The organism is Synergistota bacterium, assembly GCA_025060595.1.
GTDB lineage: Bacteria > Synergistota > GBS-1 > GBS-1 > GBS-1 > 42-11.
Genome location: JANXBX010000003.1, coordinates 28,933 through 86,603, shown reverse-complemented (window position 1 = coordinate 86,603; position 57,671 = coordinate 28,933). Strand labels below are relative to the sequence as shown.

Sequence of the window (57,671 nt, the reverse complement as noted above, 5' to 3'; positions counted from 1 at the left end):
TTCAATATTTCCTCTATGGAAGTTACACACTACCCGACTTAACTTATATCCTTGGTGGCAGATTTCTTTCATCGGAATCATTGCTTAAGTTAAAAAGGCTCTTTGATGAGGTTAGACCATGGCTTCCAGATATAGTTTCACTTCTAGGGAATCCTCGTATAAGCGAAGAGGAGTATGCTAAGGTATTATCCTATGTATATGGGATTTGGGAAGAAATTATAACTGATGTTAATGATGTTAATAGGGATCTTGAAGTTAAAGAGATCCCTTTGGGACTTAGTTATGATAGCTGGTTTATTAAAGGAGGAAGATCGGAAAGATATAAGGCGGTTCATCTCTTAAGAGAGTATCTTTTAGGAGAAGAGGTAGATAAGTTATTTTTAAGATGTTTAGTTCATGGTAGCGTTGCTACTTTAGATGATGTTGTGGGTTTCAGTGATTTAGATACAGCCTTTATTATTCGTGCCTCAGTTATTAAAGATTTTAGAAAACTAGTTAGAGTTAGGCGTATAGCTTCTCAAATACTATCTTTCACCTATTTTTTTGATCCATTTATGCATCATGGACCTTACTATATTTCGGAGGTGGATCTTGGTTTTTATCCTGAGGCTTATTTCCCTCTAGTTTTATTTGAGAATGGCTTCGACTTAATAGATCCCATTAAAAGCTTAAAGGCGAGTGTTCGTCCTTCGGAAGAAATTACAGATGAAATGCTTAAAAGGTTTGAGATCTTTTTTAAGGAAAGGGTTAATAATCCTTGTTTTATAAGGGATTGTTACGATCTTGAGTGGGTACTAGGAAACGTTATGATTTTACCAGTTCTTTATCTTCAGAGAAAAACCGGAGTTTTTAGATATAAGAGAGAGGCATTAGCTTTAGCAAGGGAGGATTTTACCGAAATAGAATGGGAGTCTGTTGAACTCGCGTCCTTAGTTAGAGCAAGCTTTAAATCCCGTCCCAAAGTGAAGGAGTGGCTCTTAAGATTATCTCTAATGTTACATTTTCCTGAGATTATAAGATCATGGTGTAGATGTGATTTAGAGAGTTTAGAGGAGGTAAGAAACGTTCTTCGTTTTCTTGGAGATAATTATATATTTAAGGTTCTTAATTTTATCGAAATTATAAAATCTAAATTAGATTTAAGGTGGAATGTATAAAGTAGAATTGGTAGAAAACTTTTTTAATATTTTAAATAAGCCTCTAACTGATTTGCCTGAGTTTGTTACAATTGAAGAATACGATAAAGTTATTGATTTTTTATTGTCTCGTTGGCAGAAATTAACTTTTCGCCCTATTTCTATATATCAAGTTGGAGAGATTGGGTCTCCGGGTTTTTCTGATCTAGACTTTATAGTTGTTTTTCCCACCGGGAGCTTCGTTAACATTTTTAGGTTCGATCCTAAATCTTTTCCTGAGTGGGTTAGAAAACTTTTTGTTCATATGCCGCTATTTTGTAGCGAAATCTCTTGGGATTACTTGTTAGGTTGGTTCCCTGTGTCTAATTTAAGATGGTTGTGGGGAGAGAAGCTCGATTGTCCTAGGATTCCTTCATATGTGGAGAAAGGCAATGCCTTTGGTATGTTAGTAGATTACCTGATAGTTAAAATTCCCGTAGATTGGCTCCAGTTTTTATTTACTGAACCTATTAGGTTACGTCTTCTTGTATCTTTGCTTTATAGCGTGAATCATACATTTAGGTTAGCTTTAAAGGCAGGTTTAAACCTATCGTCTAGATGGGGAGAACTCCTTTCGGGAATAGAGCTTTTTAGAAATAGATGGTGGAGTAGAGATTTGAAAGATAACTTAACAGATTTAATGCTTTTATGTATAAATGCCTATAATCTTGTTTCCGAATTAATTTTGGAAATAGATAAAACAATTTCTTGTTTTTGCGATGCTAATATAAGAGTGGGTAAGGGGATCTTTGAGTTTAGTTCTCTTTGGGATCCAGTGGGGGTTTTGGAGGAGGTTTATAGGTTCCTGCGGCTAAATGGGGAGATAAAATGGGTAAGCCCAATCAGCTTCAGAGAGGTTTTGATGTTTTACGCAAAGGTTTGTCATCAATTTATAGATTATTTTAAGAGATATAGTTTTTATAGTTCCTCTAATTGGGATGGTGGAATTTGGGCTGATGGTCTGAGCTATCATGCTAAAGCGATGCTCATTTATAGTCAGGAAGCTTATAGGATTGGTGCTCCTCCTTCAAAGTATATAAGTTTGGGATATTTAAGAGATTTTTGTAGTATCAAGCTTATCAGCCTTTTAAGTGCACATGCGAAGTTTTTGCTATCCTCAGATATAACTTTAGATGAGTTTGGAGAGGTTTTCAAGAGGGTTATAAGATGGTCATAAATAAGAGCAAGATCAGAAAGATCCTTGTAATTCGCCTTGATGCAATAGGTGATGTCATATTAACTACTCCCTTTATACGTGAGTTAAGAAGAAACTTTTCAGGCGCTTTTATTAGCCTTGTTGTCGATCAGAAAGCCTATAATTTAGTTGAGGTCTGTCCTTACGTAAATGAGGTTCTTGCATTTAGAAATTTAAGAATGGATGATAAGATGAAAACTATTAAGGCTTATCTTCTACCTATTTGGTTTGCCTTTGAGTACTTTCGGGGTAAGAATTTCGATTTAGCCTTGCTTCCTCGTTGGGATACCGATTGGTATGGTGCGGCTTACCTTGCCTTTTTAAGTGGAGCTAGGATTCGTGTGGGGTATTCTGAAAATATTAACGCTAATAAAGCTATTTGGAATAGAGGTTTTGATTCCTTTCTTACTCATGTTATAGATATAAGGGATCTAAAACATGAAGTAGAACGTAATCTTAACGTGCTTCACTTTCTTGGTTTAGAGGTCCTGGATGATAGATTAGAGCTCTGGACAAGCAAAGATGATGAGCTTTTCGCTGATTTTACCCTTAAAATAGCAGGTGTTAGTGATAATGATATTTTAATAGCTATTGCTCCAGGAGCAGGTTGGGTAAGGAGAAGATGGCCTATAGAACGCTTCTTAGCGGTATGTAAATGGATATCAAAGCGTTATGATGTGAAATTTCTTGTCCTTGGCGGAAAGGGCGAAGAGGAGCTCGGTTTGTTTTTAGAGAAGATGCTTGAAGATAGGGTTATTAATCTTGTTTCAAAGACTACACTTCGCCAGGCTGTTGCATTACTTAAGCGTTCTAAGCTCTTTATTGGGAATGACTCTTCCCCGATGCATATGGCATCAGCCTGTGGTATTCCTGTGGTGGCTTTATTTTGTCACCCTAAGAATGGAGATCCTGCCTCTCATCATTCTCCTATTCGTTTCGGTCCTTGGAAGACTAAAAGTATAGTTTTGCAGCCTGAAAGAGCCGTTTCTCCTTGCTCATCTGAGTGTAAGGCAGACCAACCTCACTGCATATTGGGAATAGAGGTTGATCAGGTTATAGATGCTGTTTCGTCTTTGTTAGATGGTATAATATATTAAGGAGGAAAAGAGACAAATAAGGGTGGGAGGGATTGAAAATGATGGGAGAAAGATGTTCCGTTCGGCCAGAAGAGGTTCTTGAACTGCTTTCTAAATATATGCTTGTTGATGGTTTTCCTGTGGTTATAGATATGGAAAAGAGTCAAGGAAGCTGGATTATTGATGCTCGTGATGGAAGGCGCTTTCTTGACTTATATTCCTTTTTTGCCTCTTCTCCGTTAGGGTTGAATCACCCTAAGCTTGCTAACGATGAGTTTAAAGAAAGGGTATTTCGAGCAGCTGTCAATAAGGTTGCTAATTCAGATATATACACAATTGAGATGGCTGAGTTTGTCAAAACCTTTATGAAAGTTGCTGCTCCGACTCAGTATGTTCATCTCTTTCTAATAGATGGCGGTGCTCTTGCTATAGAAAACGCTTTGAAGGTGGCTTTTGATTGGAAGGTTAGAAAAAATTTCAAAAAGGGCTATAAGGAAGAAAAGGGGCATAAGGTTATTCACTTTAAGGATGCTTTTCATGGAAGAACCGGTTATACATTAAGTATGACTAATACAGCAGATCCTCGTAAACATATGTATTTCCCTAAATTTGATTGGCCTCGTGTTTTAAATCCTAAAATAGTTTGGCCTTTAGAGAGATATATTGAGGAAGTGAAGAGAGCTGAAGAGGAAAGCATAAAGCAGATTAAGCAAGCTATACATGATAATCCTGATGATATAGCGGCAATTATAATAGAAACTATACAGGGTGAAGGAGGAGATAATCACTTTAGGGGAGAGTTTTTAAGGAAGCTTAGAGAGATAGCTGATGAGGAGGATATAATGCTTATTTTTGATGAAGTTCAGTGTGGGATGGGTATAACTGGTAAGATGTGGGCTTTCCAGCACTTTGATGTGTATCCCGATATAATAGCCTTTGGCAAAAAATCTCAGGTTTGTGGAATACTTGTTACAAATAGGGTTGATGAAGTTGAGAATAATTGTTTTGTTGAGTCAAGTAGAATCAATTCCACCTGGGGAGGAAATATTGTTGATATGGTAAGAGCTACCAGGATACTTGAGATATACGAAGAGAATAAGATTCTTGAGCATGTTAATAGAATTTCCCCGGTTCTTCATGAAGAGCTTCTTCATCTTGAGGAAGAATTTCCAAACCTTGTTTCCAATGTAAGATATAGAGGTTTAATGGCTGCTATAGATTTTCCAACATCTGCTATTAGGGATGAATTTAGAAGGAGGATCTTTGAAAAAGGGGTATTAATATTGGGATGCGGTACTAAGGGTGTAAGGTTTAGGCCTGCCCTGACCATAGGTGAGGATGAGATAAGGGAGGGGATGAAGAGGGTAAGAGAGACCCTTAAGGAAATTAAAGTTTAGTTGGTCTTTAGCAAAGGGCTGAAAGGGAGAATTTCATGAATATTCTTATTACCGAGTTTAAGCATTAAAAGTCGTTCAAGGCCTAGGGCTATTCCGGCACACCGGGGTAGCCCCTTTTTTTCAAGAAGCTCTATATACTCCCAATCTATTTCGTTTTCTTTGCCGCGAGAAAGCCATCTCCTTTTTTGCTCCTGTGGGTTATCAAGTTCCTCGTAGCCATTCGCAAGTTCAACACCTTCTACGAATGCTTCACATCTCGTGCTCCAGAATCCATTGCATTTTGATGAAGCTGCTAAGGGATATGGATAATCAACAAGCCAAAAGGCTTTATCCCTTGGTAGGTCAGGTTCTATATTGCTTAAGAAGGCTGCTTCAAACAGCTCCTCCCAGGAGTAATCTTCTTTAACTTTTACTCCTGCCCTTATCAAGGCATTCAAAAATAGCTTTCTTTCCTTATTCTCCTCTAGGTCTATGTTTAGTTTGACTTTGAAAAGCTCATTTAAACTAATATTTTCCCATGGGGGAGGGTATCTATTGAGAATCTCGAAAACTAACTCTTCGACATCTCTCTTAATAGCATCTATACCTTCTTCTACTCTGTACCATTCCAAGATTAAGAACTCTTTTGTGTGAAGCCCATCTACAGGGTCATCTCTAAATGCGTGGGCTATTTGAAAGATCTTACGTGCTCCAAAAATAACGAGCTTTTTCATAAAAAACTCTGGGGAAGATTGGAGAAAAAGCCCACCTTCTACCCTGATTGGTTTTATGTTAGGGTCTAAATTATACCACGGAGCTAGATAAGGTGTTTCTACCTCTGTAAAGCCCTTTTTTAGAAAGAAGCTCCTAACTTGGTTTAGAAAATCGCTCCAGAGCTTTGCCTTACTCCAAGGATTCATCTATTTACTCTTTCTATGTACTCTCCTGTTTCACTACTTACTCTAACTATGTCTCCTTCCTCTATAAATAGAGGAACCATTATCTTTAAGCCTGTCTCTAATTCTGCTTCTTTCATAGCTCCAGATACGGTGTCTCCTTTAACTCCTGGTTCAGTTCTTGTAACTTTTAGATCTATGTGCTTTGGAGGATTGACCCCTATAGGTTTCCCCTGGTAAAAGATCACGTATACGCTTGTCCCTTCTTTTATAAAGTATTGTGCTTTTCCAACTACGTTTTTAGGTATCTCTATCTGTTCATAAGTCTGGGGATCCATAAAAACTAGTGAATCTCCTTGAGAGTATAGGAATTCCATTTCCCTTTCGCTACAATCGGCTAAAGTTAGCGTATCGCTTGATTTAAAGCTTGCTCTTTCAACATTACCAGTTAATAAATTTACCATTTTAACTCTGACAAAAGCCTGACCCTTACCTGGCTTGACATGTTCGTATTCAATAACTTCATATGGGGTCCCATCTATTTCTATTTTTACTCCTTTATATATCTGGTTTATTCCTATTGATTGTGCCACATTTATCCCTCCTCTTTCTAAGACAGTATTTCCAAAGCATACATAATTGTATCAAAAAGAATCATTCTATGCTATAATCCTTTATAGGTTTTTATTATAAAATATACAGGAGGTGTTCTTATATTTGAGGTTCTGGGATAGGAAAGGTGAGATAAGGTTTCTTAAGGCCTATCTCAGAAGTCTTCCTAATTCTATTTTATTTATATATGGTCCTAAATCCTCTGGTAAAAGTACCCTTATGAAGGAGGTTTTGAAAAGGTTAACCGGAAGTAGAAATATTCTTTATTATGACTTTAGGGGTAAGTTACTAAGGGCTTATCGTACTTTTTCCGATTTACTTTTTAGCGTAAGTTCCTTTAGTAAGGAAGGTATAGAGGGGTTTCCTAGAATAGATGAAGGCTTGAAAAAGGATTTGAGCGAAGGCAAGGTAAATCCGTTTGAGCTTTTAGAGGAGATGCTGAGGAAGTTTGGAGGAAAAAACGTTATTGTAATAGACGAGGTACAAAAGTTAAAAAGCTTATATTTATATGATTCTGTTGAGGATGGCAGGGTATTAGAAGAGCTTCTTAATTTTTTTGTTAGGATAACTAAGGTTGAGCATCTTTCTCACGTTATACTCATGACCTCAGATACCTTCTTTATAGAAGAATTATGTTCCAAGTCTTTTCTCGCTAATTGTGTTGAGTATTTTTTTGTGGATTTCTTCTCAGATGAAATCGCTAAAGATATCCTTCTTTATGAGAAATTAAGCGAAACAGAATCTTCTTATGTAGTTTCTTGGTGTGGTGGTGTCCCCTGGTTTTTAGAAAGGGTGCTTGCTAAGAAGAAGATTCTTGGAGTTAGAGAGTCTGTTAAAGTCTTGTACAATGCAGTTAGGGGAGAAGTTTTGGATAAACTTGGTAGATTGTGGAGCGGAAGGGAGGATCTCGCTAAGAAGGACGGGGAGGTTCTTGTTAGGATAGTTATGGGAAGTAAGGTTGATATGCTTCTTAGAGATAGAGAGAGTGTTGAAAGGCTTGCATCTTCTGAGATAGTCTTTTATGACCCAATTACTGGGGGCGTACGCCCCCAAACTCGTCTTCATGAAAGGGCTATAAAGGAGGTTTTAGGGCTATAAAGAAATTATAACCTCTATCCGAACTTTAAGTTGGGGAGGGAGCTAAGGTGTTAATTTACGATAGCGTACAGGTAGGGGATTTCTTTTTTATTAGCTCTTATCTGGAAGGAAGTATCCTGAAGATAGACTCAAATGGAAAAATAGTTTCTAAATATGAGGGTTTTAAAAATCCACTTGCTTTAGCTAAGATCGATGATAGAGTATATCTCCTCGACGTGGGTACGTTGAAGCTTTATAGATATTTTGAAGAGAGGGATAAGTGGGAGTTGGAAAGCTTCCCATATGAGGTTTCTCATCCCTACTGGATTGGATTTAATGGTCAAGAATTTGTAGTCGTTGATAAAGATAGAAGAACAATCTTAAACTTTGAGAAAAAGGTTCAACCTTCTCTTTTTTTATCCTCACCTGTTTATATATTTGATATGCCTTGCTCGGTGAAGTTTTCCTCCAATAGAGCTTTTTTACTTGCAAATGGTGAAAGGTTGCTTGTAGAGTATTCCTTGAGTAGCGAACCGCTGAGTCTTTTGGAATTGCCGATTTCTCCGACTTCTTGGACAGTGTTCGATGATAAACCATATTTGCTTTGTGATGGCTTTCTACTTACTGTTAGAAATGGAAGGTTGTTAAAAAAGGTGATTAGCTTTAAAAACGGTGTGATTCTCTCTTCGAATTTGCTGCTTATCTGGGATGGGAGTTCTCTAAGGAAGGTTGATGAATCAGGTTGGGAAGATGCTGAAACGGAAGCTAGACCCCGTAGCTTCCTTATAGGTTTTGCATTTGATCCAGATACGACAGAAAGGGAATTTAAAGAGTTTGTTAGCTATTTCATAGATAAGGGTAAAACCTTGGGGCTTTCCTTGAAAACTGTTATTGAAGAGCTTGCTCGTGATTTAAGTTTTGATAATCTTGTAAAATTGCAATCTAAGCTTTTATCCATTGAGCTTGAATTTAAGAGATTATATCCTAACATGATTAATCTTTTGTGTTCATTAACTTGTGAAGATTCGTTTAAGCGAATTGCTCCATATGTGAAGGATCTCTTAAGGTTTTTTACCTTAAATTACAAGCTTTGGTTTTTGCCGTGGGAAGTATATTGGAATGTACCTAACAGTGAGAGGATGATCTTTAAGAGAGAACTCTATGAAGCTCTGTCAGAATATTATACTAGTGTAGATGTGATTACTAGAATCTTAGATTTTATCCTGCCTGAGGTTAAACGATGTTTGGAAAATTCGTTAGATCAAGAATATGTTAATAAAGCTTCGAGGGATTTTGAATTCTTAGTCTGGATGCTTAGGCTACTTTTAAGATCGGCTATTCTTTCTGGAGATGAAGATATAAGTTCAACCTTTTTTGAGAAATTTCTTAGTTGGAGAAAAGATATAGATTTTATTAAGTTTACAGAGAAGTTAAAAAGTAGGGAGCTATTAGTAGAAATTATACCAAATCTTCTGGGGTTCAATAATTTTTATTTAGCCCTTGTTGAAGAGAATGCCGGAATTATCAGAAGGATTTTGTTTTCAAGTGAGAGTATCATTAGGTTAACCCCTCTTTTTTATGCAAGCTATGCTCTTGAAAGCGAAGGGAGTATTTTTATTTCAGATTGGGGTGAGTGTAGCCTATGTAAGTTTTCTCTGGATGGGAGACTTCTTTGGAAGAGACATGAATTTCCTGGAGCAACTTTTCTTTTGCTAAAGGATGGGAGTCTTTATGTTTCTGGAGGCTTTAAGAACTCTATATGGATTATTAATCCTGACTCTGGTGAGCTGAAGGGTAACTTGTTTTTACCTGAAGGTTCAAGGGTCGGTAAGCTCTTTGAAGATAAAAATGGGAACCTGTTATGCTCTTACTATTTTGGCGGCAGGGTTTATTTAAGGAATTTGTCTCTAAATAAGGACATCTTTTGGTCGGATTCTGACTTTACTTATTTGATGCCAGACGATACTTTTCTCTTATTTTTCCCTGGTTCTGTACGTTCTTATGTATCTGGTAACTTAAGGGTTTTATTCGATCCTAGACTGTTGACTTTAAGGGATTGTATTTATAGAGATGGTTTGTATATAGGTAACGTTATATGTTTAGGTGGCATGAAATCTTTTGTATTAGGTGGTAGTGGAATAGAGCGTGTGGAAACTATCTTCATTAACCATGTTTTTTCTGGAATACCGCTTTTACTAAGGGATGGTAAGTTATTGATATTTTACTCTTTAGGTTATTTAAGAGAAATATCTTTACCAGGAGGAAATGATGTATGAGTATTGCCTTTGTTTTTTTGCTTTATTACTCCTTTGGTCATACAAGGGGCTTGGTTGAAGAGTCACTCAAGGTTTTTAATGAAAGTGATTTTAGTTTTTATATAAACTCTAAGCAGCCGATAATGGTACCTTCTGAAGTTCAAAGGAATAGGAATATAATTTACTTCAGCGATTTTGAAAGGATTATGGAAGAGTTGACAAGAAGAAAAGATATTGATGCTATTATTATCTTTGATACAATACCTGATCACATTGAGACATTGATAAAGGTGAAACCCTGTTCAAAGAGGATTTTCCTTTATAATGCTTCTGTTGATATTTTAGCTCTTAATGAGAAGTTAAGGCTCTTAGCTTCAAAAGGGTATATTTTCATTTGGGAGCATGAGGTTGCATCTTATATGGCTAAAAAGTACGTATTTTCAGAAGGTATTTATCCGGTTTTGACCTACCCCGTTCCAGATTATTCAGATCTTTGTGATTCTTGTCTTGATTATGATCTTCTCTTCCCTGGCAGCTTTGAAGAGAGAAAAGGGGCTTCGGTCTTTCTAATGGTGCTTCCAGATCTTGTGAAAAGCGGTTTGAGGATAAGGGCAAGTTTATTCGGATTTGATGTGAATGAGTGGATGATTTTAGAGTTTGCGAAATACGATGGTAAGATATATCTAAAGAAAGAGCCTGATAAATCTCAGGAGGAGTTTATAAGGGAACTACTCTCTTCAAGGATTGGTTTTTTCCCCTATGATCCTTATCAATACTCCTTAGCTGGTTCCGGTATTCTAAAGGAGTGTATGATTTATGGTATACCAGTTATAACGACTAAGGGAAGCTTTCTTTCTTACTATCTTGAAAGGAATAATGGTAGCTGGGTTTCTTTGGAGACAAGGATTGATAGAGATGCCATTATAGAAACCATTTACGATGCTATGCGTAATTATGATAGTCTTAGAGATAAAGCATTAAAGATCAGATTTAATGTTAAAAAGGAGTGTTCTTCATTTTCTTTCAAGGAAAGATTACTCAACATCGTATATGGAAAAGTTAATGAAGGGGAGCTTTCCTTGCCTGAATATTTGTTGAGTAGAGCTGAGGCTTACTTTCTATACTTTAAGGCAGGAATGCTTTATCGTAAGAGCAAATTTGAGGAAGCAGAGGAATACCTTGATAAGGCATTAACTATAGATTGTGGATACTGGAGAGCTCTTTTTTTAAAAGCGGATTTGCTTTCAAGGAAAGGTGAGTATATAAAAGCTATTGAGATGATAGAATTAGCGGAGTCTAATCCTCTAATATCGCCCCTGAATAAGGGATATGCTTTGGTTAAAAAGGCCGCCTTATTTGAAAAGATAGGTAAGACCTCTCTTTGTATTAATACTCTTAACTCTGTTAAGCCGTTGAAGCCTTATCTCTCTACACGCTGTTTAGATGATTTGCTAGAGATTAAGTCTGTGAAGCTTACGGATCTGTTAGACAGTTTATTTTCAGATTCGTTAAATTACCTTGATATAGTTTTACCAAAGCTTTACAAGATAGTGTTTCTCTTGAAGATCTTTAATATTGGCGTTTATATTGATAGGTCTGTTGAAAGAATTTTTTCTAAACTTTCAGAGGAAATAGAATCGCTCACCCCTGAAGATGAGTCCTTACTTGAGACTAATTTCTTAGGAATTCGAGCGTTGTTTTATAACCTGATTGCTTCGCTCGCTGTTAGTGAAAAGAAGAGATATGCTCAAGAAGCGCTATTTCTTTTCATTAAGCTTTTTGGAAGGCTTGCCGTTAAAGATCCTTTATATACTTATAATATAGCTTCGCTTTATGAAAAGCTTGGAGATCTTGATAAAGCCGAGGAGTTATTTAAGGAGGCCCTTGACAGAGATTTTTATAATAAATCTGGGATTTATTTCCATCTGGCTGAAATATATCTCAAAAGAGGACGTTTAAGGGAAGCAGTTGATTTTTATTCTCTTTGTCTTAGTTTTGAGTCAGATCACGTTTTGGCAGCTAAAAGGCTAGAGGAATTGGGGGTGAAAAGGAATGGGATTTAAAGAGGCGGTATTAGATTTAGAAAGAAAGATTGATCGCTTTTTTAAATCTAATAATGTGATTATATTTGGTGCATCTAGTGGTGGTAGACAAGTGATGGAGATACTTAAATTTTTAAATAAGAGGCCAACGTTTTTTGTTGATAATGATCAGAATAAGTGGGGTATGGAAATTGATGGTATAAAAGTTATGTCGCCTGAAGAGTTAAAGAGATTAAATCCTGATATCATAGTTATCGGTTCAACTATATATGAGTCTGAGATGATAGAACAGGTTGAAAGATATGGCTTGGGAGATAAGGTGGTAGTTAGGGACTTTCTTGAAATTTTGGTAGTTATAAAAGCGTTAGTTAGAATATTTAGGAGTTTTGAGAAACACGCTTTTGAAAGTGAGTAATTTCTATGAGGTCTTCTTTTACTCTAATAGAAGTATTAATAGCTACTTTAATTCTTGCTCTAGTTGGTGTTGGGACTTTGAGCTTAATTACTCAGAGCGTATCGTTAGTTAGAGAAGCGAGGGATTTGATACTTTTAACTCTTATAGCTGAGGATTTAGCTACAAGGGATATCCTCGATCTTCTTCCTGACTGGGAGGTGAGAGGGGAAAAGGAAGGCTTTAAATGGTCAAGGGAAATAGTTTCTACTCAAATATCTGCTATTGAACTTCGTAAGTACACGGTAAGTAAGGGAGGAAGGAGTGTTGATTTCCTTGTTGTTAAAAGGCGTTAAGTTTTTATGTTTCATTTTATTTTTTCCCTTTGTTTTTCAATCTGTGGTCTTAGGTAAGGTATTTGAGGTTCCAACACCAGGTTATCCTACCCTAAGGTCTGCTTTGGAAGAGGCTTTTTTAAGCGATGGGGAGGACGTCATATACTTGATTGGCGATTTAGATGAGAATATCTCTATAAGTTTTAATGGAGGTATAAAAAATATAACTATAGAATCTAAAAACGGGATCTTTAAATTAGATGGGAGAAAAAGGGATAGATGCTTGAAGATAGAAGTGAGAGGAGGAGCGTTAAACTTAACATTAAGAGGATTAAAACTTATAAATGGTTTTAGCGGGGGTAAAGGGGGAGCGATGTTTTTTGAGGTTTTTCCTCAAGGAAGTCTCAGCCTCAAGGCTTTTGATCTTATGGTGGAAAGTTCAACAGCGAGTACTCATGGAGGCGGTATAGCCCTTGTTAATTACGGTTTGTTAAGTGCTGATTTTAAAAGAAGTGTTTTTAAGGGCAATAAGAGTTTAGATTTAGGAGGAGCAGTATTAATTGATGGTTCTAATGTCATCTTTGAAAATTGTCTCATAGTTGAAAACATTGCTGAGGATGGGGGAGGTGGACTTTACATCGTTAATGGTTCTCAGGTCTTTTTGGGAAGCTCTACAGTTACTAATAATGTTGCTAAAATTGGCACTTTTAATAAAAAGGATGGTGGGGGGCTTTATTTAACGGGTAATTCCATGATAAGGGTGGAGAATTCCATTGTTTGGGGTAATGAAGGGAATTTGGTTAATAAAGATATATATCTTTCCACAGGTTCCTCTATATTATGCAGATATAGCCTTGTATCTAAATATTTAGGGGAAAACTGTATTAATGTAAATCCGATGTTTGGAGAGAACTACTCTCTTTCTCCAGGTAGCCCATGTATAGATGCTGGTAATCCTGAGAGCTATCCCCGAGACGATATTTATAAGGCATTAAGACCTGCTGATGGGAATAACGATGGCAGGGCACTCCCTGACATAGGGGCTTTCGAGGCCCAATATGATATTACTCCGCCATCAGAAGTTTCAGATTTCCAAGCTATACCATCTGCTTTTTCTGTATCTTTGCTTTGGAGAAATCCTGATGATTTGGATTTCAACTCTATAAGGGTTTATATTGCTACTGACCAAGGAGGTTGGGAGAAACTATTTGAAACTAAAGAGAGCGAATGTGAGATTCAGGGGCTTTTAGCTGATACTGAATATTATTTTAAAGTAGCTACTCTTGATCTTTTTGGAAATGAAAGCGTTGGGAAAGTAATTAGCGTTAGAACTCTTATGGAATCGGATACTCCCCCCTTTGAACCAGAACCTGAGCCAGAACCAGAACCTGAGCCAGAGCCAGGACCAGGACCAGAACCAGAACCTGAGCCAGAGCCAGGACCAGGACCAGGGCCAGGACCAGAGCCAGAACCTGAGCCAGAGCCAGGACCAGAGCCAGAGCCTGGGCCAGGACCAGAGCCTGGGCCAGGACCAGAGCCAGGACCAGAACCTGAGCCAGGACCAGATATTATCCCTCCTAAGGAAGTTTATAATCTTTTAGCCTTGCCTTCTACTTCTTCTGTTACTTTGTTTTGGAATAATCCTAATGATGAAGATCTTTCAGCTTGCAAAATCTATTCAGGATCTCTTTTAATTGGAAAGGTGGAAGTATTTCCTTTAAGTTCAAGCTCTTTTATTATTTCTAATCTTAGGCCGGGTACTCTTTATTCTTTTAAGGTTACTACTGTTGATAAAGTAGGTAACGAAAGCAAGGGGACTTTGATATCAGTAAAGACTCTTCCTTATAATAATCCACCTATAATAAGGTCTCTTAGTTGTTTTCCTACATCTGGGAGTAAGGGAACCATCTTTAGGTTTTCTTGTCTTGTTGAGGATCCTGATGGGGATGAAGTTTATTATGATTGGGAGCTTCAAGATAAAGATATTGGTTTTTTCCTTACTCGATCTTCGGAGGCTTACCTTATAGCTTATGCTTTGCCTGAGGATAGAACCATTCGGATTAGCGTTAAGGTAGGGGATAACAAGGGTGCTTTTACACAAGGGAACCTTAGCTTTGAGATAAAAGGACTTAATGGATTAGATAGTGATGGTGATGGAGTGGAAGACGCTTTTGAGGGGTCATATGCTTTTGATCCCAAACTTGTTTATGTTCAGGGAAGCGAGATCCTGTGTAAGGTTAATAATGGCAGGATTAAAAATTTCGCCTTGAAGGGGAGTAATCCTTATGAGTTTTTCTTTAATGTAGTTGATGTGAACCCAGGTGGCGTGGTTGATTTGGACATAGAGTTTCCTTTCCCTGTAATAGGTATGCAATTATACCTATGGAATGAAAAGGGATTCAAAAAATTTAAGAATTTCAATCGGGTATTAGCTTTAACCGATGGGGGAGAATACGATCTTGATGGAGAAGCTAATGGCAAGATAGAAACATTATTTAAGCTTAATGTTGAGTTTGCGGAGCTTAAAGGGGGTTGTGAAGTTTCTAGAACTTCTGTTTCGTCAAGTATTATAGCTTCTTTTATTTTACTTAGTGTTTTAGTGTTTCCTATTCTGAGGAGGAAAACAAAATGAAAGCTTTGTGGATATTACCATACGTTTTTTATCCATTGAGAGCAGGAGGACAGTTTTCAGTTTACCCTTGGTTGAAGGAGCTTTATAGTCGTGGATGGAATTTTTTTCTTATTCAGTATAACTCTCCTTCTGGTTTTTTAAAGGAAAGCCTAAAGGAATTATCTTGGGCTTATAAAGTTCTAACAGTTGAACCTAGAAGGTTTAAAGATAAGAAGTCTTACTTAAGAGCTCTTTTGTTGAGCGATAGGAGCTTTTTTAGGTTAAGAAATGATATACCTGAAATATATCAAGCCTTGGAATCTGCTTCCTCAAGCGGATTTTATCCTAAAATAATAATATTAAGTCACTCTTATATGGGATTTCTCATCCCTTATCTTAGAAAAGTTTTCTCTGACTCTAAAATTATAATAGATCTTCATAATTTGGAATGGCGAGCTTATGGTAATCTCCTTAACTATTATGATAGTTTCTCGGAAAAGTTTGATGCTTTCGTTAATTTTGTTAGGTTGAAGGAAGAGGAAGACGAAGCTTTTAAAGAGTGCGATGGTATGATATATCTTTCTCCATTGGAGGGGAAGTACCTGAGTTTATTTGAAAAGCCTACTTTGTGGAGGCCTGCTCGATTCCCTGAGAGTAGAATTTTGCTAAGGAATGAGTTGTTGAAAAATAGGGATATAATGATTACATCGAGTTTAAACGTTAGGTGGATATGTGAAGAGATCCTTGGTTTTATTAAAGAAGTATGGCTTGAGTATAGAAAGATATTCAAGGAAGCTAACTTTTGGGTAATAGGTAGAGAACCTCTCGAGTGGTTTAAATCCAAAGCTCTAAGTTTTGAGGGGGTCCATGTTTTGGGTTGGGTTGATGACCTCTCACCCTATATAAAGAGATCTAGGGTCTTTATAGCTCCTTTTAGAAAATCTATGGGGAGTTTAACGAAAATAGTTAGCGCTTGGTCTTGGGGGATTCCCGTAGTTACTACTTCTATCGTAGCAAAGGGATTAAAAGGAGAACAAGGAAAGCACTTCTTAGTTGGAAGTAGTTTTGAGGAGCTTTTGCATCTCTGCTTTAAGCTTGCTGTTGATGATGAGCTTGCTTTGAGGCTTTCTGAGGAAAGCTATAATTTCGTTTTAGAGGAGTATGACCTTGCGCGCTTCGTCGATAGATTTGAAAATTGGGTGAAGGAGAGCTTCCTATAGACTCATGTTGTGGTATAATTACCCATGATGGATAGATGTGATTTTTAAAATCCCTGCTCCTCTTGTTTTAAAGAGGGGCCATTAATTATTTATGTCCAAAGGGAGGTGCTTTTAGGCCGTGAGAAAATATGAGATGATGGTTGTATTTGATCCTGCTTTAGAAGAGGAGGCTTTGAAAGAGGAGATTTCTAAGGTGGAAGATTTAATTAGAAAGGGGGAAGGGAACGTAGAGAAAGTTGATCTTTGGGGGAGAAGGAGATTGGCATACCCTGTTAATAAGAAAAGGGAGGGAATTTATGCGGTATTTTATTTTCAGGTAGGGCCGGAGAGCCTTAAGGAAATTGATAGGGTGATGAAAATAGATCAGAAGGTAATGAGGTTTATGATAGTTAAGAGGGAGGATTAATTTTAATGGCAAGAGGTTATAATAAGGTTATCCTTTTGGGTAACCTAGCGAGAGATCCCGAATTAAGTTATACCCCTTCAGGTCAAGCCGTTGCAAAGTTTACCGTTGCAGTTAATAGGAGCTATACTAATAAGGAAGGAGCTTTGGTAGATGAAGTTGATTTTATACCTGTGGTTGTTTGGGGGAGACAAGCTGAAAACTGCTCTCAATATCTTACAAAGGGTAGAGTTGTTCTGGTTGAGGGACGTTTAAGGGTTAGAAGCTATGAAACCCAAGAGGGGAGAAAAAGGCGAAATTTTGAGGTTGTAGCTTTGAGAGTTCAATTTATAGGGGGTCCGAAAGCTGGAGAGGAAATCTCCTCCTTAAGAGATGAGGAGGACTTCCCCCCTCTTGAAGACGAAGAGGAAATTCCATTTTAGCTTTGATTCGAAAGGAGGATTTTATTAATGGTAAAGCAGGCTCGTACAAAGAAAAAGATATGTGCATTTTGTGTTGATGGTGTTAAGGAGATAGATTATAAGGAAGTAGATAGGCTTAGAAGATACTTATCTGATAGAGGTAAGATTCTTCCCCGTAGGATAACGGGGAACTGTGCTAAGCATCAACGTCAGCTTACAAGAGCTATAAAGAGAGCACGTATAATGGCTTTGCTTCCTTTCGTTGTAGAATAACTGCTTGCCTGTTGGGTAATGCGTACTAGAGCTATAGTTGAAAGAGCGCTCCTTATTACTCTTACCTTTATCTTTTTTCTTGGTAGCTTATATATTCCGGTAATCGGCATTGCCCTAGCTCTGTTTTCACCTGTTCCTCTCGTGATTTTGAGTATGAGATACGGTTTGAAGCGGGGTGTAGGGAGCGCTCTAATTGCTTCTTTTTTGATTCTTCTGGTTGGAGGACCCTTTCAAGCTTTTGTTTTTGTTTTTAACTCGGCTGTAGTTGCTATAGCGGTGGGGTTTTTAGTTGGTAAGAAACTTAAACCAAGCGAGGTAATTTTTTATGGTACTCTTGTTTCATTAGGAGCAAAGGTAGTATTTTTTGCTATTTCTGCTTTAGCCATTGGGATTAATCCCTTAGAGCTCAATTTTAAGATGATTCAAGATGCTTTCAAGAGCTCTTCGGAGTTTTATGAGAGGCTTGGTTTAATTCCCAAAGATTCTTATCTTAGCGGTTCGAATTTAAACGCCTTTTTAAACTACTTACGTATAATTTTCCCGGCCATAATAATACTTGCTTCTGCTTTAGATGCTTTTATAACCTTTACGGTATCGGGTTGGGTCTTAAGAAAATTGAAAGAAGAATTCCCGACCCTTCCTTCCTTTAGTGGGTGGAGATTTCCACGCTCTATATTTTGGGGAATGGTTACTGGAGTTTTGTTTTCAATAATAGGCGAGCAAACCTCTAACTCTTATCTAATTAATGCAGGGGCAAACCTTCAGATTGTTTTTGGAGCTCTATTTATGATTCAAGGGGCATCGTTAATAGACTATTTTATGAAAAGATTTAACCTTAAAAGGTTTATAAGAGTTATTATCATACTTTTTATCTTTACTCAGCCCTTTCTGTCTAAGGTTTCTTTGTTTCTCGGTATGTTTGATTTGATCCTAGATTTTAGGAGAAGGAGGGGAGGCTTATGAAAGTTGTATTATTTGAAGATATCCCTAAGCTTGGTAAAAAAGGGGATGTGGTTAATGTTAAGGATGGATATGCGCGAAATTTTCTGATACCCAAAGGGTTAGCGGTGGTAGCTACGGAAGGAGAAATAAGCAGGCTAAGAGAAGAAGTCTTAAAGAAGAAGGAAAAGGAGGAAAGGAAGAAGAAAGCTCTATTAGAAATTAGAGAGGTTATAAATGGTAAGGAGGTAGTTTTAAAAGCTAAGGCTGGGGCAAAAGGAAAGCTTTTTGGTTCTATTACATCTGGAGAGATAGCTGAAGCTATTAGGAAATCCTTTGGAATCGAAATTGATAAGAAAGTTTTAGAGCTTAGTTCACCAATAAAGGAGATTGGTGAACATTTGGTAAAGCTTAAACTCGGTATGGGGGTAGAAGCGGACGTAAAGGTTAAGGTAGAACCGGAAGCATGATAGAGGAGAGGATTCCTCCTCAGAATATAGAGGCAGAGCAGTCAGTTTTAGGTTCTATATTGTTGGATGGCGATGCCTTAGCCAGGGTTATAGAAATATTGAAACCTGAGGATTTTTATGAGCCAGTTCATAGAGTAATATACGATGTAATACTTGAGCTTTTTGATAAAGGCAAGGCTGTAGATCTTATAACTGTTTCTGAAGCTTTACGTAAAAAAGGTAAGCTCGAAGATATAGGTGGCGTAGATTACTTAACAGAGCTTATTCATAGTGTTCCTACATCCGTTAATGCTGATTATTACGCTCATATAGTTAGGGAGAAAGCTATACTTAGAGGGCTAATAAGAGCAGGAACGGAGATAGCCCGTCTCGGTTATGAGGAAGATAGACCTACTGAAGAACTTGTTGATGAGGCTGAGCAGTTGATATTTGAAATAATGAGAAGGGGCGAGGAGACGGGCTTTAAGCATATAGGTGGTATAGTTTCTCCTCTTATAGATGAAATAGAAAGGAGATATAGCGAAGGTAGAGAGGTTACGGGGGTCCCCACTGGGTTTAGAGAGTTTGATAAGCTTACCTCTGGCTTTCAATTATCCTCACTAAATATAATAGCTGCTCGTCCCTCGATGGGGAAAACTGCATTTGCTGTAAATATTGCTCTTTTTGCCGCTTGTAAGGAGAGAATTCCAGTTGCTATTTTTAGTCTCGAAATGTCTAAAGAGCAGTTAGCTCAGAGGATGTTAAGCTCTGAGGCTAGGATAGATGCTCAAAGGATAAGGACAGGTTTTTTAAGCGATAAGGAGTGGAGGAAACTTGCTGAGGTTGCTGCTCGTCTAAGCGAGGCCCCTATATATGTAGATGATACCCCTAATATAAGTGTTGCTGAAATTAGAGCAAGGTCGAGGAGACTGAAAGCTGAGGTAAATCTTGGTTTGATAATCGTAGATTACCTTCAGCTTGTTCAGTTAAAGAAGAAAGTAGAAAGTAAGCAACAGGAGGTTTCGGAGGTTTCTCGTGCTTTAAAAGCTCTTGCTCGTGAACTTAATGTTCCTGTCGTTGCGTTATCACAGCTTTCAAGAGCCGTTGAACAAAGGCAAGATAGGAGGCCACAGCTTTCTGATCTTAGAGACTCTGGAGCTATAGAGCAGGATGCGGATCTTGTTGCTTTTATATACAGAGAGGAAGTTTATAAGCCGGATGCAGAGCCAGGTATTGCAGAGATAATAGTTGGTAAGCATAGAAATGGTCCTGTTGGAACAGTTAAATTAAGGTTCTTTAAAGAATATACGCGCTTTGAAAATTTAGCTCCTGAAGATTTAGTAAATGCTTGACATAAGGTTAAATAAGGTTTATAATGAAGGTCAGGAAAAGTCAAAGAGGTGGTGAGATATGAGTCTTGCAAGTCACATAGAAGCTTATATTAAGAAGCTTTTAACGGAAGCCTCTAGTGAGGTTATACGTCTTCAGAGAAGAGAGTTGGCTCGGAGATTTGGTTGTGTTCCTTCTCAAATAAATTATGTTATAAGAACACGTTTTACTCCTGATAGGGGATATATAGTGGAGAGTCAACGTGGTGGTGGTGGTTATATAAGAATAATAAAGGTTAATGTACCTTTGAGAGAAAGCCTTTTAGAGAGATTGGATAGCGAGATAGGGGAAGCCATAGATAGGTCTAGGGCAAGGGGGCTTATATCCCGGCTTGCGAATGACAAGCATGTATCTTTGAGGGAGCGTCTTCTTATAGAATCAGCTTTATCAGCTTTAGATGAGATACTTGATGAGCTTGGTGACTTTCCAGAATATAAATATAACATTGCGAGGGCTTTCTTACTTAAAAAGCTCCTTTGTTCTGTTTTGGGGGGAGATGATGAAGATAATGGTGTGTCAGAATTGTAAGATGAAAGAGGCAACCGTTAATATAACAAGGTTTATAGGTGGTAAGAAGGAGGAGCTTCACTTCTGTAAAGAATGTGCCGAGAAACTCTTAGGGGGTGGAGATCTGTTATCCTTTGACTTTTCTCTTCCTGATCTTCTTGGAACTCTATTAAAACCTTCATCTTTACCTTTATGGGATGAATCAAGGCATCACACCTTAAAATGTCCTAAGTGTGGTCTAAGCTATGAGGGTTTTCAAGAGATTGGTAAACTTGGTTGTTCGGAGTGTTATGGGACATTTAAAAGTAAGCTTGTTCCTCTTTTAAGAAGGATCCATGGGAATACGAGGCATGGGGGTAAAATACCGCTAAGGGCGAACGAGGAACTTGCGCGTTTAAAGGAATTGGAAAAATTGAGGGAGGAGCTTAATGAGGCTATTAAGAGGGAAGAGTATGAAAAGGCGGCAGAGATTAGGGATAAGATTAGGGAGATAGAAGGGAAGAAGGTCTAAGATGAAAATAGATGAAATAAAGTTGGAGTGGCTTAAGGGTATAGGTCCTAATTCTAATATAGCTATATCAAGCAGAATAAGACTTGCCAGAAATTTAAAAAATTACCCCTTTCCTTCGATCGCTAAAAAATCTGACTTAGAAGAGGTAGTAAATGAAATAAAGAGGATATTATCTAAAGATTCTTATTTCAAGCCGTTTTCTCTCCTTATGCTTGGAGAGTTAAGCGATATTGAGAGAGAAGCTTTGATTGAGAAACATATAATAAGTCCTGATCACTCTAAAAATGGAAGTAAGCGATCAGGGGCTCTATTGGTAGAAAAAGAAGGCGTTTTAAGTGTGATGATAAATGAGGAGGACCATTTACGTATTCAGTGTTTTCTTGGTGGCCTGCAGCTTGGCGAGGCATGGAGAATTATAGATCAGTTTGATTCTGTGCTTGAGAAATATATAGACTATGCGTTTAGTGAAGAGTTTGGTTATTTGACTTCTTGTCCTACAAATGTCGGAACAGGATTAAGAGCCTCAGTTATGCTTCATTTACCTGCTTTAGCTTTCACTAAGAAGATGGGAAAGGTGATAGAAGAGCTCTCTAAGATAGGGTTAACTGTAAGGGGTCTTTATGGTGAGGGGACGGAAGCTTTGGGTAACCTTTTTCAACTTTCTAATCAGGTGACCTTAGGTCCTTCTGAAGAAGAAATAGTAGATAAGATTGAGAAAGTGGCTTTGAGAGTGATAGAGGAAGAGGAATTAACACGGAAGCATCTTCTTAAAGTAAAAGGAATAGAGTTTGAAGATTCCTTGTGGCGGGCGTGGGGTATTCTGAGGCACGCAAGGCTTATTTCGTCAAAGGAGGCTATGGATTTGCTTTCAAAGATTAGAATGGGAACTGATTTGGGGATATTACCTCGCATTGATAAAGGTAAGTTTAATGAGTTAATTGTAAAAATTAGGCCCGCTCATCTTCAGCTTTTAGTTGGTAGGGAGCTTAGTCCAGAGGAAAGAGATAAATTTAGGGCAGATTTGATAAGAAGTAGTTTCATAGAGGGAGGTGAGTAAAGTGTTTTACAACTATTTCACTGAGAGGGCAAGAAGGGTTATAAACAGTGCAGCTCAAGAAGCTAAAAGTTTTAACCACGATTATATTGGTACAGAGCACTTGCTCCTCGGTTTGACGAGGGAAAAGGACAGTGTGGCAGCTAGAGTTCTTGATAGTTTGGGTATAAGCTTAGATAAGGTACGCCAGGAGATAGAAAAGATTATTGGAAGGGGTAGGGAGGAGGTAAAAACGGAGCAGCTACCTCTTACTCCAAGAGCTAAGAGAGCGTTAGAGCTTGCTTTAAGTGAGGCTCAATCTATGGGGCATGGTTATGTAGGTACCGAACATATATTGCTTGGTTTGATAAAGGAAGGGGAGGGAGTAGCTGCTCAGATACTTATAAATCTTGGTGCTGACCTTGAAACTGTGAGAGAGAAGCTTCTTGATGTACTAGGTGGAGAGGGAGAGGAAAGAGCTGGAACTTTTTCTCCTAAGAAAACCTTGTTTAAGAAAAAGGAAAGAACATCAACTCCCACTCTTGATGAGTTCGGAGTAGATTTGACCAAGCTTGCTGCTGAGGGGAAGTTAGATCCAGTTATTGGAAGGGAGAAAGAGATAGAGAGGGTTATTGAGATATTAAGTAGAAGAACAAAGAATAATCCTGTTCTTATAGGTGATCCTGGTGTTGGAAAAACGGCTATAGTAGAGGGATTAGCTCAAAAGATAGTAGCGGGAGAGGTCCCTGAGGTTTTGAAGAATAAAAGGATAGTGCAGTTAAACATGGCTAACATAGTTGCTGGGACTAAGTATAGGGGTGAGTTTGAAGAAAGGATGAGAAGGATATTAAAAGAATTAGAGAACGCAAAGGATGTTATATTATTTATAGATGAGCTTCATACTATCGTTGGGGCTGGGGCTGCGGAAGGGGCTATAGATGCTGGTAATATTCTCAAACCTGCATTGGCAAGAGGAGATATTCAGGTTGTAGGTGCTACGACATTGGATGAATACAGAAAGCACATAGAAAAGGACGCCGCTTTGGAAAGAAGGTTCCAGCCAGTTATGGTTTCTGAGCCCTCTGAAGAGGAAACGAAAAGGATATTGCAGGGTTTAAGAGATAGATATGAAGCTCATCATAGGGTTAAGATAAGCGACGAGGCTATAAATGCTGCTGCTAAGCTTTCCTCTCGTTATATAAAAGATAGATTTTTGCCTGATAAAGCCATAGACTTAATAGACGAAGCTTCTGCTAAAGTTAGATTAAGATCTACTTTTGAACCAGAAAGCGTCAAAAAGCTTGAGCAGGAATTAGAAGAAGTGATTAAAGAAAAGGAGGAATCTGTTAAGAAGCAGGAGTTTGAAAAAGCTGCTCAGCTTAGAGATAAGGAGAAGGAGCTTAAAGCCAAGCTTGAGGAAGAGCGTAAAAAGTGGGTTGAGGAAAAAGGTAAAGGAGAGCCTATAGTTACGGCTGAGGATATAGCTGAGGTTGTTTCGAGGTGGACAGGTATACCTGTTACGAAGCTTCAAGAGGAAGAGGCTGACAGGTTGACAAAGATGGAAGAGTTAATACATAAAAGGCTTATAAATCAAGAGGAAGCGGTCAGAGCAGTTTGTCGTGCTATAAGAAGAGCAAGGGCAGGTCTTAAGGATCCCAAGAGGCCTATAGGTTCTTTCCTTTTCTTAGGACCTACAGGCGTTGGAAAGACCGAGCTTGCTAGAGCTTTAGCGGAATTTCTCTTTGGTGCTGAAGATGCCATGATAAGGTTTGACATGTCTGAGTATATGGAGAAGCATTCAGTTGCAAGGCTGATAGGTGCTCCACCGGGATATGTAGGTTATGAGGAGGGTGGGCAGCTTACAGAGGCTGTAAGGAGGAGACCTTATTCGGTTATTCTTTTTGATGAGATAGAGAAGGCTCACCCAGATGTATTTAACATATTGCTTCAGATTCTTGAGGATGGGAGATTAACTGATGGAAAGGGAAGGACTGTGGACTTTAGAAATACCGTGGTTATAATGACTTCTAATGTAGGAGCTGAGTATATAAGAAGTCAGTCTTCTCTTGGTTTTACGAAGACAGAAGAAGAGGATTTTGAAAGAGTGAAGGAGAAAATAATGGATACTGTTAAAAGAACCTTTAGGCCGGAGTTTATAAACAGACTTGATGAGATAATAGTTTTTAAGATGCTTAAACAGGAAGAGATTAAGAAGATAGTGGATATTATGATAGGTAAGGTAAACGAAAGATTGAGAGAGCAAAAGATGGAGATAGAAGTTACAGATAAGGCTAAAGAGTTTTTGGTGAAAGTTGGATATGATCCCATATATGGAGCGAGACCTTTAAGAAGAGCAATCCAAAGGTATATAGAAGATCCGATATCTGAGGCAATACTTAAGGGAGAGTTTAAAGAGGGAGACGGAATAATAGTTGATACTGATGGTGAAGGTAAGGAGCTTAAGTTATCTAGAAAGGAGGGGGCTTTGGCGTGACGGGCCCTTCATATGGGTGGTACATTTTGAATAACCTCTTCTGGTTTATTTTGCTATTCCTTGCCCTTAGTCCTATGATAACGCAGTGGAATTTGGAAAGAATGAGAATGAAGCTAATTCACGACATTGAGAAAAAACGCGGAAGTAGGGTAATAACCCTTATTCATAGGCAGGAAAGTCTTTCCTTCTTTGGTTTAACCTTTTCAAGATTTATAAATATAGAGGATTCGGAACAGGTTCTCAGAGCTATAAGGATGACACCTCCTGATATGCCTATAGATATAGTCATTCATACACCTGGAGGTCTTGTCTTAGCGGCAGAGCAGATAGCTTGTGCGCTTAACAAACATAAGGGAAAGGTTACGGTTTTCGTTCCACATTATGCTATGTCTGGTGGAACTTTAATAGCTTTGGCAGCTGATGAGATAGTCATGGATGAAAATGCGGTTATGGGTCCTATAGATCCTCAGCTTGGCCAATATCCGGCAGCTTCTATACTTAAGGTTTTGGAGCAAAAGAATATAAATGAGGTGGATGATCATACCCTTATTCTTGCAGATATAGCTAAAAAGGCTATAGAGCAAGTTTATAATTTCGTTTACTGTCTTCTTAGAGATAATATGGAAGATGAAAAAGCTAAAGAGATAGCTCGCATATTGACAGAGGGGAGATGGACTCATGATTATCCCCTTACCTATGAGGAGCTTAAGGCTATGGGCTTACCGGTCTCTACTAATATGCCAGAGGAGATCTTTGCTTTAATGGATTTATATCCGCAGACATCTCAGAGAAGGCCTTCAGTACAGTATATACCTCTTCCATATCATAAAGAGGCTAATGGGGGTAAAAGAAGCGGTGGTTAAATCGAAACTTAAATATGTTTGTCAAAGTTGTGGTTACGAAACTATAAAGTGGATGGGAAGTTGCCCTCAGTGTGGAGTTTGGGGGAGCTTTATTGAAAAGGCTCCCCCTTTAACTTTACCTTCAACCGAGGGAACCGTTTTGAACTTATCTAGAGTTTTAGAAGAAGAGGGAGAAAACAGGATAGCTGTTGGTATAGAGGAGTTTGATAGGGTTTTAGGTGGAGGTATAGTTAAGGGGTCTGTATGCCTTTTAGGAGGCGAACCAGGTATAGGCAAGTCAACCCTTCTTCTTCAGATAGCGGGTAAGCTTTCAAGCGGTGGTAAACCTGTTTTTTATGTTTCAGCGGAAGAGTCAATAAGGCAGGTGGCTTTAAGAGCCCGAAGGCTTGGTATAGAGTCAGAAAATCTATATTTAGTGTCTGAAATCGATATAGAAAAAATCTTAAATATGGCTTCTTCTTTTCCTGCGGAGATGATAGTTATAGACTCCATTCAAACGGTCCAATCTCAAGAGGTAGATGGTATTCCTGGTTCTATACCTCAAGTTAGGGAATGTGCTCAAAAAGTTTTTCGCTTTGCTAAGGAAAAGGGGATATCGGCTTTCATAGTGGGACATGTGACTAAGGAAGGCACTATAGCTGGTCCTAAATTGTTAGAGCATCTTGTAGATGTTGTGTTATACTTTGAGGGAGATAAAAGGACTCAATATCGAATGTTGAGATCGATTAAGAATAGATATGGTTCTACTCTTGAGATGGGAATATTTGAGATGACATCCAAGGGTTTAAGAGAGGTTAAGGATGTTTCAGCTATATTTTTAAGCGGTTTAAGTGGGGTACCTGGTGGAGCTGTTGGTGTTATAATCGAAGGGGAAAGGCCCATTGTGATAGAAATTCAAGCACTGGTTGCACCAACCTTTTTCCCGTATCCCAAGAGAGTCGTTCAAGGCTTTGATTTCAATAGATTTCAGCTTCTTATTGCTGTTCTTGAGAAAAGAATAGGATTACCCCTTGGGAAATATGATGTTTATCTTAACATCGTTGGGGGATTAAGGACCAATGATCCCGCGCTAGATGTGCCAGTGTGTTGTGCTATATTTTCTTCTTATAAAGATATACCCCTTAATGGGACCAGTGTATTTATAGGGGAGATAGGTCTTCTAGGTGAGGTAAGACCCGTATCTTTCATGGCAAGGCGTATAACGGAAGCTTGTAGGCAGGGTTTTCTAAAGGCTTATGTCCCTAAGCTTAAGGAGGACATAGGTCTTAAAGGAATTGAGCTTTTTGAGGTTAGGTTTTTAAGCGAGATTTTTGAGAAAGTAAAGGAGGGGGAGCGAACTTGAAAAGGTTTTTAGGGATTATTGCTTTGCTTATCCCCCTTTTGCTTTTTATATCCTTTGAGGTTGAAGCTGCATCTACTACAGTTTACAAGCTGGACATAAGCGGAGTAATTAATCCTGTTACTGTTAGATATGTTAACTTAGCTTTTGAGAAAGCCAGGGAATCCAATTCCTTGATTCTTGTTGTCATGGATACGCCTGGTGGTTTGGTTAGTTCTATGCGAACCATTGTTCAGGAGTTTCTAAATTCGCCTGTCCCAGTTGTGGTTTATGTTTATCCAAGAGGAGCAAGAGCTGCATCAGCTGGTACCTTTATCCTTCTATCGGCTCATATAGCTGCTATGGCGCCTGGAACTACAGTTGGGGCAGCTCATCCCGTTACAATAGGTGGCGGTAGCGGCGGAGAGAAAGAAGAGAAAGTCATTGAGGGTAAGATAGTAAATGATCTTGTTGCATTGATAAAAGCTGTAGCTAAGGAGCGAGGAAGAAACGAAAAATGGGCTGAAATGGCAATAAGAACAAGTGCTACTTTAACTGCGGATGAAGCACTTAAAGAAGGAGTTATAGATATCGTATCTCCTAGTATTGAGGCTCTTCTTAAGGAAATTAACGGTAGAAACGTTAAGCTCTCATCAACAAAAGGAGTAACAAAGATTAACTTGGAAAATTATAATCTTGTGGAGCTTGAGATGCCATGGTATTACAAAGTGCTTCATTTTATAGGGGATCCCAATATAGCTTATCTTCTTCTTTTTATAGGCTTTTATGCTCTTATTTTTGAGGTAACGCATCCTGGAGCGGTAATTCCGGGTGTCATAGGAGTTCTTTGCTTGATCTTGTTCTTCTTCTCTTTTCAGATACTTCCGTTTAGTATTGCTGGACTTGCTTTGGTATTCTTAGGGATTATTCTTTTAATACTGGAGCTTTTTATAACTTCTCATGGAGTGTTGACGGTGGGAGGAGCTTTGTCTTTGCTTTTAGGTTCTTTCATGTTAGTGAAGCCTGGGGAGGAAACTCCTTATATTAAAATATCTACAAGTCTAATAGTAGGAATAGTTGCTGCAACAGTTGCATTCTTTGCTTTTGCTTTAAGCCTTGCTCTTTATGCTCAGAAGAGAAAACCAGTGTCCGGAAGAGAGGGAATGGTGGGTGAAAAAGGAGTCGCTAAGACGAGGCTCTCTCCAGAGGGAACGGTTCTGGTTCATGGTGAGCTTTGGAGAGCTATCTCGTTAAGTGGAGATATAGAAGAGGGGGATAGAGTGGAGGTCCTTGAGGTTAATGGGTTGACTCTTAAGGTTAAGAAAATAGAGGAGAGGAGGGAGAAGTGATGCTTTATGATTTAGGCTCTTTAATAGGTATATTGATAGTTATAGCTATAATACTTTCATCAGCTATTAAGGTTGTGAGGGAATATGAAAGGGGTGTAGTATTTAGGCTTGGTAGGCTAATAGGAGCTAAAGGACCGGGATTAATCATACTTATTCCTATAGTTGATAGAATGGTTAAGGTGAGCTTAAGGGTAGTTACTTTAGATGTTCCTGTTCAAGAGGTTATTACTAGAGATAATGTTCCTATAAAGATAAACGCTGTGGTTTATTTCAGAGTTATAGATCCGATAAAGGCTGTTGTCGAGGTTGAAGACTATATTATGGCTACCTCTCAGATATCTCAGACTACCTTAAGAAGCGTTGCTGGACAGGTAGAGTTAGATGAGCTTCTAGCTCATAGGGAGCGCATCAATCAGCGTCTTCAGACTATAATAGATGAGCAGACTGACCCATGGGGTATAAAGGTTAGCATCGTTGAGATAAAAGATCTTGAGCTCCCAGAAGGTATGAAGAGAGCTATGGCTCGTCAGGCTGAAGCTGAAAGGGAAAGAAGGGCAAAGATAATAAATGCAGAGGGAGAATATCAGGCTGCAGAGAAGCTTGCAGAAGCCGCTCGCATATTAGATCAGTATCCCAAGGCTTTACAGCTTAGATTCCTTCAAACGATGAGAGAGGTTGCAAGCGAGCGCAACTCTATGATAGTATTTCCGTTCCCAGTGGAGATATTAGAGGCTTTTAAGAAAGGAGGTAAGAAAGATGAAGGTTAAAGTCTACTCAACACCAACTTGTCCCTATTGTCATATGGCTAAGAGGTATCTATCTCAGAAAGGAGTGGAATATGAGGATATCGATGTGAGCAGAAATAGGGAAGCAGCTATGTATATGATAATGAAGACAGGTCAGATGGGAGTTCCAGTTATCGAGATATGCGATAAGTTTATAGTTGGATACGATCCTGAAAGCATCGATGAAGCGTTAAAGGAGTGCACTAAAGAGTGAGGGAGAGACTGCTAAGACTGGTTCCTGAAATTGATTTGATAAAAGATGAGACTTTAAGGGAAAAGGTCATATCTACTTGGATTCAGGCCTTAGAGAAGGGTGGGTGGGAGCCTGAAGAGATGTGTAAGATTCCTTTTACCCTTCTTATAGACGGTTCTGAGGTTAGCTTTTTAGACCATGTTAGAGCTGTGACGAAGATGGTTAAGGCTGCTTTAGATATATCTAAGGAGTTTTATGGAAATAAACTTTCTATTAATGAGGATCTTCTTATAGCTGGAGCATTGCTTCATGATGTGGGCAAGCTTATAGAGTATGAGCTCAAGGGTGGAGAGTATGTTCAGACTAAAATAGGTAAGACCTTAAGGCATCCGTTTATAGGAGCCGCTTTAGCTTATTTAAGCGGGCTCCCTCCCGAAATTTCTCACATAATTGCTTTCCATTCTCATGAAGGGGATCACATTAAGAGATCTTTAGAGGCCATATTAGTTAATAAGATTGATCTTTTAAATTTTGAGCTATTCAAAGCTAAGGGAGAGGTGATTTCCTCTGGGCAAGACAATAATAGAGAAAATAGCTTCAAACAAACTAGGCAGGGAGGTTAAGGCAGGTGAGAGAGTTTGGTTACCTCTTGACCTTATTGTAATAAGGGATTTTGCTGGACCTAACGCTATTCTTCAGTTTGAGGAGGTAACCGGCGGCAAAGGTAAAGTATTCGATCCAGAAAGGATAGCTATAACTTTCGATTACCAAGTTCCTGCAAAAGACGAGAAGGTTGCAAACAACCAAAAGATTTGTAGAGACTTTGCTGAGCGTCAGGGTATAAAGTATTTCTTCGACGTTAATGCTGGGATTGGTCAACATGTGCTTCTTGAGAAGGGTTTAATCACGCCAGGTAGTGTGGTGATAGGGACCGATAGTCATATGAATCTTTTAGGAGCTGTTGAGTCGTTCTCTACAGGGGTTGGCAATACTGATATAGTCGCCGGTTTTATACTGGGTAAGCTTTGGTTTAGAATTCCCCAGAGTGTCAAAGTTGTCTTCAATGGAAGGTTAGAGTATCCAGTAACATCAAAGGATGTGACTTTGTTTTTCGTTAGCGAGTTTGGTGGAGATGGCGCTAATTATCTCTCGATTGAGTTTAGCGGCGAGGTCATAGATAGTTTTTCTCTCGCGGATAGGATAACCCTTGCAAGTATGGTTACTGAGACAGGTGGCAAGATCGGCTTTATAGTTCCGAACGAAGAGATTAAAACATTTCTTGAGGAAAGAAGCAGATCAAAGGTAGAAGTTATAGATCCGGATTCAGATGCCAACTACCTGGAAGTAAGAGAGTACGATATTAGTGATCTCGAGCCTCTTGTTTCCTGTCCTCATGTTCCTGAAAATGTTAAGAAAGTGCGAGAACTTAAAGGCGTGAAAGTAGACGAGGTTTTTATTGGTTCCTGTACTAATGGTCGGTATGAGGATTTTAAATTGGCATACGATTATCTGCTTAAGGTAGGGAAGGAGTTTAATCCAAAGGTTAAGGTTATATTTACTCCTGCTACTAAAGAAGTGACTCTAAGGTTGCTTGAAGAGGGGATAGCAAAGGCCTTCGTTGAAGCTGGCGGAGTTCTGACAAATCCTGGTTGCAGCCTTTGTACAATAGGTCATCATGGGATATTAGCTAAAGGGGAAGTTTTGTTAAGCACATCTAATAGGAACTTTCAAGGAAAGCTGGGTAAAGGCTCTTATGTTTATCTTTGTAGCCCTTTGACTGCTATAGCTTCTGCTATAACTGGTGAAATAACTGACCCTAGGGATTTGCTTTAAAGGAGGGACTTGTATGGCTGTATTAAGGGGAAGAGCTTGGGTTTTTGGTGATAATATAGATACTGATTTAATATATCATGGAAAGTATTTACCTTTGACCGATCCTAGTGAGATGGCCAAACATGCTATGGAGTACGTTCCTGGTATGGAGGATTTCTCTAAAAGGGTAAAGCCAGGTGATATCGTTGTTGCTGGTAGAAATTTTGGTTCTGGAAGTTCGCGTGAGCATGCTGTGTTGTGTCTTAAGTATCTTGGGATATCTGGGGTTATAGCTGAAAGTATATCGAGAATATACTATAGAAATGCAATTAACAATGGCTTTCTTGTTCTTGAATGTCCAGGAATTTCAAAGAAGGTTAAAACTGGAGATGAAATAGAGGTGGAGCCTGAAACTGGGAGGATAAGAAACCTCTCTACAGGGGAAGAGTTTCAAGCTAATCCGATTTCGGGGCTCGAGAAAGAAATAATGGAAAAGGGTGGTCTTATAGAGTATATTCAATCTCTAATAGAAAGGTGATTTTAAGATGGGAATGACTTTCGCTGAAAAGATCCTCGCTAAAAAGGCTGGTTTATTAAAGGTTAAACCTGGTGACGTTGTTACTGTTGAACCTGATAGAGCTCTTTCCCACGATAACGCTGCTGCTATAATAAAGCTTTTTAAATCTATAGGGCTTGAGAAAGTTTGGAACCCCAAGAAGATAGTGATTGTTTTAGATCATGCTGTTCCCGCTCCTACTGATAAACATGCGGATAATCATAAGCAGATAAGAAGGTTTGTTGCGGAACAAGGTATCGAGTATTTCTATGATGTAAATTCAGATGGGGGCGTTTGCCATCAGGTTTTTTGTGAAGAGGGATTTGCCTTACCTGGTCATGTGATAGTTGGTAGCGATTCTCATACGTGTACTTACGGAGCTTTTGGTGCTTTTGCCACAGGTATAGGAAGAAGTGAAATGGCTGGCGTTTGGGCCCTGGGAGAAATATGGTTTAGGGTTCCAGAGAGCATAAAGATAGATCTGGAGGGGGTTTTCCCCGAAGGTGTTTATGCAAAGGATCTCATATTAAGGATAATAGGTGATCTTGGGGCCGATGGAGCTGATTATAAATCGGTGGAATTTAGTGGAAGCGCAATTCGTAATATGTCTATTTCTGAGAGGATGACGCTGTGCAATATGGTTATAGAGATGGGCGCTAAAAATGGTTTTATCGAACCTGATGAAAAGACCCTGTCTTATATTGAAGATATAGCAAAGAGTGAATTCGAGGTTATAAAACCAGACGAAGATGCTTCTTATGAAAGGATTTTAAGGTATAATCTGTCTAAACTCGAACCCCTAATAGCTAAACCCCATAATATCGATAATGTTTCCCCTGTTAAAGATCTCGAAGGAGTAAAGATAGATCAGGCTTTAATCGGAACGTGTACTAACGGTAGGCTTGATGACCTTAAAATAGCGGCGTCGATATTGAAGGGTAATAAAGTAGCCAAGGGAGTGAGGCTTATAGTTATACCGGCTTCTTGGAAAGTTTATAAAGAGGCTATTAAGGAGAGAATAATAGAGATCTTGATAGAATCTGGAGCTATAATAGCTCCACCTGGATGCGGTCCATGCATGGGAAATCATTTGGGTGTACTTGCTTCGGGTGAAGTTTGTATAAGCACGGCTAATAGGAACTTTAAGGGAAGGATGGGAAATCCGGAATCTCAGATATACCTTGCGAGCCCTGCCACTGTAGCGGCTTCTGCTTTAAAGGGTGTAATAACCGATCCAAGGGAGGTGCTTTAAACTTTGAGAGTTAAAGGAAGGGTCTGGAAGTATGGAGATGACATAAACACTGATGTTATTTTCCCTGGAAAGTACACTTACGTTGTTTCTGACCCGCTGGAGATGGCGAAGCATGCTTTAGAGGACCTCGATCCATCCTTTGCTAAAGAGGTGAAAAGCGGTGATATTATAGTTGCCGGTAAAAACTTTGGATGTGGTAGTTCAAGGGAACAAGCAGCTACCTGCCTTAAGGTTTTAGGAGTAGGAGCCGTTATAGCTAAAAGTTTTGCCAGAATATTTTATAGGAATGCTATAAATCAAGGGTTACCCGTTATTCAATGTCCTGAGATTTTCGATGCTGTTGAGAAGGGGGAGGAAATAGAGGTAGATTTTAAGGAAAGTAAAATCTTTACCCCTGATGGAAGAGTATTTAACTTTCCTCCGTTTCCTGATTTCGTTCGTGGAATACTTGAAGATGGTGGATTGATCCCTCATATAAAGAGAAGGATTGGTAAGGAGTGAGGTAGAGTGTATGATGCTATAGTTATTGGGGCTGGTCCTGGGGGGTACGTTTGTGCTGTTAAGTTGGCTCAGCTTGGGAGAAAGGTTCTTGTGGTTGAGAAAGGTGAGCTTGGGGGAACCTGCACCAACTTAGGGTGTATTCCAACTAAAGCATTGCTTTCAGGAGCTGAGCTTTACTGGAGCGCTAAAGAAAAGGGAAGTAAGCTTGGTGTTGAAGCAAATCCTTCATTGAACTTGAGGGCTCTGAAGGATCATATGAATAAGGTTGTTATGATGTCAAGGAAAGGAATAGAGTATCTTTTTAAGAAAAATGGTGTAGAGCTTAAAAAGGGGACTGCTTATTTTCTCGAACCTTGGAAAATTGAAATAGAGGAGACAGGAGAAGTTTTTGAGGCAAGAAACATAGTTTTAGCAAATGGTTCAGTTCCTCGTCTTTTTTCACCTTTTGACAAGGTTGAAGGCATTTGGACGAGTGATGATGTTTTTTCTATGGAAAGCTTACCTTCTTCAATATTAATAGTAGGAGCTGGGGCCATAGGAGTAGAGTTTGCAACGCTTTTTTCTCTTCTCGGAGTTGAGGTTACTCTTGTTGAGATTCTTGAGCATATTCTTCCCTTGGAAGACGGAGATATAGCCTTTGAAGTTAAAAAATCTCTTCAAAAAAGGGCCGTTAAAGTATATGAGTCCTCGAAAGTTGTTTCTTTAACTAAAGATCATTCTGGAGTTTTCTCCTGGAGGTTAGAGACACCTTCAGGCTTAGTGGACGGGAAATCTGATAAAGTTTTAGTTAGTATTGGTAGAACTCCTAGGGTAAGCGATGACCTTAAGGAGGTTGGTTTGGAGGCAGAGCGTGGGGTTAAAGTAGACTCTCGTATGAAAACGAACCTTCCTAATGTATATGCTGTTGGGGACATAACTGGTGGATTTATGCTTGCTCATGTTGCTATGATGCAAGGGGTCATTGCGGCTTACAATATAGCTAATATTGGAAGGGAGATGGATTACAGTGCAATTCCATCTGTTATCTTCTCTTACCCTGAGGTTGCTTCTGTAGGGATGAGGGAAAGAGATTTAAGTGACAAAAAGTATAGGGTCTTTAAATATCCTTTTTCAGCTAATGGAAGAGCTCGAACAATTGAGGAGAAAGAAGGGTTTGTTAAGGTTATAGTGGATGAAAAGGGAATCGTTGTAGGCTTCTCTGTAGTTGGACCTATGGCTACCGAGCTTATTATGGAGGGTATCATCGCTACTAGATTTAGATTAAAGGCGGAGGATCTATCACTAACTGTTCACCCTCATCCTACGCTATCTGAGGCAATATTAGGTGCCTTTGAGGGGGCTGTAGATAAGCCTATTCATCTTTAGGATTTTTAAATGCTAAGGATGTTGCTGTCACGTTTAGCCTCCCACTTGCGTATATGCAAGTGGGAGGTGACGTTAAATGAAGAATATAAAGTTACTTTTACTAGCAATCTTTGTGGTATTGAGCGTTGGAGGGGTAGCTTTAGCATACTTTTGGAGGGTTCCTTGTGAAGGGTCTGGTGTAGGTCCGGGGTTCGATAGGGGATATTGGGGCCCTTCTCCTTATATGGGGGGATATCCTGCTCCTTGGGAGATGGGAAGCCCCTATAGTGTTCCTTGTCACGTTTGGGGTCCAAAGGCATGGTTCAGAGGTTATGGTATTGGGCCTCACAGAGCTTTTGGAGAATATGCCCCTTATTTTAAGGAAAAGGTAGAGGCTCTTTCAAAGGTTTCCGGGATCCCGGTTGAAAAGCTTCAGAGCGTGTTGGAGAAATATCCGATGTTACCACGCTTGCTATTGAAAGCTGTAGCTGTATCCTTAATTTTAAATAAGGACCTTGAAGAAGTCGTAAAGGATTTGAGGGATAATCCTCCTTTGTACCTGTGGAAAAGCGGTGTAGATCCATCTGTTCTACTTAAAAAAGAATGGGAAATTAAAGGAAAGTTGTTTCAAGAGCTTCAGAAATTTAGGAAGCCTTAAGATAGGAGGGTGAGGGGGACTCCCTCACCCTTTCGGTATAAGGCAGAGGAATTCGAAGGGTTCTTCAAATGGATTTTCGAAAGAATGTTTTTCCTTTGGGGGTATGTATACAAAGCTTCCAGGTTCCACTACGTAAAGTGCGTTTTCTCCACGTATTACACCTCTTCCATGTAGTACGAATATTTCGTGTTCCCAGTCATGAGCATGATAGGAAATGCTACCTTTGGGACTAATAGAAAAATATCTCATTATAAAATTAAGAGCCCCCTCCTCTTCGCCAATGAGAACCTTGATTTTAACACCTTCAGCTTCTTCATTTACTTCAAGGGGTTTCACCTCTTCCACTTTTCGGACTATCATACTAGTTCGATCCTCCTTACTAGGAAATGTTATATAATAATTATAATAGCTTGAGAAAAGGAGGTGAGTAAAGGTGAGAAAGAGGATTTTTGCCTGTTTGAGCTTAGTAACTTTGGCGATTGTTGTCTTGCCTGTATATGATTCTTATGGAGCTTCATCTCCTATCGTTGTTCAGCCAAGTTTGATGAACTTTGGAGATGTTCGTTTGGGAGAGAGTCGTTCGAGTCAGATATATATAGCTAATTTTAGAGCGCATCCCTTAAGGGTGAATATAAAACCATATTCTCCCTTTTTAAGTGTGGAGAGGACTAACCTTTATCTTGGTCCTGGGGATAGGGCCTCTATAAGAGTAGTTTTTAGGGCAACGGGGACTCATCCTGGAGAGAAAAGTGGTAGAGTTATTATCAATACTGATATAGGAATTTACTATGTGTCTTGGCGTGCGAATGTTGTTCCTCCATTTGGCGATATGCCGCCTTTACCCTCAGATTACAATAGAGGTGTTAGCGAAACTTATATAGAGTTAGATGAAATTGGGCCTGGAGAGGTGAGGAAGGAAATAGTGCTTTTTAATCCATTTCCATACCCTATTACGGTTAGAGTGGAACCTAGAGCACCTTGGATAAGGCCACAGCAGCCTTATGTTATAATTCCTCCTTTCGGTCGTTATAACTTCCCATTGATCTTCTTTATAGAGGATTTCCCGACTGATATCCTTGAGGGATTCCTTGTGCTTTACTTTCCTTGGGGCCCTGTGGAAATAAGAATAGTCGCTAAACGTCCTTATGGTTGGTATCGTCCAGATCACGCTGTGACTGTAACTCCTACATATGTGGATTTTGGAACTGTTTTGTATGGTGAGGTAAAAGAAAGAGGAATTATGGTTAGAAATAACACTCCTAATTCTGTTAGGGTTGTTGTATTAGATACAGCTCCTTGGCTTAGGGTTCATCCTTATGAAGCTTACATAGCTCCGTATGGTTCTCGGGCTTTTCGTCTAGTGGTTAACGGTTCTCTCCTTCCTCGCGGGTTGAGACATGCAAATGTATGGATAGATACCCCTTATGGTAGGCTGAACGTTAGAGTCACAGCGAGAGGAGGCTTATAAAGTTGCAATTAACTTTTTCTTTGAGTAACATTCTTTCCAAAATTGATGAATTAGATAGGCTTTCTGATGCCCAAGTTGTGGAACTTGCTATTATGAAAGATGAATATTTTGAATACTTGATCTATAGGTATCAGGGATTTTTAAAGTCCATTGTGTTATCCTTAGCTTCCTCTCGTGATGAGGCAGAGGAATTGTTTCAGGAAAGCTTATGGAAACTTTATAACTCTCTTGGTACCTATCGTTCTGAATACCCGTTTAAACCTTGGTTGAGGAAAATAGTGTTAACGACATTTTTAAGCATGAAGAGAAAAGAGAGGAAAACCTTGAGTATAGAAGAGCTTTCTGATAAAGGATTGGAACTTAGCCTTACGGAGAGCTCTGAGGAAGATATGGAGATGGAGAGTGCCCTCAGAGAGGCGCTCTCCAAACTTCCCAAGGATACTCGGGCTATAATATACCTTAGGTTTAAAGAAGGCTTGACACATGAGGAAATAGCTAAAGAGCTTGGAATGAGCGTTGAGAGCGTTAGAAAGCGTTTTAGTAGAGCTATTAAAACTTTAAAGGAGGTAATGAGTGACTGAATAGGGAGGAGGCAGAGAGGTTTTTTAAGCTTCTTAAGGAGGATAAGCTTTCACAGGAGGAACGAGATATAGTCTTAAAGCGTTTAAAGGAGAGCTTCCCTGATTTGTGGGAGGAATATATTCTCTGGAAAGCTCTATCAAAAAATGAGGAGGTAAATTTTTCTTGGAAAGAGGATTTAAAGTCAAGGCAAAGAAAAAGTCACAGGCTTCTCTTTATTTCTCTATTGCTTTTTCTTGCTTCTATATTTTTTTTGTTTTATATATTTCCTCCGCTTTTGGATTTTCACATCCCAAGGGGGGGATTTGTCCCCCATTCCCTTTTCCCATCCCTCATCATAGCCCTCGTCATTTCTTTATTTCTTTACGAGAGATAAGTTTTTTGTTGTGTTTGGGAGCGCTAATTGTTTCTGTCTTTTCACCTAGATTTGTTTCTCGAGTGAAGCTCTCACTGAAGAGAAATGCTCCTCTTTCTGTTCTTTTAGGATGTTCTGCTCTTATTCCCTTTTTTCTGATCCCGCCCTATTATAAGCCTTTTGCTTTAGGCGTTATCTTTGTTCCTGCGATTTTGGGGTTATCTGGCTTCTTTTCGGCCTTAGGAGATAAGATCGCTTCTATTTTTAAAATTTCTAATTTAGACGAACCATTCCTTGTTATATTAGGGATGATACCTTTACTTTTTCTTTTCATATTTCTCTTTGATAGCTTCTACTTTAGAGTGCTTTTCAACTTTTTAATGATATATGGATTGGGGGGGATTATTGCCACTATGATATAATATTCCCTTGGGAGGTTGATAAGCTTGCTTGAAATAAAGGATCTTTGGGTTGAGGTAGGAGGAAAACCCCTACTTAAAGGTATTAATCTTGTGATAGAAGAGGGTGAAGTGCATATTTTATTTGGGCCTAATGGTAGCGGTAAGACAACGCTTCTTATGACTATAATGGGTTCTACTAATTGTAAAATAATTAAAGGGGAGATAAGGTTTTATGGTAAAGTTATAAACGATCTTCCTGTTTGGGAAAGAGCCAAGTTAGGTATAGGTATGGCTTTTCAAACTCCTCCTGCTGTTAAAGGCGTAAAGCTTAAGGATTTGATTAAAGTTCTTTCTGGTGGTGATGGCTTTTCAGATGATCTTTACTCCTTTTTAAGGCTTGAAGAGCATGCCAATAGAGAGATAAATAAGGGATTTTCAGGAGGTGAAAGGAAAAGGTCAGAGCTTCTTCAACTTTTTGCTCAAAATCCCAAGTTTGTAATGTTTGATGAGCCGGAATCTGGGGTTGACCTTGAGAGTATAGCTCTTATAGGTGAGGCTATAAATAGGCTTCTGGAGAGAGGATCTTGTGTTAAAAAGCACACAAAGAGCTGTGGTAAGAGTGCTCTTATAGTTTCTCATACGGGTTATCTCTTAGATTACGTTAAGGTTGATAAAGCTCATGTTCTTGTGGATGGGAAATTAATTTGTAACAAGAATCCGTGGGATATTCTTGCCACGATTAGAGAACAAGGATATAAGGAGTGTGAAATATGCAAAGGGAACTTTTAACAGATGAAAAGATAAAAAGCTTTGGTTTTGATCCTCATGCAGAAAACAAAGCAGCCAGCTTTGCGTTAAGTGATGATCAGATTCTTCTTGCGATGGTTAGGGAAACCGGCCTTGATGTCATGCCTATCGGGGAGGCTATTGAGCGTTTGCCTGAGGTTAGAGAGAAATACTTCTGGAAGCTTGTTTCTCCTGAAGAAGATGAGGTAACAAAAAAAGTTAATAGCGTTCCATTAAAAGGACTATTTGCAAGAGCGAGAAAAGGAAGCAAAGTTTTTTTTCCTTTGCAGGCTTGTTATATATTGAGAAGCGAAGCCTTCTCTCAAATAGTGCATAATGTAATAGTTGCAGAAGAAGGTTCCGAAGTACATATTATAACTGGCTGTTTAACCTCCTCTCATGTTTCCTCGGGTACTCATTATGCTGTTACTGAAATCTTTATCGAAAGAGGAGCTACCTTAAGCTATAGTATGTTTCACTCCTGGGCGCCTCAGGTTGAGGTTTTCCCTAAAAGTGCAATTTTAGTTGAAGAGAGAGGAGTGTATATATCTAATTATGTCACTTTAAGGGAGGTTAAAATCGTTAAAGCTTATCCAAGGATTATAGTTAAGAAAAATGGTATTGCGAGGAGTTTCTCCGTTATATATGCTCCAAGAGGTGCTTTTGTAGATATAGGTTCTAGAATTATTCTTGAGGGAGAAAATTCTAAAGGAGAATCTATATCAAGGGCTGTTAGCGCAGGTGGTAAAGTTATATCTCGTGCTAGCCTTGAAGGCATAGGTGTCAATTGTCGAGGACATGTTGAATGCCACGGTGTTCTTCTTGAGGATGGTGGCATTATAAGTGCGGTTCCGGAGCTTACAGCCTTTCGCGATGATGTAGAGCTTTCTCATGAAGCTGCTGTTGGCAAGTTAAGTGAAGAGGAACTTATGTATCTCGAAGCCAGGGGCTTAAGTGAAGAGGAGGCAAAATCTCTAATAGTTAGGGGTTTCATGAAAGTTGAGATACCTGGCTTGCCTACTGAGCTTAAAAGAGAAATGGATAGATTAATAGACTTGACCGTTGGAGGAGGAAGGGTTTGATTCTTGTTACAGGGTGTGCTGGTTTCATAGGGAGCAAGGTTGCAGAGCGCCTTCTAGAGAGTGGAGAAGAGGTTTTTGGAGTAGATGATCTAAACGATAGTTATGATGTTAGGTTAAAAGAGTGGCGTCTTAACAGACTTCTTGATAGAAAAGGTTTTTCCTTTAAGAGGTTGGATATAAGCGATGAAGAAGAAGTTCTTTCCTTGTTTAAAAATAAAGATTTTTCCGCTGTTATAAATCTTGCGGCTCGAGCTGGAGTAAGAAGGAGCTTAAAAGACCCCTGGGTTTATCTTAAGACAAATGAGCTTGGAAACTTAAATATTCTTGAAGGTTCACGAGCTTTTGGCGTTAGGAAGGTAGTAATTGCCTCCACTTCAAGTGTCTACGGTTTAAATGAGCTTCCCTTTTCCGAATCTGCAAAAGCTGATACCCCTCTTTCTCCCTATGCTGCTTCGAAAAGAGGGGCAGAATGTTGGGCTTTTTCTTATCATTATCTTTATAATTTGGATATAACTATTTTACGTTACTTTACTGTTTATGGTCCTGCAGGTAGGCCTGATATGAGCATATTTAAATTCATAAGGCTAATATATGAGGGGAAAGAGATAGTGATCTATGGAGATGGCAATCAGGAAAGGGATTTTACTTATGTAGATGATATAGCTGAAGGTACAATAAAGGCGCTAAAGCTCGAAGGCTTTCATCGTATAAATCTTGGTAGTGATAGGCCTGTACGGTTAAATTACGTCATAAAGCTTATAGAGGAGAGTTTAGGTAAGGAAGCCAAAAAGCGCTTTCTTCCTCCTCACCCTGCTGATGTTCCAAAGACTTGGGCTGATATAACTCTTGCACGTCAAATTCTTAATTGGAGTCCCAAAATTCCTATAGAAGAAGGTATAAAAAGAACGATAAGATGGTTTCAGGAAAATCTGGATTTGGCTCTAAGTATAGATCTTGCTGATTAAAATGGGTTGGATAAAGTTTTTAGGAACTGCGGGATCCAGATTCGTGGTTTTTAAGCAACTTAGAGCATCTGGTGGTATTTGGCTTAATTATGCTGATAAGAATATACTTATTGACCCGGGACCTGGTTGTCTTGTGAGGTGTCTTGAAAGTCGTCCGAAACTGGATCCCACGATTTTGGATTATATAATCCTTTCCCATAGACACCTTGATCATTGTGCTGATATAAACACTATGGTAGAGGCAATGACAGAAGGAGGTTTTTCACCTCGGGGTGTTCTTCTTGCTCCCTTTGATGCTTTGGAAGGTGAAGATAGGGTTGTTTTAAAGTACTTAAGGAGCTATCTTAAAGGACTTATAGTTCTTAAAGAGGGGAAGTTTGAATTTGATGGTTTCGCTTTAGATGCCATACCTCTTATTCATCATGGTGTTGAAACATTCGGTTTAAGATTTTCCTCTAATAGGGAAAAAGAAGTTTCTATCATTATGGATACGAAGTTTTTTGAAAATTTACCTCTTAGGTTTAAAGCGGACTTGATGGTTTTGAGTGTAACTCTTCGCAAGAAAAGAGAAGATATAGATCATCTTTCCTTAGACGATGCTTTTAAGATTATTCATGAAGCCAAACCCCAAATGGCTATTCTAACACACTTCGGTAGAGGCATGCTATTTGATAAACCTTGGGTGCTAGCAGAGGAGATTTCTAAGCAAGTAAGAGTGGATGTGAAGGCTGCATCTGATGGAATGAAAATAGAATTTTAGGGGAGGTGGTTGCCCCCCCTATTTTCTATTTAAGGTTGAATTTGAGGGTTCCAATTCCTTCACATAATGCTACGTACTTTCCTGGTTGTGCGGGAACCATTCTAGTCATTGTACCAGTTATAATGATGTCCCCCTTCTTTACTTTTTCTCCGAGGGAGATAGCTTTATTCACCACCCATAGTAATGAATTGAGAGGATTTCCTAGCACATTCTTGCCAGAACCCATAGATATAATTTTTCCATCTTTGTAGAGCTTTGCTTGGATCTTTGATAAGTCAAGCTTAAAGGGATCAAATTCTTTTCCTTTTATTGTTAAAAATGTTCCCGCATCATCTGCTATAAGATCGCTTCCCTTTAACCCATTGAGGTCAAATCTTATATCAGGTATTTCCACAGCTATAAAGGCAGACTTAATATAGTTTTTAAGTTCTTTTAAGTCCTTAATTGGTTTAGTTATATCTTTTTTAATCACGAAGCCAATTTCTACTTCAAGCATCGGTCTAATAGCTTTTTTAGTTATAGTAATGTTAAGCGGTGTCCCCTTTTCCTCAAGCACCATGTAATTTAATAGAACTCCATAAGCGGGTTCGGTCATGCCAAAGTTTTTCTGGCTTACTGGATCTGTGAATGCTGCCTTGAATCCGCTCACTTTTGCTTTATGCGTTTCTATGAGCTTATTAACGACAAGTTTTTGTACTAGGTAAGCTTTATCTGGATTGAAATCTGGATATCTTGCCGAAATGTGAGGTAAGGTCTTATGAGTGTTTCTCATCAGGATTATTTCTTCTGCCAATGTCTTTATATTGATCTTTGCATAGGCTAAATTAGCTGTGATAAGGATAAAAGTTAAGAGGACCGCTATTAATCCCTTTTTTCTCATGAGTTCCCCCTCCTTTTGTTAGATTTATTAAACTTATTTTATCATAATAATTCTCATGATGTTAATAGTTGGTGAAGGATCTATTAAGAATAAATCCCTTGAATAAGTATAAGGTTTTTGCTATAATAGCTCTTGCTTAAGAGGTTGGGGTGTAGCCTAAGTGGCAGGGCACCGGACTTTGGATCCGGCAGTGCTGGTTCGAGTCCAGCCACCCCAGCCATTTTTATTTTTAAGAGCCGGGAATTTGGTATTCTGTGGGTAGCCATAGCGGTATATGGGCTATTTAAGGAGGAATGGGATAAAAGTGGAAAATTACTTTAATGAAAATTGATAGTTTTTATTTTTTTGAAATAAATTTTATGTTAAAATTGTTTTCATAGAGGGGGAGGTGTTGCTGAATGAAAAGAGGTTTAGGTATCTTTGTTAGCTTGTGTATCATTTTTATTTTGTTTGGTTCAGCTCTGTCTCAGGATTTTGTTAGTAAGTCATTGCTTAGTGGTAGAATTATTGTTGATTTACCGCCTTCTTGGAGTGTTGAGGAAGAGATTGAAGATGGATTGGTCTTTATTAGTCCTGGAACTGGGGAAAAAGCTGTTATTTTAATATTCGCTCTTGAACCGGGGGTTAATATTAATGAAGAAAGAGAATCAGCTATTGAAACATTTAAGGAGATGATGAACGTAACATCTCAGCTTCAACTTATGGAGAAGGGAAACCTTTTTTTGAAAGACAATGTCGAGGCTATAAGAGAAGTTTATTCCTTTGTCACAGAAAAGGGCATTAAGGGAATATTTACCATTTATTACGGTAAAAGCCAAAGCTCGGCTTTTGTATTTGTGACTGCGGTAGAGGAAGCCATTTATCCTAAATATAAATCCGTTTTTGAAAGGATATTAGGAAGCGTTAAATTTGCTTCTGTTCCAGCTCCACAGCCGACACCAATGCCAGCTCCACAGCCAACGCCAATGCCAGCTCCACAGCCAACGCCAATGCCAGTTCCACAGCCAACGCCTACGCCAGCTCCACAACCGACACCAATGCCAGTTCCACAGCCAACGCCTACGCCAGCTCCACAGCCAATGCCTACGCCAGTTCCACAACCGACACCTACGCCAGCTCCAGCTTTACCTTCTGGATGGATGAGTTATACTGATCCGTACGGGTATTTCTCGATTGGTATACCTCCTAGTTGGTTTTTTAACCCAACACCGAATCCCAATATTCCTGCTGGGACGCCGTATGTAAACTACGTGTGCGTTGAAAGAAATCAGGTAATCGCTGATTTTAGTGTTGTTGTTGAAACTATTCCTGCTGGATACTCTCTCCAGGCTTATGCGGCTGCTGTGGAGGCGAACTTTTTAGTAAAATTCCCTGGCTATAAGAAATATTCTGAGAATGTTGTGAATATAAGGGGAAAGCAGTTTATAAAAAGGGTTTTTACTGCTAATGTGACGGCCCCGACGGGTCAGCAAATTCCTCTTTATGTAGAGCAGTATTATTATGTCTCGAAAAACTTGGCATATGTTATAAATCTTGAGGCGATGCTTAACGATTATCAGCGTTTCTTAGGAACTTTTAACTCTATAGTGGAAACTTTTCAACCCTTGAAGTAAGGAGGAAGTGTATTTTTGATAAGGAGGAAGGAGTTAGGTTTTCCTATATTAGTTTTTGTTATACTTTTAATATCTACAAGTAGTTATGCTCTTTCATTTAGTATATTTATTGAAAATGAGTATGATGGTAGAGTAAAGGTTTTAGAGAATGGGAAATGGATTGAGTGTGGGAGGATAGCTTCTCCCGCCATTGCCTTTAATGAAAAACCTTTTACTGCATCTCAATGGGGTAAACTTAATAGTGTTGTGGCTTCTGCTGTTAATGCAATACATATTATGAAAAAAGAGGGTATTTTGAGCGTGCTTCCAAAAGAGGCCTTTTCTTCGGGAGCACGCTCAAGAAGCTCGATTGTGACTGATATTTTACCTCAGAAAAGTATATTTGGTGGGGGATATTCTCCATTTGTTGGAAGCGATGTTATTTTTCATCCTTCTGAGGGGATCCCTAAGTTATTAGAGATAAGGGTTTTTGAGGAGAAAAGCGAGATTGTAGAAATCATTTTTGAAAATAAGGTTGGAGGTAATATTATAGCTTGTTACCTTTCTGGGGAGGAGAAAATTATTGGTAAGGTTATAAAGCCAGTGGAGGGTGTTGGAAGATTTGTAGGAAGCGAATATACTGGGGTAGGTAGGATAAGAGCTAATCATCCAGGAGTTATATGTATTTCCACTTCCTCTTTAGGAGAGATAGGAGGCTTTCAAATAATACCTTATAGGCACTCTTTAAGTCCTGAAATGATTAAAGTTGCATGGAACCTAACGCAGTGGATGATAGTTGATCCTGATCCTGGTACCTTTCCTCTGTTTAGTGGTGTTATCCTGCCTAATTGGGATCCATATGCTTTAGAAAAGCCTGACTGGGAGGAGCTCCTTTTAAGAAGAAGTTTAGTCATGGTTAAGTTTGAAGGGGACAAAGATTGGCGCTTTTTTAAAGAACTGACTGGCAGGGATGATGTTGCTTTAAGAGGGCTAAAGTATGTTAAGATATTGCTACCTTTTATAAAACAGGAGGTGTTTTAAGGGATGACGGTAAAGGTTAAGTTTCTAGGTCATGCTGCATTTTATTTAGAGGGAGAAGGTCTTAAGGCGCTAATTGATCCATTTTTAACTAATAATCCTCAGGCTTCGGCCAAGCCGGAAGACTTTAAGGATATAAACTATATATTTGTGACCCATGGGCATGGAGATCATCTTGGCGACGCTATAGATATAGCTAAAAGAACTGGAGCTACAATAGTTTCCGTTTTTGAATTAGCCAACTTTTGTTCATCTAAAGGCGTTAAGGTTCATCCTATGCATGTTGGAGGAAGCGCTTATTTTCCCTTTGGAAGGGTTAAACTATTCCCAGCTTCTCATGGTTCTGGTATAGTTGAGGGAGATAAGGTTTTATACGGAGGTAATCCCTGCGGCTTTTTGATTTTTGTTGAAGGGAAAAAGATATATCACGCTGGAGATACAGGTCTTATAGCTGATATGATGTTACTCAAGGATGAAAATATAGATTTAGCGCTGCTTCCCATAGGCGGCAATTTTACGATGGATATGGATGATGCTTTAAGGGCTGTTAGCATAATAAAGCCCCGGAAGGTTATACCAATGCATTATAATACTTGGCCTCTGATTAAGGCAGATCCAAAGGAATTTGCTAAAAAAGTTGAAGCTATGGGTGTTACTCCTATAGTTTTAAATCCTGGGGAAGAGGTGAGTTTATAAAAATAAAAGCTCCCACCCCTTCAGGGTGGGAGCTTTTATTTTAAGCTTATGGTGCCGGAGGCGGGATTTGAACCCGCACGGGTGTAAAACCCACTGCCCCCTCAAGACAGCGTGTCTTCCAATTCCACCACTCCGGCTTGCTGCCATATATTATATAACCTTTGATCTCAATTTTCAAGCCGATATTACTCAAAAAGAAAAATATACGGGGTAGACAGATCTTCTACATTCATGGCTATTTCGGTTAATCCCGGTTATCTTTATACGTTTTTATTGGAAGAAGCTGCTTTAAGGGAAAATATCAATAGTGGTTAATGGGAGTCTTTTGAGCCTTTTTCTTATTTTGAGAAGCGTTTCTCTTAAAATTGTGTTATAATTAAACTCATGAGTAAAATGGCTTTTTTGATACTAGCGGCTGGTAAAGGTAAAAGAATGAAGTCTTCTATTCCTAAGGTTCTGCATAGGATTTGTGGAAAGCCCATGATTTTATATATTTTGGATGCGATTAAGCCATTTGCTTCGGATATAGGTATAGTAGTAGGTTTTAATGGTGAGCTTGTTAAGAAGGAAGTGGGGGAAGGTATATACTACATAGAGCAACCTATTCAAAGGGGTACCGGAGATGCTGTTAAGGTAGCTAAAGATTTTTGGGATAAGTATGAAAATTTAGTTGTCCTTCCAGGGGATGTTCCTTTTATTTCTTCCTCTACTATTAAGGGACTCTTAGATGCTCATTTCGAAAATAAAAACTCTATAACGCTTGTAACGGTGGTTTTAGATGACCCTTCGGGATATGGAAGAGTGGTAAGAGATGGAAATGGAAATCTGATTAAGATAGTTGAGGAAAAAGATGCTACTTCTGAGGAGAAAAGGATAACGGAGGTTAATGGAGGAGTATATTGTTTTAATGTGAGGTTTTTAAGAGAAAATATCTTTAAGTTGAGTGATAATAATGCGCAAAGTGAATATTATCTGCCTGATCTAATTAAGATTGCTATTGAGTCTTCTTTGAAGGTTGGAACTTTTCAGATCGAAGATAGCTTTGAGGTTATGGGAATAAATGATAGAAAGACTTTAGCTCAGGCCGATAGAGAGTTTAGGAGAAGGATAAATTATAGGTTGATGCTTGAGTGTGGGGTTACCTTCCTTGATCCTGAAAATACCTTCGTTTCGCCTGATGCTAAGATAGGTATGGATACAATAATATATCCAATGGTCTTTATAGAAGGAAACAGCATTATAGGGGAAAGATGTATTATAGGTCCCAATGTTAGAATATTAAATAGTTTTATAGGTAATGATGTTAGGATAAGAGAAAATGTAGTTATAGAAGAGAGTAGAATAGGAAACGGTTGTGAAGTGGGACCATTTGCTTACTTAAGGCCGGAGACCGTGTTAGATGAGGAGGCTTATGTTGGGAAATTTGTGGAGGTCAAGAAAAGCTTTATAGGTAAGAAAAGCAAGGTTCCTCATCTTTCTTACATAGGTGATGCCAGTATAGGGGAACGGGTTAATGTAGGAGCGGGTACTATAACTTGTAATTACGATGGTTTTAAGAAAAATCCAACCTATATAGAGGATGATGTTTTTATAGGTAGCGATACTATGTTGGTTGCACCTGTTAAGGTGGGTAAGGGTGCTATAATAGGTGCAGGCTCTGTTATCACTAAGGATGTTCCTCCTGATAGTCTTGCAGTTGCTAGAGCTAAACAGGTTAATATAGAGGGTTGGGCTAAGAGAAGGCGCAGAGGGGAGGAAAAGAAAGATGGTTGATGGGTTTCGCTCTGAAGGTAGCTTAAAGATTTTTTCTGGTACGGCAAATCCTGCGCTTGCGGAGTCTATAGCTTCAGCATTAGGTATAAAGCTCTCAAGCGCTAAAATATCGCGTTTTAGTGACGGAGAGCTTTATGTCAGAATTGAGGAAAATGTTAGAGGCGCTGATGTGTTTGTAATTCAACCCACTTGTTATCCAGGAGATAAAAATCTTATGGAATTGCTTATAATGCTTGATGCTTTAAAAAGGGCTTCTGCTGCAAGAATTACTGCTGTAATTCCTTATTATGGTTACGCTCGTCAAGATAGAAAAACCCAAGGAAGGGAGCCGATAACTGCTAAGCTTGTTGCCAATCTTATAACTACTGCTGGTGCTGATAGAGTTTTAACTTGTGATCTTCATGCCGGTCAGATTCAGGGTTTTTTTGATATCCCCTTAGATCACCTTACCGCTATACCTCTTCTTGCTGATTATTTTTTAGATAAGCTTGGTCATAGAGATGATATAGTGGTTGTTTCACCTGATGTGGGTGGTGTGGTTAGGGCAAGGCATTTTGCGGAGCATTTAAGATCGGCTATAGCAATAGTTGATAAAAGGAGGCCAAGGGAGATACCTAATGTTTCAGAGGTTATGGATATAGTGGGTGATGTTGAGGGGAAAGTGGCTATTATAGTTGATGATATAATAGACACTGCTGGGACTATAGTTAATGCTGCTAAAGCTATTCTTGAGAGGGGGGCAAAAGAGGTTTATGCATGTGCCACACATGGTGTTCTTTCGGGGAATGCCATAGAGAGATTGAGTAACTCTCCTACAAAGGAGGTTCTTTTAACAGATACTATTCCTTTGCCTCCTGAAAAGAGAATAGATAAAATAAAAATAAAGTCTATAGCCTCTTTGTTTGCTGAGGCCATTAGGAGAATACATTATAATCTTTCGGTAAGTATGCTTTTTAAGCGGGAGGGAGAATAATAATGAAGATATCTGAACTTAGAGCTTCAATTAGAGAGAAAATAGGTAAGGGAGAATCAAAAAAGCTGAGGCGGGAGGGATATATTCCTGCTATCCTTTACGGAGGTAGTCTTGGCGCTTTACCTATTAAGCTTCAGAGAGGAGAAGTTATAAGAAACATATCAGAAAGAGATATTGAGCATACTGTGTATACTATGAAGCTTGATGATGGTAAAGAATGCGATGTTTTGGTTAAGGATATTCAAGTTGATCCTATTACGGATGAAGTTATTCATGTGGATTTTCTCGAACTTGAAAAAGGTAAGGCTATTACTGTTGAAGTTCCGATAGTGATAGTAGGGAAGGAAGTTTGTAAGGGAGTTAAGATGGGTGGCATACTTGAGCAATATTTGTGGAGCGTTGAGGTTGAGTGTTTGCCAAGAAATATACCTGATAGAATAGAGGTTGATGTGACTAATCTTGAAATGGGTGAATCTATTCATGTTGAGGACCTCCAGCTTCCAGAAGGGGTTAAGGTTTTGGAAGACCCAGAGACAACCGTTGTGGTTATATCTGAGCCTGTTGAGGAAGTGGTTGAAGAAGCAGCTCCTGCTGAGGTGGCTGAACCAGAAATAGCCTCTAAGAGGAAGAAGAAAGAGGAAGAAGAGGAGGAGTGATAGCTTCTTTTGCGGTTGGTTGTAGGCTTGGGAAATCCGGGACCAAAATACGAGTTTACAAGGCATAATTTTGGTTTTAGGGTGATAGATTTTTTAGCAGGGAGGTGGGATCTTAAGGTAGATCGCTACGAGTGTAAAGCTTTGACTGGTAGAAAAGACAATGGCGTTCTTCTTGTTAAGCCTATGACATATATGAATAGAAGCGGCGAGGCCTTAAAGGAGATTATTTCAAAATACAAGGTCTCGCCGCATGATGTTTTAGTTATATATGATGATCTTTATCTTCCCTTTGGAGTTATAAGAATAAGGAAGCTAGGCGGGGCAGGGGGTCATAAGGGAATGGAATCTATAATTTCTACTTTAGGAACAGAGGAGATCCCCCGACTGCGCTTAGGGATAGGACCTCCTCCGCCAAGCGGTTATGAGTATTACGTTTTAAGTGAGTTTACAGATAAGGAAATGAAGCTCCTTCCATTTATATTAAGAAGAGCGACTGACGCTATAGAGCTAATATTAGCTGAAGGCATAGATAAAGCAATGTCTCTTTATAATTCTAAGGAGATTTTTGAGGAGAATGAATAAATCTTTTATAGATAGGTTAAAAGAGGAGCTCATAAATAAAAGGTTTGCTAAAGTTGGTAAGGTCAGAAAGGGAGGCTTGTGGTATATAGTTAAAAAGCTTTTTAATAATCCTTGGGAGAATATATGTGTGGTTTTGGGTGAAGATGCCTCCCTTTCTGGTGTTGAGGATAGCTTGGTTTCTTCATTTGGAGGAAGTGTTTATAAGATAAACTCTCATCAGGATTTATTTTCCTTAGGGAGAAACTTTATAGCTATTCTTCCCATTAATTTAGCTCTTTCAAGGAGCTTTCTGTGTAAAGAGGTCTTTCGTATTAGTTTAGGGCAAAGGATAGGGTATTCAGAGCTTCTGTCTTCTTTGAGGCGAATGGGTTATAGGAGGAGCGAACCTCCCCTTTCTGCTGGTGAATTTAATCTTAGAGGAGATGTTATAGAGATAAGGGTTAGGGATGATATAGTGGTTATTTCTCTCTATGGAGATGAGATTGACTATATAGGCGTGCTCGAGGATATAGATGCAAAACCTTCCTTTAGGAGAATTGACAGTATAGAGATAGTTCCCCCTCATTCTCAAGGGGATGGAGCTTTTTGGGATATTTTGCCGAGAGATTCTTTAGTTATCTGGGTATATGTAGATGATGTAGGGGTATCTTTCTCCAAGGATGTTAGGATTCCTTTCCTCTTTCTTTACAGGGAAGAGCTGGATTCCGCGCTTAACATTCCTTGGAATCCTTATATTCCCACCTTTTTAGAGAGGGAATTATCCTTTAAAGAGGGGGATTATGTTGTTCACGAGGATTATGGAATAGGTATATTTAGGGGGATAGTAAGAATAAGGGTAGATGGTGTTGAGGGAGAATATTTGCTTATTGAATATGATAAGGGGGAAAAGCTTTATGTGCCATCGGTAAGCATAGATAAGGTTTCTCCCTATATTGGTGGAGGAGAACCTTCTTTAGATAGTCTTAAAAAGGGTTCATGGACGGTTGTTAAAAACAGAGTTAAAAAAAATGTTGAGGAAGTTGCAAAGGAGCTTCTTAGGATATATGCTCTAAGAAGCGTTCTGACGGGGTATGCTTTTTCTAAGGATTCTAATTGGCAAAAGGAGTTTGAAGCGAGATTCGAATTTGACGAAACGCCTGATCAATTAAAGGCTATAGAGGAAGTCAAAAGGGATATGGAATCTCCTCGCCCGATGGATAGATTAATATGCGGTGATGTGGGATACGGAAAAACAGAGGTAGCTTTTAGAGCGGCCTTTAAGGCGGTAATGGATGGAAAACAAGTTGCTTTTTTATGTCCTACTACGGTTCTTGCTTTTCAGCACTATATGAATTTGCAGAAACGAATGGAGGGCTTTCCTATTAAGGTGGCTATGCTTACGAGGTTTTTGACTTCTAAAGAACAAGCTGAAGTGATAGAAGGGATTAAGAAGGGAATGATAGATATTGTCGTAGGGACTCATATGCTTCTGAGCGATAACATTTCCTTTAAGGATCTTGGTTTAGTGATAATAGATGAAGAACAAAAGTTTGGTGTAATGCAGAAGGAAAAGCTTAAGAGGTTAAGAGTAGATGTAGATGTTTTGACTATGACGGCTACGCCGATTCCAAGAACTCTTTACTTAGCGTTAAGCGGGGCTAAAGACATAAGCGTTATAAATACTCCTCCGTCAGGTAGAAAAAATGTGGAAATTTATGTAGGTAAATGGGATTACAATCTTGTAAGAAGTGCTATAATTAGAGAGATCCAAAGGGGAGGACAGGTCTTTCTGGTTCATAATAGAGTTGAGGATATTTATAGCTTTGCTGATAAAATATCAAAGCTTGTTCCAGAGGTTAGGTTAGGGATTGCTCATGGTAAGATGAGCGAGGATGAGCTTGAGAGGGTGATGGTAAGCTTTATATCTGGTGAAATTAATCTTCTAGTGTGTACTACTATTATAGAAAATGGTATTGATATCCCTTCAGCCAATACGATAATAGTCCATCAGGCTGAGAATCTTGGATTGTCTCAACTTTATCAGCTTAGGGGAAGGGTCGGTAGAGGGAATAGGCAGGCTTACGCCTACTTCTTGTATGAGGATGAAAGCGGGCTTACTGATGCTGGTAGAGAAAGACTAGAAGCTATAAGGGAGTTTGGAGAGCTTGGCTCTTCCTTTAAGCTCGCCTTAAGGGATATGCAGATAAGGGGTGTAGGTAACATACTTGGACCAGAACAGCATGGATTTGTGAATTCTGTTGGCTTTCATCTATATTGTAAGATGCTTGAGGAAACGATAGCTTCTCTTAAGGGAGATCTTCCAAAAGTCTTATCTGCTAGAGTTGATCTTGGGCTTGATGCTTATATTCCGTCAGAATATATAGATGATGAAGAGGAGAGATTATATTATTATAGAAAGCTTGTAAACGTAAAAAGACTTGAAGAGGTTGACGATCTTGAATTTGAATTTAAAGAAAGATTTGGGGATATACCAGCTCCCATAGTTAATCTTTTAAAAACGGTTAGGTTTAAGGTCATTGCAGAAGAGGCTGGTGTTTCTGAAATATATTATAAGAATGGCAAGCTTTCTATACATCTTCATCCTATCATATGGGGTAAAAGAGGCGAAATTCAAGCTTACTTTTCCTCTCTAGGTTTTTCTTGCTTTAATATGCGTTTTGAGAAAAATTTAATGGCTTTCTTTAGCGTAGAAAAGCTGTTAAATAAAATTTTAATTGAGCTCAAGGAGATGAGGGAAAAATGGCAGGGAAGGAATTTGAGCGTCTCGTCGATATAATGGAGAAGCTCCGTGGTGAGAATGGATGTCCTTGGGACAAGAAGCAGACCTTTGAAAGCCTCCTTTCCTATGTTCTTGAAGAGGCTTATGAGGTTGTGGATGCTGTAAAGAGGGAAGATTATGTTTTGTTAAAGGAAGAGCTTGGGGACCTTCTTCTTCAAGTGGTTTTCCAGGCTCAGATAGCTAAAGAAAAGGGGTTATTTGATATAGAAGATGTTATAAAGGGGATAAATGAAAAGCTCATAAGAAGACATCCGCATGTTTTTGGAAGTGAAAGTTTCAAAGATTCTGATGAGGTTCTTTTGAATTGGGAAAGGATGAAAAGGGAGGAGAAAAGTAAGAGGTCTATTCTTGATGGGGTTCCCTTGCATATACCTGCTTTATTGAGAGCCTATGAACTTCAGGAAAGAGCGCGAAGGGTCGGGTTTGATTGGGATAAGACTGAAGATGTTATGAAGAAGATTGAAGAGGAGTGGGAAGAGTTCAAGGAGGCTTATTCTAAAAAGGATTTAAAGAAAATGGAGGAAGAAGTGGGGGATTTGCTTTTTGCAATAGTTAATTTAGCGAGATTTATAGGTGCTAACCCTGAGTTAGTACTTCATGCTGTAAATGAGAAGTTCAGAAAAAGGTTTTTATATATCGAAGAGAAAGCCCGTGAGAAAAATAGGCCTCTCTCATCTTTTAGCCTTGAAGAGATGGAATCTTGGTGGGAAGAGGCCAAGAAAAGGGAGGTGCAGTAGTATGTTAGGAAGTAGGAGGATAGGAATAACCGATTTGACTTTAAGGGATGGTCATCAATCTCTTATAGCTACAAGGATGAGGCTAGAGGATATGCTACCTATAGCTGAGGCTATGGATGAAGTTGGTTTCCACTCAGTGGAGGTATGGGGCGGAGCTACTTTTGATACATGTATAAGGTTCTTAGATGAGGATCCATGGGAAAGGTTAAGAGAACTTAAAAAGAGATTTAAGCGAACGCCTTTACAAATGCTATTGAGAGGTCAAAATGTAGTTGGTTATAGGCATTACCCGGATGATGTAGTTAGGGAATTTGTTAAGAGGGCTGTTATGAATGGTATAGACATATTTAGAATATTTGATGCTTTAAATGATGTTAGGAATATGGAAGTAGCAGTTGATGCCGTTAAGAAGGAGGGGGCTCACGCTCAGCTTGCTATAAGTTATACGGTTTCTCCGGTTCATACTATTGAGAAATATTTAGATATGGTTAGAGATATGGTTGAGCTAGGGGCAGATTCTATTGCTATAAAGGACATGTCAGGTTTGCTTTCACCTAAGATTGCTTATGAACTTGTTAAATCGATAAAGGAAAGATATAATATCCCGGTTCAAGTTCACTCTCACTATACAAGCGGCATGGCATCTATGGCTTTGCTTAAGGCTGTTGAGGCGGGTGCTGATGTTATAGATACAGCTATGTCTCCCTTTGCAATGGGTACATCTCATCCTCCTACGGAGACAATGGTTTATGTCTTGAAAGAAATGGGATATGACACGGGAATAGAGCTTAAATCCTTAATTGATATATCAGAATATTTTAAGAAAGTGAGGGAGTTTCATAAAGATAAGCTTGCCGATTTTACTGTAGATGTTAACGTATTGCTATATCAGATACCAGGAGGGATGTATACTAATTTTATAAGCCAACTTAAGGAACAGAAGGCTTTGGACAAACTTAAGGCTGTCCTTGAGGAGGTTCCAAGGGTAAGAAGGGAGCTTGGCTATCCTCCTTTAGTTACTCCAACGAGTCAGCTTGTAGGAACTCAGGCCACGCTTAATGTTCTTTTAGGGGAGAGGTATAAGATCGTTCCTAAGGAGGTAAGGGATTATGTAAGGGGGTTTTATGGTAGGCCTCCAGCACCGATTGATCCGGAAATTAAAAAGAAGATCATAGGTGATGAGGAGCCCATAACTTGTAGGCCTGCGGATCTTCTTGAACCTATGTTGGATAAATGTAGGGAAGAATTGGGTATTTTAGCAGTTGAGCCTGAGGATGTTTTAACTTATGCTCTCTTTCCTCAAATTGCCCTTGATTTCCTCAGGAGAAAATATGTGAGGAAGTTCATGGTGGATCTGGGCTTTGAGAAGCCCGTTGATGAGTATGCTTATCCTGTTTAAAGGGAGGTTTATACTATGGCGAATCTTGAAAGTAAGGTAAGGGAGGTTCTTGAGAAGTTGGTTAATCCTTATTTAGCAATGGAAGGCGGTAAAGCTGAACTTGTAGGTATTGAGGAAGATGGCACCGTTAAGGTCAAGTTAGCAGGTCAATGTGGTAGGTGTCCATTTGCACAGTTTACCCTAAAAGCTATGGTAGAGTCTACTATAAAAAAGCATGTTCCAGAGGTAACTCGTGTTGAGTCTGTTTAGGGGGGTGATTTTTAAAGAGTGGGTAATCCTAAGTTAGAGTTAAGGTTTTGGGCGGATGACCATGCGGTGATGATAAATGTGGCTGGTAAGGAAGATGAAAATTTGAAGTTTGTTGAAAAGAGTTTCAATGTAAGAATACTGCCGAGAGGTAATGAGCTTGTAATGGTGGGAAGCGATGAGGAGTCTGTTAAAAAAGCAGGGATTCTCTTTCAAGAGATGATGGAAATAGCTAAAAAGGGGCATCCGATAAGCCTTAAAGAGCTAAAATATAGTGTTAAGATGCTTAAGCAAGGTAGGGATTTAAAGTTAGGGGAGCTCTATGACGATGTTATTCATGTTACTGTTAGAGGCAAGGTAATAAAACCTAAGACTTTAGGGCAGAAGAAGTATGTAGAGGCCGTTATGGAAAATGATATAACTTTCGCTATAGGGCCTGCTGGAACTGGGAAAACCTACCTTGCGGTAGCTTTAGCTGTTTCCTATCTTCAGAATAGGAAAGTAGGCAGGATAATACTTGTAAGGCCTGCGGTTGAGGCGGGAGAGAAGCTTGGTTTTCTTCCCGGTGATTTAAGGGAAAAGATAGAACCTTATTTAAGGCCGTTATATGATGCCCTTTATGAAATGCTTGATGCAGATAAATTCCAAAAGCTTTTGGAAAGTGGCGCAATAGAAATAGCTCCCTTAGCCTACATGAGAGGTAGAACGTTGAACGATGCTTTCGTCATTCTTGATGAGGCTCAGAATGCAACGCCTGAACAAATGAAGATGTTTTTGACGAGGCTTGGTTTTGGCTCTAAAATGGTAATTACTGGAGACATTACTCAGATAGATCTTCCCAATAAGAGATCCGGTCTTTTAGAAGTTAGGGAAATACTGGTTGGTATAGGGGGGATCGCTTTCGTTTATCTTACTGAGCAAGATGTAGTCAGGCATGAACTTGTTCAGAAGATAGTGAAGGCTTACGAGGAGTATGAATTGAGAAGGGATAATGGGTCGAGAGAAAGGCAACGGCAACAGTAGTAGTAAAGCGGGGGTACTAAAGTTTCTTAAAGAAAAGCTAACTATAGCGTTAATATTTGGTGGGATAGGAGCAGCTATCTTATTAATGCTCTCATGGGATTGGGTATCTACCTTGCGCTTTTCTGTCAGGATTGGCGAAAAGGCTCCTTATGATATAGTAGCCTATAAAGATGTAGAGGTAATAGATGAAGAAGAAACGAAGAGGCTGAGAGAGAGGGCAGCTGCAAGAATAAAGGGTGTTTTTGTGAAAGATGATAATATAGCTAAAGGTGCTTTAGGGAGGATAGAAGAAAAGCTTCTTTCAATTGAGTTATCTATCCCTAAAGCGAGAGAGCTTATATTAAACGTATTAAAAGAAGAATATGATAAAGGTATAAATCAGGAAAACCTTATAGGTACAGTTGAAACCGTTTTGGGCTTTGCTGAAGAAGCGGGACTTAAGAGTGAGGAAGTTTCTAAGCTAAAGGAAATTTTGTTAGGCGAGCTTAAGCCGAATGTGGTATTAGATGTTGCTGAGACAGAGAAGCAGAAACAGCTTGTAATGATGGGTATAAGGCCAATTGTGATGAAGGTCCATCGTGGTGAAGTGGTAGTTCGCAAAGGAGAGCCCCTAAAGAGAGAGCATATTTTGATTTTAGAAGCTCTTGGTTTTTCTAAGGAAAAGGTATTACTGAGGCTGGTTGGATTAGGCGTAATCTCCTCGTTTATAGCTTGGCTTATTTTTCTGTATATAAGGGAATGGTATTACAGTAAGTTGAAGAGTACAGGTTTGCTCTTGTTCCTTCTTTTTTCAATTATTACTTTGTTCCTCTCAGCTAAGGTTTTAATACCTCTTTCTCCTGCGTTAATCCCCATAGGAATTATCCCTTTATCCTACTCTATCTTAATTTGTCCGAGATTTGCTATATTCGCAACTTGGATATTGGCTTTTGCGGTAAGCCTTTTTAGGGGAGCAGGGTTTATACCTCTTACTCTTGGGGTATTTGGAGGAACCTTTGCTGTGAGAGAATTGAAGAAGATAAGGCAGAGAGGAACCTTAATAAGGGCTGGTCTTTTAATGGGGGTTATTAATGTTTTAGCTTTAACCTCTGTGGGGTTATTTATAAATCTTCCTGTAAGAAATTTGCTTATTAATGCTTTGCTTGGCTTTTTAAATGGTATCGGTTCAAGTATAATTGTAGCTGGCAGTTTACCTTATTTAGAAAGCTTCTTTGGATTGCTTTCTCCGCTAAAGCTTCTTGAATTAGCGGATCCCTCTCATCCTTTGTTGAAGAGACTCCAAGTGGAGGCTGCAGGAACTTACCATCATAGTTTATTGGTTGCTAATCTTGCTGAGGCTGCAGCTGAAGAGATAGGTGCAGATGCCTTGTTAGCTCGTGTTGGCTCTTATTACCATGATATAGGTAAGCTTAAAAGACCTCACCTTTTTGTAGAAAATCAAATGGACAAGGAAAATTACCATGCTAAGATAAAACCAAGCTTAAGTATGCTTGTTATCGTTTCTCATGTTAAAGATAGTGTAGAGTTAGCTAGAGAGTATAAGCTTCCTCAAGCTGTAATTGATATAATTGTTCAGCATCATGGGACAACGGTAGTATCTTACTTCTATC

At 39.1% G+C, this 57,671-nt stretch carries 57 protein-coding genes and 2 tRNA genes (1 of these 59 running past the window's edge); 54 read left to right on the top strand and 5 right to left on the bottom strand.

The features are described 5' to 3' along the window. The 4 genes in view from NZ900_02855 to lat are tightly spaced (at most 38 nt apart) and all read left to right on the top strand, a layout consistent with a single transcriptional unit that may run on beyond the window. Positions 1–1,157, top strand: partial view of a hypothetical protein gene (locus tag NZ900_02855; protein ID MCS7233034.1) — the 3' portion only. 46 nt of this gene lie to the left of the window's left edge; 1,157 of the gene's 1,203 nt are visible here — the last part of the coding sequence; the start codon falls outside the window, past its left edge; it ends in the stop codon at positions 1,155–1,157. Next, positions 1,150–2,352 carry a hypothetical protein gene (locus tag NZ900_02850; GenBank protein ID MCS7233033.1) on the top strand — a complete coding sequence of 401 codons (1,203 nt, stop codon included), beginning with the start codon at positions 1,150–1,152 and terminating at the stop codon, positions 2,350–2,352. Before NZ900_02855 ends, NZ900_02850 begins: the two co-directional genes overlap by 8 nt. After that, the gene (locus NZ900_02845) at positions 2,343–3,467 is read left to right on the top strand and encodes a glycosyltransferase family 9 protein (protein ID MCS7233032.1); all 1,125 of its coding nucleotides are present in this window, start codon (positions 2,343–2,345) and stop codon (positions 3,465–3,467) included. The genes NZ900_02850 and NZ900_02845 overlap by 10 nt, the downstream gene beginning before the upstream one ends. Positions 3,468–3,505: 38 nt before the next feature. Further along, complete coding sequence (gene lat, locus NZ900_02840) at positions 3,506–4,843, top strand: L-lysine 6-transaminase (GenBank protein ID MCS7233031.1); 1,338 nt, start codon at positions 3,506–3,508, stop codon at positions 4,841–4,843. Here lat and NZ900_02835 read toward each other — a convergent pair. Together NZ900_02835 and efp are read right to left on the bottom strand one after the other, a co-directional pair. Further along, complete coding sequence (locus tag NZ900_02835) at positions 4,840–5,742, bottom strand: hypothetical protein (protein ID MCS7233030.1); 903 nt, start codon at positions 5,740–5,742, stop codon at positions 4,840–4,842. The two genes, lat and NZ900_02835, sit on opposite strands and share 4 nt — an antisense overlap. Beyond that, positions 5,739–6,311 (bottom strand): elongation factor P, encoded by a 573-nt coding sequence (gene efp, locus NZ900_02830; GenBank protein MCS7233029.1) that lies wholly within the window; start codon positions 6,309–6,311, stop codon positions 5,739–5,741. The genes NZ900_02835 and efp overlap by 4 nt, the downstream gene beginning before the upstream one ends. Positions 6,312–6,435: 124 nt before the next feature. On the opposite strand from efp, the gene NZ900_02825 reads away from it, so the two are divergent. The 29 genes from NZ900_02825 to NZ900_02685 all read left to right on the top strand — a co-directional run bounded on the left by NZ900_02825 (position 6,436) and on the right by NZ900_02685 (position 35,291). Then, positions 6,436–7,428, top strand: coding sequence for an ATP-binding protein (locus NZ900_02825; GenBank protein ID MCS7233028.1), 993 nt, complete (start codon positions 6,436–6,438; stop codon positions 7,426–7,428). 47 nt (positions 7,429–7,475) lie between these two features. Next, on the top strand, positions 7,476–9,683 hold the full coding sequence (locus NZ900_02820; protein ID MCS7233027.1) for a hypothetical protein: 2,208 nt from the start codon (positions 7,476–7,478) through the stop codon (positions 9,681–9,683). Then, a complete protein-coding gene (locus NZ900_02815; GenBank protein MCS7233026.1) occupies positions 9,680–11,725 on the top strand; it encodes a tetratricopeptide repeat protein in 2,046 nt (681 codons plus the stop codon). Before NZ900_02820 ends, NZ900_02815 begins: the two co-directional genes overlap by 4 nt. Continuing rightward, entirely contained in the window at positions 11,715–12,119 is a 405-nt protein-coding gene (locus tag NZ900_02810; protein ID MCS7233025.1) for a hypothetical protein, read from the top strand. Before NZ900_02815 ends, NZ900_02810 begins: the two co-directional genes overlap by 11 nt. A gap of 5 nt (positions 12,120–12,124) precedes the next feature. Next, complete coding sequence (locus tag NZ900_02805) at positions 12,125–12,451, top strand: hypothetical protein (protein MCS7233024.1); 327 nt, start codon at positions 12,125–12,127, stop codon at positions 12,449–12,451. Further along, a complete protein-coding gene (locus NZ900_02800; protein MCS7233023.1) occupies positions 12,423–15,062 on the top strand; it encodes a hypothetical protein in 2,640 nt (879 codons plus the stop codon). The genes NZ900_02805 and NZ900_02800 overlap by 29 nt, the downstream gene beginning before the upstream one ends. Beyond that, entirely contained in the window at positions 15,059–16,261 is a 1,203-nt protein-coding gene (locus tag NZ900_02795; protein ID MCS7233022.1) for a glycosyltransferase, read from the top strand. Before NZ900_02800 ends, NZ900_02795 begins: the two co-directional genes overlap by 4 nt. A 118-nt stretch (positions 16,262–16,379) precedes the next feature. Then, complete coding sequence (rpsF, locus tag NZ900_02790) at positions 16,380–16,667, top strand: 30S ribosomal protein S6 (protein MCS7233021.1); 288 nt, start codon at positions 16,380–16,382, stop codon at positions 16,665–16,667. A 5-nt stretch (positions 16,668–16,672) separates the two neighbouring features. After that, positions 16,673–17,086 (top strand): single-stranded DNA-binding protein, encoded by a 414-nt coding sequence (gene ssb / locus NZ900_02785; protein MCS7233020.1) that lies wholly within the window; start codon positions 16,673–16,675, stop codon positions 17,084–17,086. Between the two features lie 27 nt (positions 17,087–17,113). Beyond that, positions 17,114–17,338, top strand: coding sequence for a 30S ribosomal protein S18 (gene rpsR, locus NZ900_02780; protein ID MCS7233019.1), 225 nt, complete (start codon positions 17,114–17,116; stop codon positions 17,336–17,338). A gap of 18 nt (positions 17,339–17,356) precedes the next feature. Further along, complete coding sequence (locus NZ900_02775) at positions 17,357–18,301, top strand: YybS family protein (GenBank protein ID MCS7233018.1); 945 nt, start codon at positions 17,357–17,359, stop codon at positions 18,299–18,301. Then, positions 18,298–18,747 (top strand): 50S ribosomal protein L9, encoded by a 450-nt coding sequence (rplI, locus tag NZ900_02770; protein MCS7233017.1) that lies wholly within the window; start codon positions 18,298–18,300, stop codon positions 18,745–18,747. Before NZ900_02775 ends, rplI begins: the two co-directional genes overlap by 4 nt. Next, positions 18,744–20,078: a replicative DNA helicase gene (dnaB, locus tag NZ900_02765; protein ID MCS7233016.1), complete on the top strand. Its 1,335-nt coding sequence runs from the start codon at positions 18,744–18,746 to the stop codon at positions 20,076–20,078. The genes rplI and dnaB overlap by 4 nt, the downstream gene beginning before the upstream one ends. Before the next feature lie 58 nt (positions 20,079–20,136). Continuing rightward, positions 20,137–20,643: a CtsR family transcriptional regulator gene (locus NZ900_02760; protein MCS7233015.1), complete on the top strand. Its 507-nt coding sequence runs from the start codon at positions 20,137–20,139 to the stop codon at positions 20,641–20,643. Then, positions 20,615–21,133, top strand: a complete 519-nt coding sequence (locus NZ900_02755) for a UvrB/UvrC motif-containing protein (GenBank protein ID MCS7233014.1) — start codon at positions 20,615–20,617, stop codon at positions 21,131–21,133. Before NZ900_02760 ends, NZ900_02755 begins: the two co-directional genes overlap by 29 nt. A gap of 1 nt (position 21,134) precedes the next feature. Then, positions 21,135–22,190 carry a protein arginine kinase gene (locus tag NZ900_02750; protein ID MCS7233013.1) on the top strand — a complete coding sequence of 352 codons (1,056 nt, stop codon included), beginning with the start codon at positions 21,135–21,137 and terminating at the stop codon, positions 22,188–22,190. 1 nt (position 22,191) lies between these two features. Beyond that, positions 22,192–24,660, top strand: coding sequence for an ATP-dependent Clp protease ATP-binding subunit (locus NZ900_02745; GenBank protein ID MCS7233012.1), 2,469 nt, complete (start codon positions 22,192–22,194; stop codon positions 24,658–24,660). After that, complete coding sequence (locus NZ900_02740) at positions 24,657–25,523, top strand: ATP-dependent Clp protease proteolytic subunit (GenBank protein ID MCS7233011.1); 867 nt, start codon at positions 24,657–24,659, stop codon at positions 25,521–25,523. The genes NZ900_02745 and NZ900_02740 overlap by 4 nt, the downstream gene beginning before the upstream one ends. Next, on the top strand, positions 25,516–26,865 hold the full coding sequence (gene radA, locus NZ900_02735; protein ID MCS7233010.1) for a DNA repair protein RadA: 1,350 nt from the start codon (positions 25,516–25,518) through the stop codon (positions 26,863–26,865). Before NZ900_02740 ends, radA begins: the two co-directional genes overlap by 8 nt. Beyond that, positions 26,862–28,190 (top strand): nodulation protein NfeD, encoded by a 1,329-nt coding sequence (locus NZ900_02730; GenBank protein ID MCS7233009.1) that lies wholly within the window; start codon positions 26,862–26,864, stop codon positions 28,188–28,190. The genes radA and NZ900_02730 overlap by 4 nt, the downstream gene beginning before the upstream one ends. After that, on the top strand, positions 28,190–28,957 hold the full coding sequence (locus NZ900_02725) for a slipin family protein (GenBank protein ID MCS7233008.1): 768 nt from the start codon (positions 28,190–28,192) through the stop codon (positions 28,955–28,957). The genes NZ900_02730 and NZ900_02725 overlap by 1 nt, the downstream gene beginning before the upstream one ends. Beyond that, a complete protein-coding gene (locus NZ900_02720; GenBank protein MCS7233007.1) occupies positions 28,947–29,189 on the top strand; it encodes an NrdH-redoxin in 243 nt (80 codons plus the stop codon). The genes NZ900_02725 and NZ900_02720 overlap by 11 nt, the downstream gene beginning before the upstream one ends. After that, positions 29,186–29,791, top strand: a complete 606-nt coding sequence (locus NZ900_02715; protein ID MCS7233006.1) for an HD domain-containing protein — start codon at positions 29,186–29,188, stop codon at positions 29,789–29,791. The genes NZ900_02720 and NZ900_02715 overlap by 4 nt, the downstream gene beginning before the upstream one ends. Continuing rightward, on the top strand, positions 29,760–31,001 hold the full coding sequence (locus NZ900_02710; protein ID MCS7233005.1) for an aconitase/3-isopropylmalate dehydratase large subunit family protein: 1,242 nt from the start codon (positions 29,760–29,762) through the stop codon (positions 30,999–31,001). The genes NZ900_02715 and NZ900_02710 overlap by 32 nt, the downstream gene beginning before the upstream one ends. Before the next feature lie 13 nt (positions 31,002–31,014). Further along, the gene (locus NZ900_02705) at positions 31,015–31,518 is read left to right on the top strand and encodes a 3-isopropylmalate dehydratase small subunit (protein MCS7233004.1); all 504 of its coding nucleotides are present in this window, start codon (positions 31,015–31,017) and stop codon (positions 31,516–31,518) included. Positions 31,519–31,525: 7 nt separating this feature from the next. Continuing rightward, positions 31,526–32,788 carry a 3-isopropylmalate dehydratase large subunit gene (locus NZ900_02700; protein ID MCS7233003.1) on the top strand — a complete coding sequence of 421 codons (1,263 nt, stop codon included), beginning with the start codon at positions 31,526–31,528 and terminating at the stop codon, positions 32,786–32,788. A gap of 3 nt (positions 32,789–32,791) precedes the next feature. Continuing rightward, positions 32,792–33,289 carry a 3-isopropylmalate dehydratase small subunit gene (locus NZ900_02695; GenBank protein MCS7233002.1) on the top strand — a complete coding sequence of 166 codons (498 nt, stop codon included), beginning with the start codon at positions 32,792–32,794 and terminating at the stop codon, positions 33,287–33,289. Positions 33,290–33,295: 6 nt separating this feature from the next. Next, positions 33,296–34,654 (top strand): dihydrolipoyl dehydrogenase, encoded by a 1,359-nt coding sequence (lpdA, locus tag NZ900_02690; protein MCS7233001.1) that lies wholly within the window; start codon positions 33,296–33,298, stop codon positions 34,652–34,654. Between the two features lie 76 nt (positions 34,655–34,730). Then, the gene (locus NZ900_02685; GenBank protein ID MCS7233000.1) at positions 34,731–35,291 is read left to right on the top strand and encodes a hypothetical protein; all 561 of its coding nucleotides are present in this window, start codon (positions 34,731–34,733) and stop codon (positions 35,289–35,291) included. A 24-nt stretch (positions 35,292–35,315) separates the two neighbouring features. Here the strand turns inward: NZ900_02685 and NZ900_02680 are convergent, their stop codons facing one another. Next, a complete protein-coding gene (locus NZ900_02680; GenBank protein ID MCS7232999.1) occupies positions 35,316–35,651 on the bottom strand; it encodes a cupin domain-containing protein in 336 nt (111 codons plus the stop codon). Positions 35,652–35,724: 73 nt separating this feature from the next. Between NZ900_02680 and NZ900_02675 the strand changes: the two genes are divergently transcribed. The 7 genes from NZ900_02675 to NZ900_02645 all read left to right on the top strand — a co-directional run bounded on the left by NZ900_02675 (position 35,725) and on the right by NZ900_02645 (position 41,687). Continuing rightward, positions 35,725–36,759 (top strand): hypothetical protein, encoded by a 1,035-nt coding sequence (locus NZ900_02675; GenBank protein MCS7232998.1) that lies wholly within the window; start codon positions 35,725–35,727, stop codon positions 36,757–36,759. A 2-nt stretch (positions 36,760–36,761) separates the two neighbouring features. Then, positions 36,762–37,340: a sigma-70 family RNA polymerase sigma factor gene (locus NZ900_02670; GenBank protein MCS7232997.1), complete on the top strand. Its 579-nt coding sequence runs from the start codon at positions 36,762–36,764 to the stop codon at positions 37,338–37,340. 379 nt (positions 37,341–37,719) lie between these two features. Continuing rightward, entirely contained in the window at positions 37,720–38,115 is a 396-nt protein-coding gene (locus NZ900_02665; protein MCS7232996.1) for a hypothetical protein, read from the top strand. Positions 38,116–38,139: 24 nt separating this feature from the next. Beyond that, complete coding sequence (locus NZ900_02660; GenBank protein ID MCS7232995.1) at positions 38,140–38,883, top strand: ABC transporter ATP-binding protein; 744 nt, start codon at positions 38,140–38,142, stop codon at positions 38,881–38,883. Then, entirely contained in the window at positions 38,865–39,962 is a 1,098-nt protein-coding gene (locus NZ900_02655; protein MCS7232994.1) for a SufD family Fe-S cluster assembly protein, read from the top strand. Before NZ900_02660 ends, NZ900_02655 begins: the two co-directional genes overlap by 19 nt. Continuing rightward, complete coding sequence (locus NZ900_02650; protein MCS7232993.1) at positions 39,959–40,927, top strand: GDP-mannose 4,6-dehydratase; 969 nt, start codon at positions 39,959–39,961, stop codon at positions 40,925–40,927. Before NZ900_02655 ends, NZ900_02650 begins: the two co-directional genes overlap by 4 nt. Positions 40,928–40,970: 43 nt before the next feature. Further along, complete coding sequence (locus NZ900_02645; protein ID MCS7232992.1) at positions 40,971–41,687, top strand: MBL fold metallo-hydrolase; 717 nt, start codon at positions 40,971–40,973, stop codon at positions 41,685–41,687. Between the two features lie 25 nt (positions 41,688–41,712). On the opposite strand, the gene NZ900_02640 is transcribed toward NZ900_02645, so the two are convergent. Next, positions 41,713–42,567, bottom strand: a complete 855-nt coding sequence (locus NZ900_02640; GenBank protein MCS7232991.1) for a hypothetical protein — start codon at positions 42,565–42,567, stop codon at positions 41,713–41,715. Positions 42,568–42,712: 145 nt separating this feature from the next. On the opposite strand from NZ900_02640, the gene NZ900_02635 reads away from it, so the two are divergent. The 4 genes from NZ900_02635 to NZ900_02620 all read left to right on the top strand — a co-directional run bounded on the left by NZ900_02635 (position 42,713) and on the right by NZ900_02620 (position 45,893). Further along, positions 42,713–42,787 (top strand) — tRNA-Gln (locus NZ900_02635). Positions 42,788–42,965: 178 nt separating this feature from the next. Next, positions 42,966–44,180: a hypothetical protein gene (locus NZ900_02630; GenBank protein ID MCS7232990.1), complete on the top strand. Its 1,215-nt coding sequence runs from the start codon at positions 42,966–42,968 to the stop codon at positions 44,178–44,180. A gap of 15 nt (positions 44,181–44,195) precedes the next feature. After that, entirely contained in the window at positions 44,196–45,200 is a 1,005-nt protein-coding gene (locus NZ900_02625; GenBank protein MCS7232989.1) for a hypothetical protein, read from the top strand. Positions 45,201–45,203: 3 nt separating this feature from the next. Then, entirely contained in the window at positions 45,204–45,893 is a 690-nt protein-coding gene (locus NZ900_02620) for a metal-dependent hydrolase (GenBank protein MCS7232988.1), read from the top strand. A gap of 49 nt (positions 45,894–45,942) precedes the next feature. Here the strand turns inward: NZ900_02620 and NZ900_02615 are convergent. After that, positions 45,943–46,030, bottom strand: a tRNA-Leu gene (locus NZ900_02615). A 256-nt stretch (positions 46,031–46,286) separates the two neighbouring features. On the opposite strand from NZ900_02615, the gene glmU reads away from it, so the two are divergent. From glmU to NZ900_02565, 10 genes are all read left to right on the top strand, one after another. Continuing rightward, positions 46,287–47,666 carry a bifunctional UDP-N-acetylglucosamine diphosphorylase/glucosamine-1-phosphate N-acetyltransferase GlmU gene (gene glmU, locus NZ900_02610; GenBank protein MCS7232987.1) on the top strand — a complete coding sequence of 460 codons (1,380 nt, stop codon included), beginning with the start codon at positions 46,287–46,289 and terminating at the stop codon, positions 47,664–47,666. After that, positions 47,659–48,639, top strand: coding sequence for a ribose-phosphate pyrophosphokinase (locus tag NZ900_02605; protein MCS7232986.1), 981 nt, complete (start codon positions 47,659–47,661; stop codon positions 48,637–48,639). Before glmU ends, NZ900_02605 begins: the two co-directional genes overlap by 8 nt. 2 nt (positions 48,640–48,641) lie before the next feature. After that, positions 48,642–49,295 (top strand): 50S ribosomal protein L25/general stress protein Ctc, encoded by a 654-nt coding sequence (locus tag NZ900_02600; GenBank protein ID MCS7232985.1) that lies wholly within the window; start codon positions 48,642–48,644, stop codon positions 49,293–49,295. A gap of 9 nt (positions 49,296–49,304) precedes the next feature. Further along, positions 49,305–49,877, top strand: coding sequence for an aminoacyl-tRNA hydrolase (gene pth, locus NZ900_02595; protein MCS7232984.1), 573 nt, complete (start codon positions 49,305–49,307; stop codon positions 49,875–49,877). Next, positions 49,870–52,653 (top strand): transcription-repair coupling factor, encoded by a 2,784-nt coding sequence (gene mfd, locus NZ900_02590; protein MCS7232983.1) that lies wholly within the window; start codon positions 49,870–49,872, stop codon positions 52,651–52,653. The genes pth and mfd overlap by 8 nt, the downstream gene beginning before the upstream one ends. Beyond that, a complete protein-coding gene (mazG, locus tag NZ900_02585) occupies positions 52,617–53,393 on the top strand; it encodes a nucleoside triphosphate pyrophosphohydrolase (protein ID MCS7232982.1) in 777 nt (258 codons plus the stop codon). The genes mfd and mazG overlap by 37 nt, the downstream gene beginning before the upstream one ends. A 1-nt stretch (position 53,394) precedes the next feature. Further along, a complete protein-coding gene (locus NZ900_02580) occupies positions 53,395–54,792 on the top strand; it encodes an oxaloacetate decarboxylase subunit alpha (protein MCS7232981.1) in 1,398 nt (465 codons plus the stop codon). Positions 54,793–54,807: 15 nt separating this feature from the next. Then, positions 54,808–55,041 carry a NifU family protein gene (locus NZ900_02575; GenBank protein ID MCS7232980.1) on the top strand — a complete coding sequence of 78 codons (234 nt, stop codon included), beginning with the start codon at positions 54,808–54,810 and terminating at the stop codon, positions 55,039–55,041. 69 nt (positions 55,042–55,110) lie between these two features. Continuing rightward, entirely contained in the window at positions 55,111–56,061 is a 951-nt protein-coding gene (locus NZ900_02570) for a PhoH family protein (GenBank protein MCS7232979.1), read from the top strand. Next, positions 56,030–57,671: HDIG domain-containing protein (locus tag NZ900_02565; GenBank protein ID MCS7232978.1), on the top strand; the 1,642-nt coding region annotated here is incomplete at its 3' end. The genes NZ900_02570 and NZ900_02565, both read left to right, overlap by 32 nt.

What these genes read in the sequence shown, in the direction of transcription:
- NZ900_02850 (MCS7233033.1), top strand. Translation starts at nt 1,150, where the DNA reads ATGTATAAAGTAGAATTGGTAGAAAACTTTTTTAATATTTTAAATAAG.
- NZ900_02845 (MCS7233032.1), top strand. Translation starts at nt 2,343, where the DNA reads ATGGTCATAAATAAGAGCAAGATCAGAAAGATCCTTGTAATTCGCCTT.
- lat (MCS7233031.1), top strand. Translation starts at nt 3,506, where the DNA reads ATGATGGGAGAAAGATGTTCCGTTCGGCCAGAAGAGGTTCTTGAACTG.
- NZ900_02835 (MCS7233030.1), bottom strand. Translation starts at nt 5,742, where the DNA reads ATGAATCCTTGGAGTAAGGCAAAGCTCTGGAGCGATTTTCTAAACCAA.
- NZ900_02815 (MCS7233026.1), top strand. Translation starts at nt 9,680, where the DNA reads ATGAGTATTGCCTTTGTTTTTTTGCTTTATTACTCCTTTGGTCATACA.
- NZ900_02810 (MCS7233025.1), top strand. Translation starts at nt 11,715, where the DNA reads ATGGGATTTAAAGAGGCGGTATTAGATTTAGAAAGAAAGATTGATCGC.
- NZ900_02805 (MCS7233024.1), top strand. Translation starts at nt 12,125, where the DNA reads ATGAGGTCTTCTTTTACTCTAATAGAAGTATTAATAGCTACTTTAATT.
- NZ900_02795 (MCS7233022.1), top strand. Translation starts at nt 15,059, where the DNA reads ATGAAAGCTTTGTGGATATTACCATACGTTTTTTATCCATTGAGAGCA.
- ssb (MCS7233020.1), top strand. Translation starts at nt 16,673, where the DNA reads ATGGCAAGAGGTTATAATAAGGTTATCCTTTTGGGTAACCTAGCGAGA.
- rpsR (MCS7233019.1), top strand. Translation starts at nt 17,114, where the DNA reads ATGGTAAAGCAGGCTCGTACAAAGAAAAAGATATGTGCATTTTGTGTT.
- NZ900_02775 (MCS7233018.1), top strand. Translation starts at nt 17,357, where the DNA reads ATGCGTACTAGAGCTATAGTTGAAAGAGCGCTCCTTATTACTCTTACC.
- rplI (MCS7233017.1), top strand. Translation starts at nt 18,298, where the DNA reads ATGAAAGTTGTATTATTTGAAGATATCCCTAAGCTTGGTAAAAAAGGG.
- dnaB (MCS7233016.1), top strand. Translation starts at nt 18,744, where the DNA reads ATGATAGAGGAGAGGATTCCTCCTCAGAATATAGAGGCAGAGCAGTCA.
- NZ900_02760 (MCS7233015.1), top strand. Translation starts at nt 20,137, where the DNA reads ATGAGTCTTGCAAGTCACATAGAAGCTTATATTAAGAAGCTTTTAACG.
- NZ900_02755 (MCS7233014.1), top strand. Translation starts at nt 20,615, where the DNA reads ATGAAGATAATGGTGTGTCAGAATTGTAAGATGAAAGAGGCAACCGTT.
- NZ900_02750 (MCS7233013.1), top strand. Translation starts at nt 21,135, where the DNA reads ATGAAAATAGATGAAATAAAGTTGGAGTGGCTTAAGGGTATAGGTCCT.
- NZ900_02725 (MCS7233008.1), top strand. Translation starts at nt 28,190, where the DNA reads ATGCTTTATGATTTAGGCTCTTTAATAGGTATATTGATAGTTATAGCT.
- NZ900_02720 (MCS7233007.1), top strand. Translation starts at nt 28,947, where the DNA reads ATGAAGGTTAAAGTCTACTCAACACCAACTTGTCCCTATTGTCATATG.
- NZ900_02705 (MCS7233004.1), top strand. Translation starts at nt 31,015, where the DNA reads ATGGCTGTATTAAGGGGAAGAGCTTGGGTTTTTGGTGATAATATAGAT.
- NZ900_02700 (MCS7233003.1), top strand. Translation starts at nt 31,526, where the DNA reads ATGGGAATGACTTTCGCTGAAAAGATCCTCGCTAAAAAGGCTGGTTTA.
- NZ900_02685 (MCS7233000.1), top strand. Translation starts at nt 34,731, where the DNA reads ATGAAGAATATAAAGTTACTTTTACTAGCAATCTTTGTGGTATTGAGC.
- NZ900_02680 (MCS7232999.1), bottom strand. Translation starts at nt 35,651, where the DNA reads ATGATAGTCCGAAAAGTGGAAGAGGTGAAACCCCTTGAAGTAAATGAA.
- NZ900_02655 (MCS7232994.1), top strand. Translation starts at nt 38,865, where the DNA reads ATGCAAAGGGAACTTTTAACAGATGAAAAGATAAAAAGCTTTGGTTTT.
- NZ900_02640 (MCS7232991.1), bottom strand. Translation starts at nt 42,567, where the DNA reads ATGAGAAAAAAGGGATTAATAGCGGTCCTCTTAACTTTTATCCTTATC.
- NZ900_02630 (MCS7232990.1), top strand. Translation starts at nt 42,966, where the DNA reads ATGAAAAGAGGTTTAGGTATCTTTGTTAGCTTGTGTATCATTTTTATT.
- NZ900_02620 (MCS7232988.1), top strand. Translation starts at nt 45,204, where the DNA reads ATGACGGTAAAGGTTAAGTTTCTAGGTCATGCTGCATTTTATTTAGAG.
- glmU (MCS7232987.1), top strand. Translation starts at nt 46,287, where the DNA reads ATGGCTTTTTTGATACTAGCGGCTGGTAAAGGTAAAAGAATGAAGTCT.
- NZ900_02605 (MCS7232986.1), top strand. Translation starts at nt 47,659, where the DNA reads ATGGTTGATGGGTTTCGCTCTGAAGGTAGCTTAAAGATTTTTTCTGGT.
- NZ900_02600 (MCS7232985.1), top strand. Translation starts at nt 48,642, where the DNA reads ATGAAGATATCTGAACTTAGAGCTTCAATTAGAGAGAAAATAGGTAAG.
- mfd (MCS7232983.1), top strand. Translation starts at nt 49,870, where the DNA reads ATGAATAAATCTTTTATAGATAGGTTAAAAGAGGAGCTCATAAATAAA.
- mazG (MCS7232982.1), top strand. Translation starts at nt 52,617, where the DNA reads ATGGCAGGGAAGGAATTTGAGCGTCTCGTCGATATAATGGAGAAGCTC.
- NZ900_02580 (MCS7232981.1), top strand. Translation starts at nt 53,395, where the DNA reads ATGTTAGGAAGTAGGAGGATAGGAATAACCGATTTGACTTTAAGGGAT.
- NZ900_02575 (MCS7232980.1), top strand. Translation starts at nt 54,808, where the DNA reads ATGGCGAATCTTGAAAGTAAGGTAAGGGAGGTTCTTGAGAAGTTGGTT.
- NZ900_02570 (MCS7232979.1), top strand. Translation starts at nt 55,111, where the DNA reads ATGATAAATGTGGCTGGTAAGGAAGATGAAAATTTGAAGTTTGTTGAA.